This is a genomic window from Cytobacillus sp. NJ13 (assembly GCA_030348385.1).
Classification (GTDB): Bacteria; Bacillota; Bacilli; order Bacillales; family Cytobacillaceae; genus Cytobacillus.
This window is the reverse complement of the sequence record JAUCFP010000006.1, coordinates 3,956,543-4,014,213: the sequence shown is the minus strand read 5'-3', so window position 1 is coordinate 4,014,213 and position 57,671 is coordinate 3,956,543. Positions and strand designations below refer to the sequence as shown.

40 protein-coding genes (2 of these 40 running past the window's edge) are annotated in these 57,671 nt (G+C 37.8%); 12 read left to right on the top strand and 28 right to left on the bottom strand.

Annotated elements, in window-relative coordinates; genetic code table 11:
- The 3 genes from QUF73_19865 to QUF73_19855 form a co-directional block, all read left to right on the top strand.
- Nucleotides 1-204: the final stretch of an SH3 domain-containing protein gene (locus QUF73_19865; GenBank protein ID MDM5228388.1), read on the top strand. It extends 2,652 nt beyond the left edge of the window; only the last 204 of its 2,856 coding nucleotides appear in the window; the start codon falls outside the window, past its left edge; it ends in the stop codon at nucleotides 202-204.
- Between the two features lie 84 nt (nucleotides 205-288).
- A complete protein-coding gene (locus QUF73_19860) occupies nucleotides 289-990 on the top strand; it encodes an SH3 domain-containing protein (protein ID MDM5228387.1) in 702 nt (233 codons plus the stop codon).
- 1 nt (nucleotide 991) lies between these two features.
- Complete coding sequence (locus tag QUF73_19855) at nucleotides 992-2,524, top strand: SpoIID/LytB domain-containing protein (protein ID MDM5228386.1); 1,533 nt, start codon at nucleotides 992-994, stop codon at nucleotides 2,522-2,524.
- A gap of 28 nt (nucleotides 2,525-2,552) precedes the next feature.
- On the opposite strand, the gene QUF73_19850 is transcribed toward QUF73_19855, so the two are convergent.
- The 9 genes from QUF73_19850 to QUF73_19810 all read right to left on the bottom strand — a co-directional run bounded on the left by QUF73_19850 (nucleotide 2,553) and on the right by QUF73_19810 (nucleotide 12,971).
- Complete coding sequence (locus QUF73_19850; GenBank protein ID MDM5228385.1) at nucleotides 2,553-3,797, bottom strand: glycosyltransferase family 4 protein; 1,245 nt, start codon at nucleotides 3,795-3,797, stop codon at nucleotides 2,553-2,555.
- A gap of 25 nt (nucleotides 3,798-3,822) precedes the next feature.
- Nucleotides 3,823-4,911 carry a glycosyltransferase gene (locus QUF73_19845; protein MDM5228384.1) on the bottom strand — a complete coding sequence of 363 codons (1,089 nt, stop codon included), beginning with the start codon at nucleotides 4,909-4,911 and terminating at the stop codon, nucleotides 3,823-3,825.
- Entirely contained in the window at nucleotides 4,908-6,020 is a 1,113-nt protein-coding gene (locus QUF73_19840) for a glycosyltransferase (GenBank protein ID MDM5228383.1), read from the bottom strand. The genes QUF73_19845 and QUF73_19840 overlap by 4 nt, the downstream gene beginning before the upstream one ends.
- Nucleotides 6,021-6,123: 103 nt before the next feature.
- A complete protein-coding gene (wecB, locus tag QUF73_19835) occupies nucleotides 6,124-7,191 on the bottom strand; it encodes a UDP-N-acetylglucosamine 2-epimerase (non-hydrolyzing) (protein ID MDM5228382.1) in 1,068 nt (355 codons plus the stop codon).
- Nucleotides 7,192-7,294: 103 nt separating this feature from the next.
- Complete coding sequence (locus QUF73_19830; GenBank protein MDM5228381.1) at nucleotides 7,295-8,026, bottom strand: DapH/DapD/GlmU-related protein; 732 nt, start codon at nucleotides 8,024-8,026, stop codon at nucleotides 7,295-7,297.
- Between the two features lie 24 nt (nucleotides 8,027-8,050).
- Nucleotides 8,051-9,364: a nucleotide sugar dehydrogenase gene (locus QUF73_19825; GenBank protein ID MDM5228380.1), complete on the bottom strand. Its 1,314-nt coding sequence runs from the start codon at nucleotides 9,362-9,364 to the stop codon at nucleotides 8,051-8,053.
- Between the two features lie 14 nt (nucleotides 9,365-9,378).
- Nucleotides 9,379-10,392: a Gfo/Idh/MocA family oxidoreductase gene (locus QUF73_19820; GenBank protein MDM5228379.1), complete on the bottom strand. Its 1,014-nt coding sequence runs from the start codon at nucleotides 10,390-10,392 to the stop codon at nucleotides 9,379-9,381.
- A 113-nt stretch (nucleotides 10,393-10,505) separates the two neighbouring features.
- Nucleotides 10,506-11,618 carry a DegT/DnrJ/EryC1/StrS family aminotransferase gene (locus tag QUF73_19815; GenBank protein MDM5228378.1) on the bottom strand — a complete coding sequence of 371 codons (1,113 nt, stop codon included), beginning with the start codon at nucleotides 11,616-11,618 and terminating at the stop codon, nucleotides 10,506-10,508.
- 270 nt (nucleotides 11,619-11,888) lie between these two features.
- Nucleotides 11,889-12,971, bottom strand: coding sequence for an MraY family glycosyltransferase (locus QUF73_19810; GenBank protein MDM5228377.1), 1,083 nt, complete (start codon nucleotides 12,969-12,971; stop codon nucleotides 11,889-11,891).
- Nucleotides 12,972-13,470: 499 nt separating this feature from the next.
- Here QUF73_19810 and QUF73_19805 point away from each other — a divergent pair, with 499 nt between their 5' ends.
- Nucleotides 13,471-15,342, top strand: a complete 1,872-nt coding sequence (locus QUF73_19805; protein ID MDM5228376.1) for an LTA synthase family protein — start codon at nucleotides 13,471-13,473, stop codon at nucleotides 15,340-15,342.
- Nucleotides 15,343-15,400: 58 nt separating this feature from the next.
- On the opposite strand, the gene QUF73_19800 is transcribed toward QUF73_19805, so the two are convergent.
- Both QUF73_19800 and QUF73_19795 read right to left on the bottom strand, forming a co-directional pair.
- Complete coding sequence (locus tag QUF73_19800) at nucleotides 15,401-16,798, bottom strand: DUF4179 domain-containing protein (protein ID MDM5228375.1); 1,398 nt, start codon at nucleotides 16,796-16,798, stop codon at nucleotides 15,401-15,403.
- Nucleotides 16,791-17,342 (bottom strand): sigma-70 family RNA polymerase sigma factor, encoded by a 552-nt coding sequence (locus QUF73_19795; GenBank protein MDM5228374.1) that lies wholly within the window; start codon nucleotides 17,340-17,342, stop codon nucleotides 16,791-16,793. The genes QUF73_19800 and QUF73_19795 overlap by 8 nt, the downstream gene beginning before the upstream one ends.
- A 236-nt stretch (nucleotides 17,343-17,578) precedes the next feature.
- Here QUF73_19795 and QUF73_19790 point away from each other — a divergent pair, with 236 nt between their 5' ends.
- The 4 genes from QUF73_19790 (at nucleotide 17,579) to QUF73_19775 (ending at nucleotide 22,158) form a co-directional block, all read left to right on the top strand.
- On the top strand, nucleotides 17,579-18,325 hold the full coding sequence (locus QUF73_19790) for a Wzz/FepE/Etk N-terminal domain-containing protein (GenBank protein MDM5228373.1): 747 nt from the start codon (nucleotides 17,579-17,581) through the stop codon (nucleotides 18,323-18,325).
- A gap of 82 nt (nucleotides 18,326-18,407) precedes the next feature.
- Nucleotides 18,408-19,727, top strand: a complete 1,320-nt coding sequence (locus tag QUF73_19785; protein MDM5228372.1) for a flippase — start codon at nucleotides 18,408-18,410, stop codon at nucleotides 19,725-19,727.
- Nucleotides 19,724-20,872 (top strand): glycosyltransferase, encoded by a 1,149-nt coding sequence (locus QUF73_19780; protein ID MDM5228371.1) that lies wholly within the window; start codon nucleotides 19,724-19,726, stop codon nucleotides 20,870-20,872. Before QUF73_19785 ends, QUF73_19780 begins: the two co-directional genes overlap by 4 nt.
- Nucleotides 20,873-20,883: 11 nt before the next feature.
- Nucleotides 20,884-22,158: a hypothetical protein gene (locus tag QUF73_19775; protein MDM5228370.1), complete on the top strand. Its 1,275-nt coding sequence runs from the start codon at nucleotides 20,884-20,886 to the stop codon at nucleotides 22,156-22,158.
- 28 nt (nucleotides 22,159-22,186) lie between these two features.
- On the opposite strand, the gene QUF73_19770 is transcribed toward QUF73_19775, so the two are convergent.
- Both QUF73_19770 and QUF73_19765 read right to left on the bottom strand, forming a co-directional pair.
- Nucleotides 22,187-26,830 carry a cell wall-binding repeat-containing protein gene (locus QUF73_19770; GenBank protein MDM5228369.1) on the bottom strand — a complete coding sequence of 1,548 codons (4,644 nt, stop codon included), beginning with the start codon at nucleotides 26,828-26,830 and terminating at the stop codon, nucleotides 22,187-22,189.
- Nucleotides 26,831-27,075: 245 nt separating this feature from the next.
- Nucleotides 27,076-28,188 carry a heparan-alpha-glucosaminide N-acetyltransferase domain-containing protein gene (locus QUF73_19765; protein ID MDM5228368.1) on the bottom strand — a complete coding sequence of 371 codons (1,113 nt, stop codon included), beginning with the start codon at nucleotides 28,186-28,188 and terminating at the stop codon, nucleotides 27,076-27,078.
- An 83-nt stretch (nucleotides 28,189-28,271) separates the two neighbouring features.
- On the opposite strand from QUF73_19765, the gene QUF73_19760 reads away from it, so the two are divergent.
- Together QUF73_19760 and QUF73_19755 are read left to right on the top strand one after the other, a co-directional pair.
- Nucleotides 28,272-29,000: a PIG-L family deacetylase gene (locus tag QUF73_19760; protein ID MDM5228367.1), complete on the top strand. Its 729-nt coding sequence runs from the start codon at nucleotides 28,272-28,274 to the stop codon at nucleotides 28,998-29,000.
- A gap of 86 nt (nucleotides 29,001-29,086) precedes the next feature.
- Nucleotides 29,087-30,904 (top strand): cell wall-binding repeat-containing protein, encoded by a 1,818-nt coding sequence (locus QUF73_19755; GenBank protein ID MDM5228366.1) that lies wholly within the window; start codon nucleotides 29,087-29,089, stop codon nucleotides 30,902-30,904.
- A 165-nt stretch (nucleotides 30,905-31,069) separates the two neighbouring features.
- Here the strand turns inward: QUF73_19755 and QUF73_19750 are convergent, their stop codons facing one another.
- From QUF73_19750 to QUF73_19740, 3 genes are all read right to left on the bottom strand, one after another.
- Nucleotides 31,070-32,242 (bottom strand): FAD-dependent monooxygenase, encoded by a 1,173-nt coding sequence (locus tag QUF73_19750; protein MDM5228365.1) that lies wholly within the window; start codon nucleotides 32,240-32,242, stop codon nucleotides 31,070-31,072.
- A 125-nt stretch (nucleotides 32,243-32,367) separates the two neighbouring features.
- Complete coding sequence (locus tag QUF73_19745; GenBank protein ID MDM5228364.1) at nucleotides 32,368-33,003, bottom strand: DUF1311 domain-containing protein; 636 nt, start codon at nucleotides 33,001-33,003, stop codon at nucleotides 32,368-32,370.
- Between the two features lie 53 nt (nucleotides 33,004-33,056).
- The gene (locus tag QUF73_19740; protein ID MDM5228363.1) at nucleotides 33,057-33,755 is read right to left on the bottom strand and encodes a hypothetical protein; all 699 of its coding nucleotides are present in this window, start codon (nucleotides 33,753-33,755) and stop codon (nucleotides 33,057-33,059) included.
- A 421-nt stretch (nucleotides 33,756-34,176) separates the two neighbouring features.
- Here QUF73_19740 and QUF73_19735 point away from each other — a divergent pair, with 421 nt between their 5' ends.
- Nucleotides 34,177-35,106: a LytR family transcriptional regulator gene (locus QUF73_19735; protein MDM5228362.1), complete on the top strand. Its 930-nt coding sequence runs from the start codon at nucleotides 34,177-34,179 to the stop codon at nucleotides 35,104-35,106.
- A gap of 491 nt (nucleotides 35,107-35,597) precedes the next feature.
- On the opposite strand, the gene QUF73_19730 is transcribed toward QUF73_19735, so the two are convergent.
- The 3 genes from QUF73_19730 to QUF73_19720 form a co-directional block, all read right to left on the bottom strand.
- Nucleotides 35,598-39,500 (bottom strand): Ig-like domain-containing protein, encoded by a 3,903-nt coding sequence (locus tag QUF73_19730; GenBank protein MDM5228361.1) that lies wholly within the window; start codon nucleotides 39,498-39,500, stop codon nucleotides 35,598-35,600.
- Between the two features lie 307 nt (nucleotides 39,501-39,807).
- Nucleotides 39,808-43,557: an Ig-like domain-containing protein gene (locus QUF73_19725; GenBank protein ID MDM5228360.1), complete on the bottom strand. Its 3,750-nt coding sequence runs from the start codon at nucleotides 43,555-43,557 to the stop codon at nucleotides 39,808-39,810.
- 177 nt (nucleotides 43,558-43,734) lie between these two features.
- Complete coding sequence (locus QUF73_19720; GenBank protein MDM5228359.1) at nucleotides 43,735-44,475, bottom strand: hypothetical protein; 741 nt, start codon at nucleotides 44,473-44,475, stop codon at nucleotides 43,735-43,737.
- A 178-nt stretch (nucleotides 44,476-44,653) separates the two neighbouring features.
- Here QUF73_19720 and QUF73_19715 point away from each other — a divergent pair, with 178 nt between their 5' ends.
- The gene (locus QUF73_19715) at nucleotides 44,654-44,947 is read left to right on the top strand and encodes a hypothetical protein (GenBank protein ID MDM5228358.1); all 294 of its coding nucleotides are present in this window, start codon (nucleotides 44,654-44,656) and stop codon (nucleotides 44,945-44,947) included.
- A gap of 670 nt (nucleotides 44,948-45,617) precedes the next feature.
- Here the strand turns inward: QUF73_19715 and QUF73_19710 are convergent.
- The 9 genes from QUF73_19710 to QUF73_19670 form a co-directional block, all read right to left on the bottom strand.
- A complete protein-coding gene (locus tag QUF73_19710; GenBank protein ID MDM5228357.1) occupies nucleotides 45,618-45,983 on the bottom strand; it encodes a transposase in 366 nt (121 codons plus the stop codon).
- Nucleotides 45,984-46,299: 316 nt separating this feature from the next.
- Nucleotides 46,300-46,671 (bottom strand): transposase, encoded by a 372-nt coding sequence (locus tag QUF73_19705; GenBank protein MDM5228356.1) that lies wholly within the window; start codon nucleotides 46,669-46,671, stop codon nucleotides 46,300-46,302.
- Nucleotides 46,672-46,705: 34 nt separating this feature from the next.
- Complete coding sequence (locus tag QUF73_19700) at nucleotides 46,706-47,140, bottom strand: transposase family protein (protein MDM5228355.1); 435 nt, start codon at nucleotides 47,138-47,140, stop codon at nucleotides 46,706-46,708.
- A 1,893-nt stretch (nucleotides 47,141-49,033) separates the two neighbouring features.
- Nucleotides 49,034-50,449 carry an oligosaccharide flippase family protein gene (locus tag QUF73_19695; GenBank protein MDM5228354.1) on the bottom strand — a complete coding sequence of 472 codons (1,416 nt, stop codon included), beginning with the start codon at nucleotides 50,447-50,449 and terminating at the stop codon, nucleotides 49,034-49,036.
- Nucleotides 50,450-50,664: 215 nt separating this feature from the next.
- Complete coding sequence (galE, locus tag QUF73_19690) at nucleotides 50,665-51,690, bottom strand: UDP-glucose 4-epimerase GalE (GenBank protein MDM5228353.1); 1,026 nt, start codon at nucleotides 51,688-51,690, stop codon at nucleotides 50,665-50,667.
- A gap of 1,069 nt (nucleotides 51,691-52,759) precedes the next feature.
- A complete protein-coding gene (locus QUF73_19685) occupies nucleotides 52,760-53,887 on the bottom strand; it encodes an EpsG family protein (protein MDM5228352.1) in 1,128 nt (375 codons plus the stop codon).
- A gap of 752 nt (nucleotides 53,888-54,639) precedes the next feature.
- Nucleotides 54,640-55,608 (bottom strand): polysaccharide pyruvyl transferase family protein, encoded by a 969-nt coding sequence (locus QUF73_19680; GenBank protein ID MDM5228351.1) that lies wholly within the window; start codon nucleotides 55,606-55,608, stop codon nucleotides 54,640-54,642.
- 43 nt (nucleotides 55,609-55,651) lie between these two features.
- Nucleotides 55,652-56,770 carry a glycosyltransferase family 1 protein gene (locus QUF73_19675; protein ID MDM5228350.1) on the bottom strand — a complete coding sequence of 373 codons (1,119 nt, stop codon included), beginning with the start codon at nucleotides 56,768-56,770 and terminating at the stop codon, nucleotides 55,652-55,654.
- A gap of 17 nt (nucleotides 56,771-56,787) precedes the next feature.
- Nucleotides 56,788-57,671, bottom strand: partial view of a glycosyltransferase family 4 protein gene (locus QUF73_19670; GenBank protein ID MDM5228349.1) — the 3' portion only. It continues 394 nt past the right edge of the window; only the last 884 of its 1,278 coding nucleotides appear in the window; the start codon falls outside the window, past its right edge; it ends in the stop codon at nucleotides 56,788-56,790.

Sequence of the window (57,671 nt, the reverse complement as noted above, 5' to 3'; positions counted from 1 at the left end):
GTATCGTCACTCGGCACCTATAATAGAGGTGTTAAGGAACAAGAATTCTATGTTAATAGAATGAATCACCTTCCAAGCATCCTTGTGGAACTTGCTTTTATTTCTAATCCTAACGAAGAAAGTCTGCTTCGTACTACAGCTTTCCGCCAAAAGGCCGCTGAGGGAATCAGGAAAGGTTTCCAGGATTATTATAGTAGTTTCTAAGCTTTTTAAAATTATTTAAGGCTTTGGGTAACACTTACCCAAAGCACATTTTTTTAAACACAATTAGGGGGGAAATTTCGTAAAATGAATCGTATTAAAAAATTGGTCGCTGCTGGAATTGTAACTGCTGGTATTGGAACAGGTGCTGTTTTGTTTACTCCATCCGGATCTGATGCTGCTTCAAATGTCGTATTAGCAAGCGTGGAATGGGTCAATACAAAGTTAAACCCCATTAATACAAAACTCTCTTCTTTAGAAACAAAGATTAGCAGTTTAGAAGCAAAGGTCGCGTCACAGCAGAAAGAGATTGAGGCACTGAAAGCCGATAGCGGGACAACGCCTCCGACAACACCACCTCCTAGCGGCTTGCCATCTGCGGTCTACACAACCAAGGATAATGTATCAATCCATTCAGGAGCTTTAAGCACCTATAAAGTCGTAGCAACTGTTTCAAAAAGCACTGCTTTAACAGTAGTAGATTCCCATAACTCCAGTTCAGGCCTTTGGTACAGAGTGCAACTATCTCCGACCTTATTGGGCTGGGTTTATTCCGGTGATGTTTCAACAACTAAGCCAGATACTTTAAAAACTGTTGTAACCACTGCAGATGTCAACATGCGCAGAGGAGCTACAACAGATTATGCTGTAGTAGAATTACTTCCAAAAGGCACTGTTCTGAAATTAGTTCAAACCTATAAGAACTCAAAGGGAGAAACCTGGTATAATGTTGAAACCTCATCAGGCAGCAGAGGCTGGATTATTAGCACCTTTGGTGAGGTGAGATAAGTTGAAGAAATTCATCTCAATCATTTTATTTATGGCTTTACTATTTTCAGGGGGTCAATATCCCAGTGCAGCTGAGGTTAAAACATACCCCAACAGTGTAAATGTATCTGTACACATAAACAACAGTCTGACTTTAACCCTTAATGGAAGCTATCAGCTTACAAATAGGCAAACTGGCAGCAAGTCCATCATCCCGCCAGGAACAACTATTACGTCATCAAGCAATGGAACAGCCGTAACAGTCTCCTATACTGGATTCAGTCAATCCTCGACTTCCGGATTTGATGTCCAGGAGCTGGCCGGAACTGCAACATTAGCAGTGTTCACAAGCCAGACAGATATGAGACGAGGGGCCGATGCCTCCTATTCAAAAGTATATACGTTCCAAACAGGAGACAGCGCGAACTACCTTGGTTCATTCACAAACAAAACAACGGGTGAGCTGTGGTATAACGTAACTATTGGGGCGTACACAGGCTGGGTGCCAGCCAAAAATGCAAAGTTAACAGAAGGGGACAAGCTATCCCTCGCAAAGGTCAGCAATGGCCTTACTTATAGAGGCAGCTTCTATTTGAAGAAAAACGGTTCTCAGGTTGAAGTAATTAACATTCTTGATATGGATGATTATCTTAAGGGAGTTGTCCCAAATGAAATGCCAGCTTCATGGCATAAGGAAGCCCTAAAAGCCCAGGCTATTGCAGCACGAAGCTATGCAGCAAATATGATGATCCTCACTAGCACAGCAGCGAGCCAGGTATACAGAGGGTATACCTCTGAAGATGCCCGAGCAAATACTGCCATAAAAGAAACAGAAGGCTTGTTAGTAAAATACAACGGGAAGCCGATCCAAACATTTTTCTTTTCAACCAGCGGAGGCAGAACCGCAAATGTTGGAGATGTTTGGAATTCCAATCAGAGTTCCTTCCCTTACCTGGTTTCAGTCGAAGATAAATACGAAACATCCCCTTACAGCAATTGGAGTGAGGAATACTCCGCTGCTGCAATATTAAAATCATTCGGTTTTGATAGTACAGCAAAACTGCTGGATATTAGCCTTGAAGTAAAAGGGGCGAATGGAGAAGTGGGTGCTGTTACAGTTAAAACCACTAAAGGAGATAAAACGGTAAGCGGAAATGAGTCAGTCATCAGAAGGCTATTCCCTGTCTCAAGCTCTGCACATTATAATCTCCTTTACTCCAACTGGTTTACAATGGAGGTAACGAGATCTCAGCCTGCCCTTTCTGTCCAAACGAATAGCGGAACTTTCCCTATCGCAGATATGAAAGGACAAACTGTACAAACACCGAGCGGGCAAGTGACGCTAACAGAATCACAGGTATCCGTACAAACTCCGTCTGGGATCATTACTAGTGAAAGCGGGACAGGAGAAGTACTATCTGTAACCCTTAACGGAAAAGGCTGGGGCCACCGTATTGGCATGAGTCAATATGGAGCAAAGGCCTATGCTGAAAACGGCTGGACAGCTAGTCAGATCATTACGCATTACTTCAAAGGAACGATCGTTTCTAAATAAAAATATAAAAGGAGAGAAGACATGAAGGCTAACCCATGCTTCTCTCCTTTTTATTTTCACCTTCTAAATGGTGAATCAAATCTTCAACAATGCTCTTCCAGGAGTATTGATCGATGGCTAATTTTCGGCCGTTTTGACACATTTTTTGATAATCCTCACCAGTTATCGCCGCTAATTCTTTAACTGCCGCTGCAATTCCTTCAGGATTTTCCGGAGGTGCGATTCTGCCGCAATTATATTCATTCAAAATCTCGGCACTCTCTCCTACTCCGCAATACAATACCGGCGTTCCTGTTGAGATGGCCGGGAAAATCTTTGACGGCCGCGCCCCTTTAAACAAATCAATATTTCTTAGAGATACGACGCTAAAATCAGATACAGAAAAAATCTTTGGCATTTCGTCCAATGGAACCGATCCGTAAAAAGTGACGTTTGTCAGCTGCAATTCATCTTTTAATGCGAGCAGCTTATCCTTCTCCTGTCCATCTCCTACAAATAAAAAGTGGACATCCGGATGAGAATCCTTAACCAGGGCAGCTGCCTGCAAAACGGAATCAAGACCCTGGGCATATCCAAAATTGCCGGCATAAGTAAAAACCTTCTTGCCTTCCAGCCCAGCTTTTTTTATGATGGCCTGGTCTTTATCTAATGGCTTAAAGTAATCAGTATTTACGCCGTTTGGCAAAAGGAAAACATCCTCGCTTGATTTCCCCTTTTTGACATAATAACTGCATATCCCTTCTGTTGCACCTGCAATTTTCCAGGCATTCCGGTATAGGAAATCTTCCAGCCTTTCAGCCATTCTGATAAATGTTTTATTTTTAACCAATCCCAGCTCAACAGCAGATTCCGGCCAAATATCCGCAACGTTAAAGACAAATTTGGCCCTCTTTAATTTAGCGCCAACCCAGCCCGTTATTCCAAGAAATAATGGAGGCGAATTGCAAATGATTACATCTGTTGGCTTGGCCTTTGCCAGCGAATAAAAAGCACTAAACGTAAAAGAAAAATAGGATGCAAGCCTCTTCCAAAAGCTTCCTTTTGGTGAAGGATAAATCCAAGAACGATGGACAGGAATTCCATCCCAATTTTCAAATTGATAAAACCTGCCTTTGTATTCATCCGGAATAATGCCGTGCGGATGATGAGGAAAAGCTGTTAATACTTCCACCTGATGTCCTCTATTAATGAGTTCCTTGCTCACTTCATACACTCGTATTTGAGGAGCACCTGTTTCAGGGGGAAAATGCTGACATAAATAGATTACTCTCATTTTCCCAACTCCAATATGTCTTAATTTATGGTATATTTTTTATCGTTTGTCCGGAATTAGCTATAGAAGCCCTATAAAGCTTTATCATCCGGCCGGCATTTTCCTGCCAATCGTAATGATCACGGACATGCATGACTCCGTTTTGTCCCAAAATATCACAGAGACCTTCATCGTTCAGCAATTCCGCCACAGCCTTTGCAAGCATGTCAGGGTTTCCTTTAGAGACAATCAGCCCTGTTTCCCGATTCTTTACAACTTCTTTTAATCCATCTGCATCCGATACAACAACTGGGACTCCACAAGCCATAGCCTCTACTGCTGTTACCCCAAAGCTTTCTTCAAGGGAAGGCATTACAACAACAGCCATTTCACGAAGATAGTTCGGCACCAGATGGTTGGGTACCCGGCCTATAAAGTGGACAGCATCTGCTATTCCCAGTGATCGGCAGAGCTCTTGATACTCTTCCCGCATAGGTCCGTCGCCAACGATCATAAGCTCCAGATTCTGAAAAGAGGAACGTAAAATGACGAATGCCTGAAATAAATCACGGAAACCGTAGACATCATCCAGCCCTTTGGCAATCCCGATTTTCAAGCTTGTCCCCTCTTCTTTCTTCTTAGGACAAAAAAGGGAAAGGTCAACGCCAAACGGAGTTACTTCTATTTCCTTATCTGTATACTTGTTTGTTTCCTTAGCCATGATATGGCTTGTAGAGCAGATCACATCCGCTTTCCCTAATGTGTATTCCACGATCCTGCGATTAACAGTGTTCTTTAATGGGAATTGGTAAATATCTGTACCCCACACGGAAACATAAAATGGATGAAATTGAGTTAAAGCGCCTACTAATCCATAGCTTGAAACAAAGTGGGCATGAAGGATATCAGGCTTTAATTCCTTTAATAGCTTGCGTAAATGAGAAACAGCAAATAAGTAGGAAAGCTTGCCCGGCAAGAGCTTAGGCAGAACAACGGTATGAACCTCTTTGGCGTTTTCCTCAGAGTAATGGTCCTTAAAGGTCACAACCGTAACCTCAATTCCCTGTTGCTTATAAAAAAGCGCCCATTTATGAGTATGTGATGATTTACTCGGCGAAAGCAGTACTACTTTCATGACTGTTCCCCTGTCAGCGAAGCTTTAACTTTTTCCACTCTTGCTACCCAGGAATGATTTCTTAGGAATGTAGCTTCAATATTTGCCTGATATTGCTCAAGAGACTCTGCCATTTCTTTTATTGCTTCAGCCATGGAAGAAGAATTATCTTCACAGATAACACCATACCTATTGCTTTCAAGAAAACGCTTTTGTGCATCACATGCGGTTGCAATAATCGGCAAACCATTGGATAAATACTCAACAAGCTTTACAGGCATTGAAAAGTTCTGATACTCTGTACATTTTCGCGGGATAAAAGCAAAATCCATCTCCTCATATAGTAAATCAAGCTCACTTCCGCTAATATGCTGTACGTCAATATCCAGCTCTTTAATTTTCTCTTTATTCGCTTTATCTGCAGCCTCGTATTCCCCTTGTCTGCACACAATCGTCAGCTTACAGATCTCTGACTCCTTATTTGCTTCCATTAAAGCATCGAGCATTAAAGATAAACCATAATCTTCCCCATTTATGGCACCAACATAAATGGCCCTGAAAGGCCCATCATGCTTTTCCCTGGCAGATATAGGCCGCTCTTTTCCGCCCGGAGGCAAGTCAGCCATTTTTCGGTCAATGTCTACATATTGTCCCATCTCCAGGCTGGGGAGAAAAATTACATCGCAATATTTTTCATAAAATTTCTCTTCAATCCGGTAAATGGACTGCATGATTTTCTTTTTTGCTCCTGTTAACGGATAGATATGATCAAATTTCCAATACACATCCCGATAAAAAACCCCTACTGGCACATTTTGCTGCTTGAGGTAACGCAGGATTTTCCGATCTATAAATGGCCTTTTGGGTTTGTGCCCGGGATCTGTAAGCCAAAGGGGAATGGTCTGATTCTCCATATAGCAGAACCATAGGTTATCCAGCTTCCCCGACGACAGGAGCTGCTGAAACTGCTGATCCCGCTGATCGGATGTTCCGGATATCACGATGATATTAACCCCATTTTCAGTTCCCCAAGTATGAAAAGCCTTTTTCATTTCAAGCGGGCGAAGCTTGGATCCGCTATTGGCATTCTCCGATAATGGGAAAGGGTAATAAACTAAAACTGATTTCATGCTAATACTCCTTTATTCATGCATTAACTAACATGCTTGCCCACTTAACTGCACAAGGTAAACTTTGGAAACGGATAGCCCCACTGGTAAAAGACTAAACAGTTTACGCCTTTAACCCCTGCTCAAGTACTTCAACAATTTTGCTGGCAGCTTCACCGTTTCCGAATAATTGCTTGTATTCAGGCTTTACCTCTTTATTAATGGCTTCAGTCATTTTTGTCTGATCGGTCCCTACAAGGATATTGGCCTCTCCTTCAAGGGTTTCCACCCATTCTGTTTGCTCTCTAACCGTAACACATGGGACTTCCATGAAATAGGCTTCCTTCTGCACACCGCCAGAATCTGTTACAATCTTTCGTGCATTTGCCTCAAGCGTTAACATATCAAGATACCCTACTGGATCAATGATTTTCAGATTAGGGATTTCCTCCACATTTAGACCGTAATCAGCGAGCTTATGTTTTGTACGCGGGTGAATCGGCCAAACCTTGGTCTCTTCCGTGCTTGAAAATGCCTGAAGAATGCCTTTCATTTTTTCCGGATCATCCGTATTTTCAGCACGGTGAATCGTGATGAGCAGATATTCTCCCTTGTTTAGCTGTGCTTCTTCAAGAATACGCGATTTCTCCTTTGCAAGCTCACGATTATACAACACGGCGTCATACATGACGTCCCCAATATTGATGACGTTTCTTGTAATGTTTTCATTCTTTAGATTTTCAACCGCTGTATCCGTCGGGCAGAAAAGGTACTCTGAAATATGGTCAGTCAAGATTCGGTTCACTTCTTCAGGCATAAGCTTATTAAAGCTTCTTAATCCTGCTTCAATATGAATAACAGGGATATGAAGCTTTGCAGCAACCAATGAGCCTGCAAGAGTTGAATTTGTATCTCCGTAAACCAGTACATAATCCGGTTTTTCTTTTAGAACAATTTCTTCAATTTTGGCCATCATTTCGCCAGTCTGTTTCCCATGGTTTCCGGACCCTACTGCCAAATGGTAGTCGGGCTTTGGAATATTTAATTCCTCAAAGAAAATGTCCGACATATTGGCATCATAGTGCTGTCCTGTATGTACAATAATTTCCTGATGGTTTTGCCTTAAAGCACGTGAGACTGGAGCAGCCTTTATAAATTGAGGGCGTGCGCCTAGAACTGTTACGATTTTCATAAACCGAAACCTCCATGTTTTCTAAGTTCGGGAATTGATAATGACAATTATAAAAGCGTAAAGGAGCGATACCGCCCCTATACGTTTAAAAATTTATTAGCTGCTATAATAATTCTCTTTCATCAACCATTCTAAGGAACTTCGCAGGAATTCCTTTAACTACTGTTTTCTCTTCGGTATCTTTTGTTACTAAAGCCCCGGCAGCTACAAAAGTTTCTTCTGCGACTGTTATACCCGGGAGAATGATGGAAGCACCGCCAACCCTTGCGCCGCGTTTAACGGTTGCTCCTTTGATCTTATCGAATCTTTCTTCTGTTCTTCCCATAAAGTTATCATTAGTAGTCGTAACACACGGAGCAATAAATACCTGCTCTTCGAGAGTCGTATAAGCCGTAATATAGGAATTGGATTGAATCTTTGTCCGGCTGCCAATCTTCACATAGTTTTCAACTGTGACACCGCGCCCCACAATGACATAATCCCCAATCTCCACGTTTTCCCTTACGCTGGCAAGGTCAGCTATAAGCGTGTTTGAACCAATTGCTGCTCCACGGTAGATCACACAATTAGCACCGATCGTGACATCTTCCCCAACCTCAAGCGCCGGAATGGAGTCAGAAAGCTTAACCGTACTCGTTTTTGCCGGTTTTGGCGGTTTTCCTACAACAGCACCGTCAGCAATCGTTGTATTGTCACCAATAACCGTATCCTCATGGATCGTAACTCGATTCCCGATGACTACGTTCTGGCCAATCTTTGCGCCTTTTTCAATGACACTAAAATATCCTACTTTTGCTGAAGAATCTACTGCTGCGGAAGGATCGATAAAGTTCATTTTGAGCTCTCCCTTATATAACAATTATAGTTTGTTGTATTTATTAGGTTTTGCAACGTCTTTCATTGCGTTTCTTGTATCAAAAATGGACTTGCTTTCTCGTGCGATCATTTCATAATCGAAATCGGAGTGGTCTGTCGTCAAAAGAACCAAGTCAGATTCATTTAATAGTTCCTTCGTTAATTCAACCGTTTCAACTCGTGTATTACATGACTTGAATGATTTAACATAAGGATCTACAACTTTATAATCAGCACCCTGAGCATCTAATAGTTCAATAATTTTAAGGACAGGAGATTCACGCACATCTTCAATATCCTTTTTATAAGCAACACCCAATAGTGTAACTTTAGCTCCTCTTAGTGCCTTTCCATCTTCATTTAGAAGGTGCATAGCACGGTTAACAACAAACTCAGGCATTGAGTTGTTAATTTCTCCGGCTAATTCGATAAGTCTAGTATGGTAGTTATATTCTCTGGCCTTCCATGTTAAGTAGAATGGATCGATTGGAATACAGTGGCCGCCAAGACCAGGACCCGGATAGAATGCCATGAAGCCATATGGCTTTGTTTTAGCTGCATCAATTACTTCCCATACATCAATTCCCATTCTGTCACACAGAATAGCCATTTCGTTGGCTAGGGCAATATTAATATGGCGGAATGTATTTTCGAAAATTTTCTCCATTTCCGCAATAGCCGGGCTTGATACTTCGAAAACATCTCCTTCAAGTACATTGCGGTATAATGCAGCTGCTACTTCCGTACAGTTGGCTGTAATACCGCCAACAACTTTAGGCGTGTTCTTCGTTTTGAATTGCTTGTTGCCTGGGTCAACACGTTCAGGAGAGTAGGCAACAAAAACAGTTTCGCCTGTTTTAAGGCCTTTTTCCTCCAGGGCAGGTTTAACGATTTCTTCTGTTGTGCCAGGGTATGTTGTTGATTCAAGAACAACAAGCATGCCTTCATGAGCATATTTGGCAATTTCCTTAGCAGAAGATTCTACATATGAAGTGTCCGGCTGCTGATAAACGTCAAGAGGTGTTGGGACACAAATCGCTACAGCATCAACTTCCTGGATGCGCTGATAATCAGTTGTGGCTTCCAGCTTTCCGCCTTTAACCATATCCTTAAGGTCTTCATCCACAACATCGCCAATATAGTTAATACCCATGTTTACTTCTTCTACTCTTGCTGCCTGCACATCAAAGCCAATAACTTTAAAGCCTGCTTTTGCTTTTTCAACTGCAAGAGGCAGTCCGACATAACCTAACCCTACAACCCCGATTACAGCTTCTTTATTATTAATTTTTTCTAATAGTGTTTTATGGTGGCTCATTTTCTTCTACTCCTTTATTGGATAAAGACTTTTTTTCCAGTTTCTGCGGATTCCAAAATGGATAAAATCAGTTTAACGGGAGCGATCCCGTCTTCACCTGTAACAATAGGATCACGATCTTCTTTAACAGCATAAACCATGTCTTCAATAATGCACTGATGACCTGGCGTGCCAAATGGATCTTTACTCACTTCTTCCTTAACGGAGGCTGCTTCTTCCTCTGAGACGCCTTCGATATCCCACGTTTCAATATAATTTGCTGTACGGCCGCTGATTTTCACCGAAGCCGTTTCACCGAAGACGGAGATAGATTCTTCAAGGTTTTTAGGGTAGATCGTCGTTGCTGCTTCAATAACACCTAAAGCCCCACTCTTGAATTGCACGACTGCAGCTGCAACATCCTCTGTTTCAATTTTGCGGAGGCGGGTAGCAGCCATAGCCTGTACTGATTCAACAGGGCCCATCAGCCAAAGCATCAAATCCAGATCATGTATAGCCTGATTCATCAATACTCCGCCATCAAATTCTTTCGTGCCGCGCCAGTCAGCTTGATCATAGTATGCTTGGCCGCGATTCCATCTAACAGTTGCATTGGCATGGCTTAATTTGCCGAAAGAGCCTTTTTCAAGCTCCGCCTTAAGCTTCTGAACACCAGGCCGGAATCGGTTTGGATGGACAACCGCAAGCTTCACATTATTTTCTTTTGCCACTTTAATCATTTCTACTGAATCCTCAAGCTTTAAAGACATTGGCTTTTCAACGATGATATGCCGCTTATGATCAGCAACCACTTTCGTAAGCCTTGCATGCAGCCCGGATGGTACGCATATATTGACTACATGGATGTCTTTGTTTTCAGTAAGCATTTCATTTAAATCAGTATATTTTTTCACACCCGGCAAATCAAGTTCGAGCCTTTCAGGGTTTGTATCACATATTGCAAAGAGGCTAGCCCCCTCAACTTTTTGAATGGATTCAATATGCTTATTCGCAATATGCCCCATGCCTACAATAGCAAAATTTATCATGCTTCTATCTCCTTCCAAAAGCCTTTTGAAGTTCAAAAATCCTGCAGATGATACTGAATTTTAATCAAGTAAAGAAAACGCCCCCTTATTAATCGGCGACGTCTCCTAAAAAATTATTTTCCGTAGAATTCGGCTATTTTCGCCACAACATATTCTTGCTGCTCTAATTTTAGTTCAGGGAACATTGGCAATGATAATGCTTCTTTAGCCGCCTTCTCCGTAACAGGGAAGTCCCCTTCTTTATATCCAAGCTCCTTGAATACAGGCTGAACATGAAGAGGAAGCGGGTAGTAAATCATTGTAGCTACTCCCTGTTCTTTCAGATATTCCTGAAGTTCATCACGCTTTTCCACTCTAATTGTATACTGATGGAAAACGTGATAGTTCCCTTCTTTCTCCACTGGTGTAGCAACTTTGTCGCCTAGAGCCTCTTTAAGAAGCTTAGTGTAATTTTCCGCCTTTTCGCGTCTAAGCTCACTCCAATGATCCAAATGCGGGAATTTAACATTTAAAACGGCAGCTTGAAGTTCATCCAAACGGCTGTTATAGCCAAGAACATGATGATAATATTTAGGCTTGCTTCCATGCACACGGATAACACGGCTCTGTTCAGCAACCTCATCATCATTTGTTACAACCATTCCACCGTCTCCATAGGCACCCAGATTTTTAGTTGGGAAGAAGCTATAAGTAGCAGCAGTTCCAAGTTCACCAACTGTCTTTCCATTATGTTTCGCGCCTATCGCTTGAGCAGCATCTTCAACAACGGCAAGATTATGTTTCTTCGCGATTTCAGCAATTTTCTCCATATCAGCCATTTGCCCGTATAAATGCACAGGAATAATTGCTTTTGTTTTTTCTGTGATAGCTTCTTCAATCTTGTTCGGATCAATGTTAAATGTAACAGGGTCAATATCTACGTAAACCGGTGTAGCACCTGCTCTTGCAATGGCTCCACCTGTTGCAAAGAATGTGAAAGGAGTTGTGATCACCTCATCGCCTTCACTCACACCTAAAGCCTGCAGTGCAATATGTATAGCATCGCTTCCGTTGCCGCAGCCAATTCCATGGGCAACATTACTGTATTTAGCAACATCTTGTTCCAGCTTCTTTACATTATCTCCTAATATAAAACGTGATGAACTCATTACGCCATCAAGCACTTCCAAAACTTCACTTCTTAAGGATTGGTATTGTTCACTAAGGTCAAGCATAGGAACTTTCATTTTTTTTACCTCCGAAAATGTAAAATATCAACATGTTTAAAAACATGTTTAGTTTATCACAAATCATAGTATTTATATGATTTATTTGTGTCTAAAAACGTATAACAAGCAAACACTCTGGCATAAATAGGCTTTAAATCTATTTTTATCAAAAATGTGAAAAAAATGCATAAACGCCTTATTTCTTGCCAATACTTTTATTTAACAACGTTTCTTAAAAAAACCGTTTGTCACTTTGCAGCTAACAAACGGTTTATGAACTATTTGATTTTACTTATTTCCTGTTCTCCCTAATGAGCGGGTTCCTGTAATCTTTTTATACAAATTGATGATAGGCCTGTACCGATCAGAAACCAACCCAATAAGCTCAGCAATAATTTCCGTTACCACAAGCAGGCCAAATATAATAAAGATTGTGCCCCATAAAGTTGATTCAGACACTAATACAGCACTGATGCTAAACAAAATACCAAAGGCATAAATGGCCAAAACGGTATTCCGATGTGACAATCCCAATGCTAAGAGCCTGTGATGCAAATGCGATTTATCGGGAGCAGAAATCGGCCTGTTATTCACCAGCCTGCGCAAGATGGCAAAGGTTGTATCAAAAACCGGCACACCCAAAATGATTATTGGAACCAAGAAGCTGAATAAGGTTACACTTTTATATAGCCCTAACAGGGATAAAATCGAAATTGAATATCCCAGGAATAGTGCACCTGTATCCCCCATGAATATTTTGGCGGGATAAAAGTTGTAATATAAAAACCCTAGTATGCTTCCCAGCAGTATGGCGGAGAAGGTAAAAATCAGCATAGCACCGGAAAGGCCCGCCATAATGGCAATGGTTGCTATTCCGATAGCAGAGATTCCTGCCGATAATCCATCCAGACCATCTATCAGATTGATCGCATTTGTGATGGCTACGATCCAGAAAATAGTAACAGGGTAGCTCCACCATCCCAATTCAAAATCACCAATATAGGGAATGGTTAAAAGATCTACTGTCAGACCGCTTGCCACTATTAATGAAGCAACAAGGATTTGTCCAGCAAATTTGATTTTCGCTGATAATTCGTATTTATCGTCAAGTATGCCGATAATTACGATTAAGACAGCACCGACACTTATCGCAGTAACTTTTTGATTATAAACACCGCCTGCAAAGTAGCCGGCAATAACCCCAATAAAAATAGCTAGACCACCTAAACGAGGCATGAGCTTTTGGTGAACTTTTCTATGATTCGGCTTATCTACAGCACCGATTTTAAGTGCGAATTTTTGTACAAAAGGCGTGGCAATCAGAACAGTAACTAAGGATACTAAAAAAGCTATACCAGCTTGAATATACATGTGTCATCACCTTTATTGGAGGTTTGTTTTAGTTTAACTCACTATCCCTAATCGTATCACATTTCTTTAAAACCGCAATCTTTTTTTATTGCCATGAATAAAAGATACTTTCCAGTAAAATATAGATTTAAGAGTACACTTCCCCACTTGAAACTTCTTAAAACTCCTCACACTATGTCTGACGAACATTATCGAAAAAAGTTTCATCTAAGATATTTTTTTCGGTGAGTAAGTAACTCTTGTCCAATTTTAGTGAATTAATTGGCATAAGTCTATTTCAGAAAGATTAAAAAACGATAAAAACATCCATTTTATATTACAATTCAGTTACTTATATCTGAAAACTCCCTTTTTATATCTTATATCCAATGATATCCATTCTTTTCTTCAATATTAAAATGTTAAATTTCTGTAAAAATTCCTTTAAATTACTATGTTTATTTGTTAATATTTGTTATACGAATTCTTCTAACAAACTAGTAATTTAAGGATGTGAAATATGAAGCAGTATATAAAAAGACCTTATTGGTATTTACCTATATTATTGATCGGGCTGGTCACAGCATTCTGGTTTTTTAAAACCCTCTATTTTATAGAGGAGCTTGATCTAAGTCCTCATAAAAAATTGATTCTTCTTTCTTCAGCAGGGTTTGGGCTGGTCATTGCCTCCATGTTTTTCGCAAGGAGGTCTTTAATAGGAAGCTTGGCGGCTTTTTTGGTCTACTCCCTCATGTCTTTTCTTTTATACGCAGATGTAGTCTACGAAAGATACTATGATGCTATTCTTCATATTGAATTAGCCGGACAGGCAAACCAGCTGGGAGAAATTGCTGATTCAGTTGTCTCATTAATGTACAAGTCTGATCTGCTTTATTGGGCTGACCTTCCTTTACTGGCGATCTCCTTTTATTTCATATTCAAAAAGAATGTTTCTGACAATAACCGCATTAAGCAAGCTGCTGCTGCCGCGGGACTTGGAATGGCTGCCATATTGATTGCTGCGTTTCTTCCTTTACAGCCTGCCCACACAGATCAGTACAAGGTTTCCTTAACAGGCATCATTCCTGCACATATTTATGATATTGCCCAAAGCTACCGTGAAAAGGCTTTGGCTGAGGAATATGCCAAGCAGCAAAAAGAACAGCTGGCCATATTAAAGCAAAAATTCGAAGATAAATTTGAAACGCCAGCAGAGTCCGCAATCTTTGGAAAATATAAAGGGAAAAACCTGATTATGGTTCAGGCAGAATCTCTTAATACCTTCCCTATCGGGATAAACATTAAAGGTCAAGACATTACACCCAATATTGATCAATTAATAGCATCAAGCAGCTACTACCCGAATACTTATCTGCAGATCGGGCGTGGAAACACCTCAGATGCCGAGTTTGTTGCCAATAATTCAATGTATCCGATTGCCGCCAAAGGGATCTATCAAACTTACCCTGATAACCACTTTCTCTCTCTGCCTGTGGCCCTAAATAAAATGGGGTACACAACGAGTGCCACTCATGGAAACAGCCCGGATTTCTGGAATCGGCAGGAAGCATACCGACAGCAGGGATATGATCAGTTTTATCATATTAATCATCCCAAAATTGATCGAAAAGATATTATTGGGATGGGTATCTCGGATGAGAGTATTTTTAATCAAATGAAAGACCTTTACAAAGAGATGGAAAAGCCTTTTTATAACTTTATCGTTACGCTATCTGTCCATAGACCTTTTGAATTGCCGATTGAAAAACAATTCCTTGATCTGCCTCCTGAATTCAAAGATACACCAACAGGAAATTACCTTCAAAGTGTCCATTATTTTGATCAGGCCTTAGGCAGCTTTATAGAGGAACTTAAGAAGGACAATTTATGGGATGATACCATATTCGTTATGTATGGTGATCACTATGGATTGGTTCCAAAGAATGAAGCTGAAATAAAGAAACTTCTCGGAATCACGTTTGATGAAAAAGAACGTTTCAGGGTGCCGCTGATCATCCATCACCCTGGACAGGTAAAGGGGCAAGTGAATACCATTACGACAAGCCAAATGGACATTTACCCGACCATTTCTACTCTTTTAGGGATTCAAGGGCCTCTCATTCAATTTGGTGAATCACTCGACTTAAAAGAAGAAGGGTTTGCAGGATTTGCCTATGAAACAACCAGATTCACCTATTTTACCGATGATTACGATTACACGGCCTCACATGATGGGCAATTTGAATCGGGAACCTGCGTAGACAATCGAACAGGCAAAAAAGCAGATATTGAGGCTTGCAGAGGTGTCTATAATAAATTAAGGAATGACGTTCAAGATTCGAAGTTTTTATTGGAAAACAATATGGTTAGAAAAGTATTTGAAATGAAATAAGGCGGGCCTCTATGCCCGCCTTTTACTATTATGCTTACTCCTTGCAGGATTGTGCACTTTACTCCTTGCTCAGCTGATTCCTATCTATAGGAATCTTTAATTCCCAGCCTTTGACCCATTCAGGTATATAATTCGTTGTACGGAAATATAAATCATCATTATATGGAGTTTTGAATTTTATTAATTGATTTTTGCGCTTTTTATTGTCTAGATCCCCTTCGCTATCAATTCTGCTTGCGGGGGTCATTGCCTTGCCCTTTTGTAAGGAAAGATCGTACTTTCTCTCTTCAGCAAAGTCACCCTCTACATCGAAATACACCCAGACTTCATTTGGCTTTTTTTCGACTTTCTTCACAACAAGACCTCCGCCTTCCCCTTGGGGCAAATAAAGAGGCAGTTTCTCAGAAATGGTTGCTGTATATTCCTTTATTTGATCCGGCTCGAAAAATCTATAATACGATTTGAGGGTAATGGATTCCGGTATGTCTTCAACTGGAGTGTAGATCCTCTTCCCTTTCCCTGTTCCAAATCCAGATTTATATCTAAAAGTATCACTTGTGCCCCCTATTTGCTTTAGCTCATTTCCGTCTTCATCCAGCAGCTTGTAATCGATTACTTTCCCGTTATTGATTAACTCTGTTTTTTGTTTGCGTTCTATCTCCAAGAGAACACCGCTTGGAGCAAATGCGATTTTATTTACTTTTAATTCACCTAATTCGGTAGTCTTTGATGCATTTGGATTTATCGTATATATTTCACCAATCCTCTTGATAGGGAAGGAAAACTCCCATTCACCCTTGATGAATTGCGACTCCATATTATCAGGACTGGAGGCGATCAATTCTTGAATATTAAAATCTAGGGTGAATTGGTTTGGCAGGTTCTTTTCGATCTCTAAATTTTGCACTTTAATAATCTTATTCCCCTGTTTTTTCTCCCCCCCGCCTGATAATCCATATTCTCTTACTTTCTCACCATCAACACTTATATTAAATAGAAAAATATCAAGAAGGTTTTCTTTCAATTTATCATCCTCAGGCTCAAGTGAATATGAAATAGAAATTCGTGCTCCATCATATAGCACTTCATGAATGGTAATTCTGACCCCTTCACTTACAACTGATTGATTAATAACCTGCACTTTGTTTTCTTTAACCGCTTCCTTTTGCCCTTCATCCCCATATTTGGATAGGAAGGTTTCAAGAAACGGCAATGCTGTAACCACCTCCTGCTTTAATGGAGTTTGCAGCAGGACAGCTAATGTTATAATGGCAAGTGCAACAGGTGCAAGGACATATGCAGCAGCCGTTTGAACTATATTTCCTTTCCTTTTAGGCGGTTCCTTATTTTCTTGTATTTTTCTAAAAACAGCTTTACGGTCATCTGCGGTAAATTTCAATTTCTCTTTTTCTTCTTCAGTCAGCATTTTATGTAAATGGTTAAAAGGGCTATTCATTTGAAAATACCTCCTTTTCCAATAAAGGTGCCAGCTGCTTCTTGGCCCGGCGAAGCCTTGTATGTACTGTTGCTTCTGGAAGATTTAGTATAGTGGAGATTTCCTTTATGGTTAAATCCTGATAATATCTCATCAAAATGACTTCCCTGTACTTTAACCTTAATGTAAAAACTGCTTTTTTAATTACCTTAGAAGCTTCCTGCTCCAAATAGTTTTCATCAATAGGAGATTCCTTTTTGTTTGTTACAGGGTTCGTACCTAAGAGGACTACTCGTTTAAACAAGGAGCTTTTCAAATGGTCCTTGCATTTATTAATCGTAATCTGATAAAGCCAAGTTTTTATGGAACTATCACCTCTAAATGATGTCAAGTGCTGAAAGGCAGCTACAAACACGTTCTGTACAATGTCTTTTGCTTCCTCAGCGTTTTTTACGTAAGAATAGGCAAGAAAGGTTAGTTCGTTTCCATGCTCAATCATAAGTTCTTCTATTATTTGTTCTATGTTATGATTGGGATTGCCATTTTCTATTTTTTCGGCATTCATCTTCATCCCCCTTTCAATAGTTAGACGAGCATGCAAGGAATATTTGTTCAAGTTATAAGAAAAATGATCTAATACGTAATCACTTAATGTTTATCCATTGCCTCTCATAGATTTACACTTACTTCATAAAAAGTAAATTCAAACCATTATATCAATATGCCGCAGGTGGAATTATTTTAGATATCTATGGTAAGATAAAAATGTTTTTATTTTGATAATTTTAAGGAGAATTACTAATGGAGAAGATAAAATATCCTGTTTACGACTATATCAAGTTCATTTGGAAAAAGAAGCTTCTGCTGATTGGCTTTACTATTTTGTGCATGGTGATTGGTGCCGGGCTTAGTTATACAAAGCAGACTGTGTATACTTCGACTGCGCTGGTTTTTACTGGGAACGGAAATAATGAAAAATTGTCCAAACCTATCTTAATCACTGAAGAATATAAAGAAGAAGTTCCACAAAACCTTCGTGGTTCTCTAAATGTTAAAATTGCTGAACCGCTACAAATTACACTAAGCTTAAGTGGACCTGATAAAGAAGATGTTGAATCCAATACAAAAAAATTGGGAGAACAATATTCAGATGATCTGATAGATCGCTTTAATAAACAGTACAAAGTTCAGGAAAAATACAAAAATGCCCTTGAGGAAAAAGTGAATAAAACAGAAGAGGCCATTTCACAATATACTCAACTAATTGATGAAAATGCAGATGAAGAAAAGCGTGTCAATTATATTGAGGTATTAATAAATAAAGAGGAAGTTGCAGAAAAGTATAGAGCGGACCTTGGTGAGGCTGAATATGATCTAGCTTTAGCAGAGAGCCCAGAGCTAATAGAAGTATCAACAGTTCAGTCATCAAATAATCTTTTAAAAAATATCCTATTGGCAGGTGCCTTTGGCTTCCAACTAATGCTGGTCCTTCTAGTGCTTTGGAAATATATCATTAACGCTCGCCGCGCATTATCGGAGCGAAAATAGTTTTATAATATTGAAACCCTTAAAATCCTTGATGCCACTGGTGTTTTAAGGGTTTTGCCGGTTAAAAACAGAAGGTGTTTATATGAGCAATTCATTTGTTAAAAATACGATCATGACATTAAGCAGGCAAATCTCAGGGATTTTACTTGGCCTTTTGGCCTCCATAATTATTGCAAGATCATTGGGGCCAGAGGGGAATGGCTTGTACCAGCTGATTGTCCTGCTTCCTACTACCCTTATGACCCTGCTTAATTTGGGTGTAGGTACCTCCAGTGTGTATTACGTTGGACAGAAGAAATATGACATAAAGGATATTATCAAGACGAATACTGCTTCAGGAGCTGTTTTAAGTCTTGCAGCTGTCATTATTGGCCTTATAGGAGTTATGTTTTTTTCGGACAAGTTCTTTGAAGGGGTGCCGCCAAATTACCTTTACTTCATTCTGCTGATCATGCCGCTGCTAATGCTTAATGATTTTTATCTGGTTATTTTTCAGGGAGTCCAGGATTTTAAATCCTTTAATTCACTGGCTCTATTAAGGCAGCTGGCCGCATTGATTACTCTGGTTTTATTTATTTTTGTGCTCAAGATCGGTCTTGTCGGAACAGTCATTGCTTTTATTGCAGGGGTTGTAACGCAATTTATAGTAACGCTAATCCTGCTGAATAAAAATCTAAAAACCAATTTGTTATCAGGGAGCTTTTCCAAGGCTTATTTTAAGGAATCCTTCTCATTCGGCTTTAAAGCCCATTTCAGCAATGTATTGTCATTCATAAATTACAGAGCTGATATCTACCTTATTTCAATGTTCCTTAACCCAGCGGCGGTTGGCTTATACGGAGTGGCTGTCAGTATCGCAGAAAGGTTATGGATTGTTTCTCAATCCATTTCTTCTGTTTTATACCCAGCCATCTCTTCTTCAAGTGATGTTGATAGTAAAAATAAACTAACAAGCGTTATAAGCAGAAACGTTCTATTCTTTTCTATAATAGCCGGTATCGTTTTTTACTTTGCCAGCGATCTCATTTTCAGATTGCTATTTGGAGAGGCATATGCAGACAGTTCCGATATTTTAAAAATGCTGCTGCCTGGAATTATCTTATTCTCTGTTGATCGAATACTTTCCAATGATCTGGCAGGGAGAGGGAAGCCAGAGCTAAATATGTACACTTCTATTTTCACAGTAGCTTCTAATATTATTTTAAATATCCTGCTCATTCCCAAAGTTGGAATAGCTGGGGCAGCTATAAGTACCTCAGTCACTTATAGTTTAAGTACACTGGTTAAAATGTTTTTATTCAAAAGGGAAACTGGCGTATCTTATTCAAAGATGCTTCTACTGCAAAAAGAGGATCTTATCCTTTTCAAACGACTAATCAATAAGGCGGTTAAAAGATCATGAAAGTCTTAATCATCCCTTCATGGTACCCTATTAAAGAAAATCCGATTTTAGGCATATTCTTCAAGGAGCAGGCAAAAGCTATCCAAAAAAGCGGATGTGACGTTACTGTTATCTATCCTGAAATAAAGACCATGCGTTCCTATAATGCCAATTGGAAAAAAGGGATCAAAGTCGAGGATGAGGATGGTATAAAAACATACCGCTACAGAGGGTATAACCCCTTCCCTGCCAGAATCCCTTATGCTACAGGATATATCTATTATTTAAGATTAAAAACACTGTTCAGCCAAATGGCTAAAGCAGAAGGGAAGCCAGATATTATCCATGCCCACTCATGTCTTTGGGGGGGCTGGGCAGCAGCAAAAATAGCGGCGGAAGAAAAGATTCCTCTTGTTGTTACCGAGCATTCGAGCAAACTAGTTAGAGGCCTGCTTAAGCCATATGAAGAAAAAGAAATCATTAAAACGCTGAAGCAAACAGACAGAATTATTTCAGTTGGACCAAGTTTAAAAAGATCACTGGCGCTTTATACAGACAAAGAAATTATTGAAATCCCCAACATAGTAGATTTCAAAAGCTTTCAGAATGCAGAGCTTGTTGAGACAGGCAAAACGAATAAGTTTAGATTCTTCTCGCTGGCTTTATTAACGCCCAATAAGGGGATGGACTTACTGATCAGAAGTTTTGCCGGCGGCTTCAAAGATCAGGAAGCGGAGCTATTTATCGGTGGAGACGGCGCCCAAAAAGAAGAATTAATGAACCTGGCCAAAACCTTGGGTGTTGATAAGCAAGTTATATTTCTGGGTGCAATAAACCGGGATGAAGTAATACAGCAGATGAATGCGTGTGACGCTTTTGTACTTGCCAGTAAATTTGAAACCTTCGGGGTTGTGCTAATTGAGGCCCTGGCCTGCGGAAAGCCGGTGATTTCAACAGACTCGGGAGGACCCCGTTCGATTGTTAATGAAAAGAACGGAATTATTGTTCCTGTTGATAACGAAGAAAAGCTCCGCCAAGCGATGGAAAAGGTCTGCCATAACTACTCAGATTATGACTCAAAAGAAATACGCGAAGATTGTTCGGCAAGATTCAGTGAAGAAGTGATTACGAAACAAATTTTAAGAATATATCAAACTCTAGTTTAGAGGTACTCAACATGAATTGGAAAGCCACAGCTTATATAGTTGTATTTGCTCTGATTTTTATAGACTCGTTTTTCTTTAATGTTCCCATTGGCCCCTTACGAATAACACTATTAAGGCTGGTTATCGGAGTGCTATTCATTATTATGCTTGATCAGATTTTTCTTAAGAGAAATCCTTTGATTACTGATCATATTAAATTCCCGCTGGCATTTCTGGGAATTTGGTTTTACTATGGCGCCCTTTCGCTAGTATGGACAAGCAATAAAGGGACAGCAGTGAAGGAGCTTTATTACTTTGCCGTCTTCTTATTGTTAATTATTGTTTTGATCTTTTTACTGCAGCACCTTAAGAGCAGCTTGATAACGAAAACATTTTGGATTAGCGGCTTTGTATTGGTACTGATCTCTGTGTTGGAGTTTAAATTTAATATCCATTTGCCTACCTCCCGTTTCGTTATTGAAGCAGAAAGATTTACGGATGCCACAGCGAGTCGGGCTACAGGCTTCTTTTACAATGAAAATGACTTTGCTTTATACTTAGTCATGATCGTTCCATTCTATTTAGCGGGACTGCTAAAAAAGCCGATATTATTCAAATTAATAAATGCCGGTATGATTATTGCCATCTTGTTAATTACGTATTTAAATGATGCCCGATTAAGTGTAATGGCGATTGTTCTGCAAGTACTTCTATTTGCATTACTATCATTTAAAAACCTGATTAAACATGGCACCCGTCTATTTCTGCTATTCAGCCCACTCCTATTCCTAGCAGCAGCTGGCATCTTTTATTATCTTGCAAATGCTTCATTATTTGAAGGGATCAAAGCTGGACAGGGATCAGGTTTCATAAGGATGAATTTATACTTAAATGGTCTCTATTCATCCTTTCAATCCTTTATGTTAGGAGTCGGTCCAGGAAACTTCCAGCATAATATTAATCCTATGTTTAATACACTGGGCTTCACTAATCCCCATAACTGGTGGCTTGAGGTCCTCACAAACTATGGGCTTATTATATTCACAGGTTATTGCGTATTCTTTGGCTATATCTTAATCCAGTTATATTTGATTTACTGGTCTGATAAAAGGACAAATAAACTGGCTTTGACCCTTTTCTTAAGCTTCATTGGATTTGCGATATCTTGCCTGGGGCCAAGCAGCTTATTTTACTTCTGGCCGATGTGGCTGCTGTATGGGGTGACCCTTGGATATATTGTTCAAAAAAGAGAATATTTAAGAAGGGAACGCAATCCTGACCATTCTTTAGAAAGTGAAAAAGGCTGACTCATTTGAGTCAGCCTTCTTTTTTCAATTACTTAAATAGATTTTTTAACTTAGTAAATACAGTCTCGCTAACAGCACCTTTTCCACCAAGTACCGTAACCTTTTCCACGGATTCTTCAGCAAGGAAAGCTTCTGTCTCTGCCGGCAAGTTAGCATCAGTTAACAAAATGCCTGTATCATTCTTAGCAGCTAAAGCGGCACCCGCAAGAGCATCGGCAAATTGCTTTCCAGTTGCTACATAGTACTCGTAAGCACCGTTATCAAAATGCTTGGCAACATTTAAAGAAGTTTCATAACGAGTCTTCCCGCCAATACGGTAAGGGTTAGGCAATTCACTTGCTACTGAGAAAGAAACAACTCCAGTTCCGCCAATTACCAGTGACTTGGTAGCACCTAAATCTCTGATAGCAGTGCTTGTTACAGATGGAAGGCTATACATTTCAGTTAATAGAATCGGCATTCCATTTGAAGCCGCATAGGCAGCAGCAGATAGAGCATCTGGGAAGTCCTTGCCTCTAACTACAACAACTTCTTCTGCTCCATTAGGAGCTACCTCATATGCAATGGCTGCAGCTGTTGCAAAACGGTCTTTGCCGGATAAACGATCAACATTTAATCCAGAGTCTTCCAGGTCTTGAGCAATTGCTTCACTTACAGCACCTTTTCCTCCGAGAATAATTACATTTTTGGCACCTAAACGCTCAATTTCAGCCTTTGTTGCATCCGAAAGACTGTTCGGTTTTGTTAATAGCAATGGAGCATCATTCTTCTTAGCTAACGGGATACCCGCAAGAGCATCGGCATAGTTATCACCGCGTGCCAATACGACAGTATCAGCTTCAGTCCAGCCTTTTTTGCTGATTTCAACAGCTGTCACATAACGGTCAGCACCAGAAATACGGTTTACACGTTCGGCATCTTCGTTACGGTAGATGCTTACTTCTTGTTCAGTTTCGTTTCCTGCACCATCTACAAGAGTTAATGTGAAGGAGTTGTCCCCTTCTTTTACAGGAACAGTAACTTCCGCAGTTGCAGTATCAGGCTCAGCCAATTCTTCCATCTGCTGAACGAATACCTTTTCCCCATCTAATAATAATGTAAAGGCATTGAAGTTATCTTCAATATCAACATTAAATGTAACTTCTTCAACTTCTTTATCAACAAATCTAGGAGCATCCGTGTTTAATACAGGGCTGGTTGTATCAATCATGATTTTGCGGGCAAATGAAAACTCTTTTCCGGAAACGTCTGTTGCTACGATTTGGACATCATATTTTCCGTCCTGTTCAAACGTAACAGTTGCTGTAAATTCATATTCCCCTTTATCGTTTTGCTTGAAAGAAACATCCTTGCCATTTACAGTTAAAGACTTAAGGGCGATATCCTCATGTACCAGTCCAGAGAATGTAATGGAACGAGTATTGTATTGTCCAAATGGAACAAGCTCATCAGTAGAGACATCAATGATTGGGAGACCAGAATCCCCTACAGCTACTTCATCGAAGGACACATTATAAACCTTATCGACAGCAGCTACTTCAACAACAGCTTTATCAGGAATGGAATCAAGAACAACACTTGTTTTATCTGCAGCTGCATCAGCTACTTTCACTCCATTTACAAACACAGCATAAGCCGCAATACCAACACCTGCATCAGAAGCTTCCCAGCTTACAGTTTTGGTTTCAGCATCATATTCAGCCTCAAGCTTAGGAGCTGTTTTATCTACGTATACAGGCACTTTCTTCGTTTGCCATTCAGCACCCTCGTAATGAACTTTTCCTTTTAGCTCATAGTAATATAAGCCATCTTCCGCCGCTTCTCCTTTAATTTTTCCATCCCAGGCGCGTTCAGGATTGAAGTCATAAGGATTGGTATCACCTGAATCAAACCAATTCTTTCTGACATTTGATTCAAGATTTACTCTTGCTACCTGCTTGCCATCTTTATCAAGGATATTCGTCTGCAATTCCTTGGCATTACGAAGCATAGCTGGAAGAGCGTTGATATCGTCAAGGTTGCCATCGCCATTCGGTGAGAATGCGTATACATCCTTGCCATCTACTTTTAACATATCTGCGAAATAATCACCATTTTCAACCAGCATATCTGTCTCTGTAGGGAACGCATCATAGAATCTGTTTTCCCCTAGAGTCTTAAAGCCATCGAAGATTTCAGGGCGGTCCCACTCACCATAGAATCCCAGGTAAGGTACAGTTAGTGTTGGGTTTGCACTATCTTTCTTGGCATCTTCTAAATGCACAAAACCTTCTACAAAGATATCTTCTTTAAGGTTAAGGGAAATTGGCTTTCCATCCTTATCCAACCCTGGAAGTTTTGCTTTAGAGATATCAACTGTGACTGTGAACTCTACAGTTTCACCTGGAGCCACTGTCACTGTCTCAGGACCATCAACTTCAACACCAGTAAGATCCCCGGCAATTAGAGCATTGCGGTCTTCTTCGCCTTCAACCTGCTGAATTGTATCAGCTAGTACACGTGTTTTTACGTTATAAGTAACTTCTTCTGATTCAGAAATATTGGTAACCGCTAAAGGCAGGTCAAATTTAGTTTCTTTAAAGTCAAAAAGTTCTACTTTCGCTTCCCCTGTTGACTGCTCAGTTAAAATAGCTGGTGAAGAAACAGCGCTAAATGTTTGCATCATGCCAGCACCCTGACGGCGAGGTGAGAAAGGCTGTCCATGAACATCATCAATTGTTTTCGCTGTATTAACTAATAGCACCTTCGCCAATCTTGTACGCTGTTCAAAATCCAGATCAGAGAATCTGTCATCCTCTTGCAGATATTGCTGAACCAATGCAGATCCGCCGGCAACATGAGGAGCTGCCATGGAAGTTCCGCTCATAACTGTGTACTTATCGTCATTTACAGTAGAGTAGATATTTCCGCCAGGAGCTGTGATTTCAGGCTTCAACCTTAAATCAGGCGTTACACCCCATGAAGTGAAGTCAGTCATTCGGCCCATTACCGGATCTTCTTTTTTGCTGGTTTGGGCAACAGAAGCAGTTGCATCACCATTCGCAATCGCTTTTTCAAGTTCTTCTCCATCACCAGCTGAAAGCATCATAAACGGCACATCCCAGCCGCCCTGGTTCTCATAGAATGTTCCGCCGCCTGAATCATATACAATGATCCCAGCTGCACCTGCTTCTGCAGCATTTACTGTTTTGTCAAAGAATGATAGAGTTCCGCGCTTAACAACGACAATCTTGCCTTCTACATCGACACCTTCGTAATCAGAAGGGTTTCCGCAAACTTTACAAGCCTTTCCGCTTTCTTCCGTCACACCATTTGCCTGAGATAAGCTTACAAGCTCTAAACCAGAAGCAGCCAGACTGGACCAATCATCCACTCCATATCCAGTAAATGTCTTTCCGCCTACTGTTGCTTGATGCTGGTATAAATATGCTACGTTACCTGAAGCAGCAACCTGCAGTGTATCCGGATTTAATCCTGGAGATCCAACAACCCCAATATCCGGGTTCTTAGCATATGGCGCATCCCAGCCGCTTCCTAGATGTGCAGAGTTACCCGCAGAAACAGCTGCTACAATTCCGTTTTCTACAGCTCTTGTAATCGCAACATCTTCGGCTCCATTTTCCTCATAAAAGGCAGCAGTTGAACCTAAGCTCATATTTAATACATCTGCACCGAGTTTAATAGAATCATCAATGGCCGCTAAATAAACATCAGACCATGTTGACGGGAAATTCGGATCGTTACTGAATACTTTCATGCCAAGAACCTGTGCTTCAGGAGCGACACCCTTGATGCCTCCAGTTTTTTCATCCCCATTTGCTGCGACTGTACCGGCAACGTGCATACCATGCATGGAGGCAGCAGGTCCAAGGTCTAAAATAGTGTCATTGCTGTCATAGTAGTTATAGCCATAAGGTACTTTATCTGAATAATATTTACCTTTTAGGCCATCTTCTTTAACAAGGGCATCTACTTCGCTCTTTTCCAGATCAGCATTGGCTTTATCAATATTCTGGAAATCTTTATGGGAAGGATCGACACCTGTGTCAATTACGGAAACAATCATTCCTTCCCCTTTATATCCGGCATCTCCCCAAGTGGCAGCTGACTGGATAAAACTGTGGCTTGTCTTCATGTTAGGCTCTACTTCTGGACGGTTGTAAGCATTGGCTAAGTAAACTGCTTTAACACCAGATAAACCTTCAATTTTAGCGACTTCCCCGTATTTTACTTCACCGCTGAATCCATTAAAAGCGGTAGAGAAGTTTTTAAGATATTCAAATTTTACACCCTTTGATTTAATCGCACTTTTCACCGAACTTTGCTGTTTTATCACTTTTGAAGCCAGTGATTTTTTTGTCGATTCTGATAATTCTTTGTAAAGTTTGCCTTCTTCAGTTGCAGTCTCTAAAGGTGTTTTTCCGTCAAGTTCAACAATTACGCGAACTTTATCAGAAGCTTTTAATTCAGATTTAAGAGTCTTATCTTTAAGTTCTGTTTTCTTTAATGTCTCTGCTTTTAATTCTTTAATTTGGCTAATTTTTTGGTCGTAGAAGTCATTTGAACTTTTGGTAGTTGCAGAAGCTGTGTAGCTGAAGCTTGATAAAACTAATGCAGAAGTAAGGGCATATGAAGCTATTTTACCGGCCTTTTTCCTATTTTGTTTTTTCACCTTTTTTCTTCCCCCATTATCCTTTAGATTATAAGAATGCTATGTACAATTGACCCTAGTACAATATTCCTAAGACAAGACCTGCCTCCTTTTACAAAATTGGTATTAATAGTTATATTTTACAAATTGCTAGATTGTTAGTCAATCAATATTTAGATAGTTCTAAATATTAAACCTATTACTTTCGATACAAAAAAAGGAGACACTAATGACAAGGTCTCCTTTTCTCCTATTTTTTATAGTCATTAAGCCTTCACATACCACTTTTTCAAGTGGAGAATAATAGCCACAGCAGACCAGGCTAAAAGCATCACGCCGGCATAGGCAAGCTGCGGATATTGGGTGATCAGGTCCATTTTACTTAATAGCCAGGCCGAAAAAGACACCTCTTCCCCTCCAGCATCAATCATTATGCGGGCCAGGAATGAATAAACGATAAACTTGCCAAAATAAATGAGGAAGCTATTTCGGCCAAACGCTTCTATATACCATGAAAATATAGTTTTTTTCGTATTTCTTAGCTGATCAAATATCAGATGGATAAAGGCGAATACAGTAATTACGCTTCCAGCTGTCAGCATCGCAAATGAAGGAGTCCAGATTTTTTTATTAAAAGGCAAGAAGTTTGAAGCTGCATAAGAAAGAAGCAATACAACTGCTCCAAAAAGAATTAATTCTTTCCAGGCTCCCTTATCACGCTTTTCCAACAAAATTTTTCCCGCTATTATGCCCAGGAGCACATTCGATAGAGCCCCTATTACCGTCATAAAACCTTCTGGGTCATACCCCATTTTTCCCTGATGATACAAATGTTCAGCGCCGAATACGGCAACATCAATGATGCCTGACGGATTGCAGTCCGGCTGCAAAAGTCCGTCCGTACAGCTTTGGCTAAATGAGAATAAAATATATCCATGAATAAGCAGGATGAAAGCAACAACAGGGATAAGCAATCGCCATGATTTTACGAGAGTGGAGATAATAACTGCAAGCAGCCCAAGAACTCCATATAATTGAAGTACCCCTGTAATGCGTATAGTAGATAAATCAACTTTCCAATCGACAATCATATTAAAGATTAATCCATAGATTATTAACCGTATAGTTCTCTTAATGAGCTTGCTCCAGTTAACGCCGCGATGATAGGCAAAAGCCATCCCTACTCCAAAAACGGTTATAAATCCAGGCAATATATAGTCCATGATTGTAATATCGTACCATCTGGCATGGCGGAGATACTCGTATCCTCCTGCCGGAATATGAAATAAAAACACAGACAGCAATACAATCAGTCCCCTTGTTATATCAAGGGAGCGAAATCTTCTTTTTTTCGGTGTTTCCTTTAATGCACGTTCCATAAACAATGTCCTTTCTAGCAAATGTCATTACTGTTATATGATATAATACTTCATGGAAAAAAACGCAGAAAAGAGGACTTTTCTTGAAACGATTGATAAGTATATTTTTAATCATAGCATTATTTATTGGCGGATATTTCTTGTTTAAAAAAGAAACAGTTATTTTTTATTCTCCCCATGCAGATGACGAAGTATTAAGCATGGGAGGGTCGATTATAAAGGCAGTGGAAGAAGATAAAAATGTCATTGTCATATTGCTGTCCAAAGGACTGGCCAGCAGTGCCTATCATAAGGTGAACACAAAGCTTCAGGAAGAGGGATATGATAACATTTCTCCGGAGGAATTTGGCGAGGCCAGGATTAAGGAGTTTAAAAAATCCGTAGAGGCAATGGGGGTGAAACCTGAAAACATCCATATTTACGATTTGCCGGATGCTGAATTTACGCCTGATATGGTAAAAGAAATCATGATTGATATGGAAAAGGACTACCCTGGTGCGACCCATCATGTGATGACTTATCATGACCCACATCCGGACCACGCTTCAACTGGTAAGGCTTTAAAGGCCCTGCAAAAAGAAGGGACAATTAAAAAGGCAGGTTATTACCATATCCCCATTCAGCAATTCGAAAATTTATCCTATACAGGCAAAGATGAAATAAGTGAGGAACATGCGGAGAAGTACAAAACCGCTTTGGATGCTTATAGCGAGTGGTCCCCTGAGGAAGGCAAATTTCAGATCGGGCAAATCTCAGTAACAGACTATTTTGAAAATGCAAATACATACCTGGAAAGCAGATGGCATCAGTAAAAGGAGAAATTTGTCATATATTTGTGGATTTTGGTTTTAAAAGAATGGTAGGATTTTATAGAGAGACTATTGAAAGGCGGAGGAGAATGGTTAAAAAAGCTGTACCTTTTTTACTTGTATTTAGCCTGTTTTTTGGATCTTTCAGCCCTGCGACAAGCATGGCTGAAGAAACTTATGAAATTCCTACATACTATGAGACTAACAAGCTGCTAACAGAAGCGGCTCTGGCAAAGAATATCCCGCCAGAAATCGCTAAAACACTCGCCTATCAGGAAAGCGGATGGAACCAATTTAAGGACGGAAAACCATATGTAGCGCCTGATGGCGGAATCGGCATTATGCAGGTAACAAATGATGACAGATTTAATGAAGAACTATTAAAGACTGACATCGAATACAATATTAATGCCGGTTTGCAAAAGCTTGATGAGAAATTTCGCGGTGTTGATGGCAAACTGCCAACCTTAAATAATAATGACCGTGACATTCTCGAAAGCTGGTATTTTGCTATTCTAGCTTATAACGGCAGAGTTGAGGAAAATAGCCCATTAAAATTAACAACAGATGGAAGCAGAAATGAAGATGCTTATCAGGAAAAGTTCTTTAGGTTAATGAACGATTCCTTTTATATTGGAATGGATATTCAGCCGATTCCATTTGACTTTAAGCCTGAGGATTTCGAATATAGCGGTGAACCAGATCACCTTTTAATCTTCAAAAAGGATCGTTATGAAATTCCTGAGCATCTGCTGCATAAGACAGAGCATAAATTTACACAAAATGATATCTTGCTTTCCGCGGATAGCGCGAACTTCCGGGAGGCTCCCTCCAGTTTATCAAAATCGCTGAAGGATCTTCCATCAGGCGAAAGAGAAGCTGTGAGAGTACTGGATAAATCATTTGCTTATGATCAATCAAACAAATATGGATTAGCTGATGACAAGATGCGGTTCCGGCAATACGTCTGGTATAAAGTAGAGATGCAGGATGGCAGAACGGCTTATACTGCCTCAAGTGACCTCAAGCATCTTGGCAAAAGATTATACGGAAAAACCCGTTATGATACAGCGGTTTCCATATCTCAGGAAGGTTGGAAGGATGGTGCAGACACAGTTGTGCTTGCCTATGGAGAAGATTTTCCTGATGCACTAGCCGGGACTCCGCTAGCCTATCAGCTGGATGCACCAATGCTATTAACTAAGGTTAATAGCTTACCAGATTCAACAAAAGCCGAGATTAGAAGATTGAAGCCCAAAAAAGCCTATATCCTTGGCGGTACCGGTGCTGTAAGCAGAAATGTAGAAACTGAACTTAAACAACTAGGAATTTTGGAAATTAGCCGTCTCGGCGGCAAAACCAGATTTGAAACGGCAAATGAAATTGCTATGCATATGCCTAATAAGGGAGATAAGGCCGTCCTTGCATATGGACGCAACTTCCCAGACGCACTTGCGATTGCTCCTTATGCAGCCAGGAACGGATATCCTATTCTTTTAACTGAGACGAATAAAATTCCTGCCGCGACAGCGACTATCCTGAAGGGCTTTAGCAAAACGCTTGTTGCTGGCGGCTTTGGTGTTATCAGTGATAATGCGATCGCTAACCTAAACACTGTCCGTTTCAGAGGAACAGATCGTTTTGGAACAAACGCCGATATTATAAGGAATTTAGAAATGGGCAGTGAACAAGCCTTTGTAGCCACCGGCTATAATTTTGCAGATGCTTTAACAGGAGCAGTTCTGGCAGCTAAAAAGAACTCACACCTTCTGTTAACACCGCCAGCTTCCATTAAAGATCCTATTAAAACGACAATTCTGGAGAAAAAGTACGATCACTTCCAATTCCTTGGCGGTAAGTCAGTGGTTGGTATTGAGAATGAACTTGGAAAAATGATAGAAAGATAGAGATAGCTTTGTGCATCTCTGAGACCAGACAACCCCCACTTCTGTAAAAGTGGGGGTTGTCATATTTAATAGTTATCATATCTCGAAAAAGAGAACAATATTATAGTGAATGGGTTGCAGATAAACACATATATCAACCGTATCTTCCGCAGTTATCAAACCTTCTTACACCTCATACCCAATCAACCATTCTAAGCGCTTAATTTGAATTGAGCCAGGCATTGCACTCAGCAGAAGGTTTCTGAATTGGATTGCAGCAGGGTTCTCAAGCTGCATAAATCTGCCCATAACTCTAGATCCCCGTACAATTTGTGTGGTTCGAGGAATTCTCATTTTTTCATAATCCCTAAAAGCTTGTTGAATGTTTTCTGGATGTTTCTCAATGCAGCGTGATAATACTATAGCATCTTCTAAAGCCTGGGCTCCCCCTTGCCCCAAATTCGGCAGCATCGGATGAGCCGCGTCCCCAAGTAAAATAGCCCTTCCTTGACTCCATGATTTAATCGGTTTTCTATCAAAAATTTCATGAGCGAGAATATTTGTTTCCTTAGTGGACTCAATGACATCTTCTATAGGTCCCCACCATCCCTTAAAATGCTCCAAAGCAGCTTTTTTCCTGTTTTGTGTAATCTTCAATGTTCCCTCTGGGGTATTGATAGCTGCAAACCAAAAAATTCGACCTTTACCCAAATGAGAGAATCCGAACCTTTTACCGGGTCCCCAAGCCTCAAAACCACCTCCCAGTTCAATGGGAAAGCGCACATCATCAAAATGAGATATGCCGCGAATAGCAGTAAACCCAGAATAACGAATAGGTGTTGAGCCAACTAACAATCTCCTTACTTGGGAATGAACTCCGTCGGCACCGATTAAAAGACCACCTTCGACAACCTCCTCTTTCTCAAATATCGCCCTGATTTTCAATGTATCCTGTTCTCTGCTAATAAGCTTTTTCCCTAAAATGACAGTACCCGGCTTTAAATTTTGATATAAAATGCTTTGTAAATCTGCCCGATGAATTAAATAACTGTATGTCCCATATTGTTTTGCCTGTTCATGAACCGGTAAATCAACCAGCAGTTTTCCATCCCAAGTCCGTATTTCTGCTTTTTTAACGGGAGCCCCTATTTTGCGAACCTGTTCACCTATACCCAGCTTATCCAATGCCTTCATAGCATTTGCAGCCAAAACAATTCCTGCACCCAATTCCTTTAGTTCCGCAGTTTTCTCGTATACAGAAACGTCCAAGCCTAACTGCTGCAATGCATTTGCTGCTGAAAGTCCACCTAACCCGCCACCAATCACGATTGTTTTTGGGGGAGCGGTTGATATTCCCATATTGATCACCCTTTTATGCAATACTTTCTAGTATTATTCTCACTAACTTCCCCTGCACATTTTACAACCATGCCCAATAATATTTATGCAAGCAAATGAAATATCCCCTCTTGCAAATAATAAAATTAATTCATGTAACTCTCAACTAAATCATAGCTTCTCTCTTTCGTTGTCCCTGTTTGAGAGGCTATATATTCCAGCGATTCCATTGTTCCTCCTTCATATTTCTTTGCTGCTTCTTTTGCTGTGTCATCTCTATAGGCGATCCACTTTCTTTGTTCCACTCTTAGCTTTTCCATTTCAGTTGTAGAAAGTTGCTTTTCCAGTACTTGATAAATTTCATTTAAAATTTGATCCCATTTTGCTAAAATTACTTCTTCGGATTTGGTCATTCCTAATGTCGTATCATCATCTTTTTGACGTATTTCAGTTGCTGCTTTTTCAATGTCATTGAGTTTTTCCATGTATATTTCCTTAATTCCTATATTCTTATCTATGTCATTACTTACATTTTTATCTTCTGCTTTACTTTTTGATTCTTGCTGGCTATCTTTTTGTTCTTGGCTTTCCATTTCTACAGTACTGCTATTTTTTTTTACATCATTACTTTTATCTTCTTGATTATTTGTTAAACTTTCTGAACTTTTCTCTACTGTTATATCATCGGTTTCAGTACCGCTTTCATTTTTTTCAGAAACTGTTTCACTGTTACATCCGACTAAAAATATAAGAAGAGTTAATATTGCAAACAATTTTTTCATGAAATGACTTCCTTTCTAGATACATTACATATAGGACTTTTCATATTACTAAATTACCAAGACACCACAATCCATCCATCTTTTTGATAAATGGTATAACCTTGTCTTTGTTCAAATTCAACTGTAACTTTTGCACTTGTTTCTGAAACAAAATCAATATTCTCTGAAATGCCTTTATAGATAAAACCATCTCCATTGAATACATCTTTAAGAAGTGCAGAAGAATTTAATGGTGTGGAAGAGAATCCCGTGCTCTTATGAAAAATAGGTTCACCATTTTTTACAATGGCAAAAAGATCAGTATTAGGTACTGCATAAAGTTTTGAATCATATTTGTTTGCAACGTTAATTAAATGTTGAAATTTTGCAACGTCCATAAAGTTCACATACTGATATCCGCCAATTTTAATTGAGTCTTCTAATACATCTTCCTCCTCGACAATAGGTTCAGTATCGGTTTCAATAACCTTTTCATTTTCTTTTTCTTCATTTGTTTCTTTTATTTCCTTATTTAAAACTTCTTTTTCCTCATGTTTTTTAGTTATTTCCTTTTGAATTTCTTTAGGGTTTTCAGCTTTTTCCGATTCTAGATTTTTTTCATCCATTGAGCCTATTTCAAGCTGCATGGATTCATTTGATAAATCAGGTTCCTGATTAGCAGCTACGTTCTCTGGTGCCCCTTCATAATAAAATGCACCAGCAATTAATAAAAATAATGCCATAAAAATAATAGAATACAATTTACTTTTCATTTAAACATCTCTCCCTTTTAATCATTCAATATTTAGACGATCACAAAAAGAAAATGTTTCAAAAATTACCAAAAATATTTCATTTTTATTACAAAAATATTTCATTCACGTGTCAATTGCCATAATATTCACAGCCGATAGTGGTTTAGGATAAATGAAACAATTAGAAATCCCCTTTTACTAATCTCTATTTTTTATATAAAAGGTTTTCTACAAGATGAGAGATGGCTTTAGAGCCACCTCTATTTTTTGCAACTAACTGCCCCTCCCTTTCGTCTATTATTAAAGGAGGAATCAAACTATGACTTTATTCATATAGTTTTTTCCCCCAGAATAAAATTTCAGTATCAAATTTAATAGAATTCTGATATTCTATTATCTATGATGTAACTTTTTGTAAATTTATGTGGAGGGAACAACAATGAGGTCAGAGAATAAAAAGAAAAAACGAACCTGGCTCCGTGTGACCGGAATTTTGATTTTGTTAATATTAATCGGCACAGGAGTATATGGTTATACCGTATATAAATCATTAACAAGTGCAGTAGAAACAATGCATGAACCGATAGAAAGAGAGAAGTCCGAAAAGCGGACAGAGCAAATTACGCTGGAGAAGAAGGAACCTTTCTCTGTATTGATGCTTGGTGTCGATGAGCGCGAGGGAGACCGCGGCCGCTCGGATTCCATGATTGTTCTAAGCGTTAACCCAAACCAAAACTCAGTTAAAATGCTTAGTATTCCGCGTGATACAAGGACAGAAATTATTGGAAAAGGTTTTGACGATAAGATTAACCATGCCTATGCATTCGGCGGCGTTGAGATGTCCATGAATACTGTAGAGAACTTCCTTGACATCCCTATTGATTACTATATGCAAATCAACATGGAAGGCTTTAAGGATATTGTTGATGCCGTTGGCGGAGTAACAGTGAATAATGATTTAGATTTCACTTATGAAGGTGTTCATTTTACAAAAGGACAGTTAACTTTAAATGGAGAAAAGGCATTAAAGTTCTCCAGAATGAGATATGACGACCCGAGAGGTGACTTTGGCCGCCAGCTTAGGCAGCGTGAGGTAATCCAAGGGGTGCTTAAAGAAGGTGCAAGCTTATCCTCTTTAACAAACTATGATGAAATATTCACAGCTCTCGGCAATAATATTAAAACCAATATGAAATTCAATGAAATGGTGGATATCCAGAAAAACTATCGGGCAGCAGCAAAATCTGTTGAACAAATGTCTATCAAAGGTTCTGGAACAAAAATTGATAAAGTCTATTACCTAATGGTCCCGGATGAGGAAAAACAGCGCGTTCAGAATGAATTAAAAACTCATTTAGAGCTTAATTAAAGAGAATCCTCTTTCACTTAAAGTGAAAGAGGATTTTTATAAATAGTATTTAAAAATTCGATAACCATAAGATATTATTTCATTTCCATTATTATATATTTATTATTTGGAGTCGGTTAAAGTGACTAAAAGAAAATATAATAAAGAACGCTACGATTTAGGGATTAAGATCCTTTATATTCTAAACTTTGGAGTAATCATATTCTTAGGGTTGGCCATCTTGCTCACAGTATATTATCCGGAGTTTCTAAATATATTTAAATAAAACCATCTCATTTTAGAGATGGTTTTATTTTATTTCGTATTTTACAGTTTATTATTTCTATTATAAATAAAGTTCCCCATAAAATTATCCTAAAGAAATTATACTTTCCTTTTTGACTTTCCACGCTACTTCCTCCTAAAATGATTCAGAGAAAGTATACCATAAATTAGGAATATAATATATTGTTGCCAAACCTCTTATATTAAATTATTGATTCAGCTTCCTATTAATTCAATAAATTGACAAGATCATTTAATAAAGAATGGTCAATTCCTCCGCCAATTTGATGAACTGCATTCGCACGTTTCCCTGCCATAGCATTTAATTGGGAAGGATCCAGCTGATTAGAAACTAATAATACCGGTACATTATATTTAGCAGCCAATGGCCCTGCTGCTAAAGCATCCACTAATTTAGCTGTATGAGAGTGAGCAACCATAATAGTAGGCAGTTCTGACTGCAGATAGAATGCTTCAATGACCTTTGCATTTGTTTCCTGGCGGTTAATACCGCTCAAACGGTTATTTAATACATTTTTGCTAGTAATTTTGTTTACCTCATCCATAATAACTGGGGATATTACACCTTTACCACCAATGAAATACGAAGTATTAAGTCCTTCACCCTTTAACCATGAATAAGTTTTTGCTGGCACTGCATTTTTCTCTGTTAAGATAATCGGCTGTTTTGCTTGACCAGACTGAGCAGCAATCGACAAGGCATCAGGTTCACCATGCCCATAAGCCATATAAACCGTATGGACATCGATTAATTTATCAAGCTCCTGTGCGATCAGTAATGAAGTATCATACCGGGTTTTGCCGCCAATTCGGGTAACCGTGTGTCCTTTTGAGAGTAAATTGCTCTTAATTTGATCAGAAATAACACCCGACCCGCCAATTAATACAATATTCTTCGCTTTTAACCGCTCAATTTCAGCTAGAGTTTCCTCCGGCAAAGAATTTTTGGTTGTTAATAGGATAGGAGCATCCTTGGCTGAAGCTAATGGTGTTGCCGTTAGCCCATCTGCAATCGCCCATCCATTTACTAAAAATACTGTCTCAGATTTATCCCAGCCAGCCTGTGATATTTCCACTGCAGTTGTATAGCGTGTCTTTCCGACTAGCTTCTGAATTTGAGGTTTTTCATCAGTAATTGTGACTTTTGCAACAGCACTTGCATTACCCGCTTTGTCTATAGCGATGACTTCAATTGTACTTCCTGCTGGTTGTTTTTCTATAACAATAGTAAACTGTCCATTTAGTTCAGTGATTGAATGCCCTAACTCTATTCCGGAACCCATGGCAATTACAGTTGACCCTTGTTCAGCTAACCCTGTAATGGCATTTTCTAGATCTGTTAATCCTTTGACAACCGGAGCTGCTGGAGGAGTTTCATCTACTACAGTTACTTTTACAGCTGAACTTTCATTTCCAGCAGTATCTGTCGCAGTTACCCCCATTATAGTACCTGCTTTTTGTTTAGGAATGTTAATCGTAAACTTTCCCTCTGAGGTTGCTTTACCTTTCCATCTCTCGCTTCCAATTTGTACTGTCACCTCTGCCATACTTTCCGCCAGTCCAGTAACAGCAGTTGATTGATCGGTTACTTTATTTACGGTTGGTTCAGAAGGAGCTGTTTCATCTGCTACAGTAACTTCCAAAGTCTCACTCACATTTCCAGCACGATCTTTTACAGTTACTTCAATTAAGGTTCCAGCCTTTTGCTTTGGTATATTTATTGAAAACTTGCCTTCTTCATCCACGATTCCTCTCCAGCTATTGGTTTTAACCTTAACTATTACTTCAGATTCCTTTTCAGCTGCTCCGGTTATTTGTTCGGATTGATCTGTTATTTTATCAACTGCCGGCTTCCCGGGAGGGGTCACATCCTGCACAGCCAACTCAATCGCTTCACCTTTATTTCCATTTCTATCAGTTGCCAATATCTTTAATTTAGTCCCTGCCTGCTGAACTGGGATTTCTATAATTATTGCGCCATTAGAATCCGCCTCTCTGCTTCCTATAACTTGATTATTAAACATAACCTCAAAGAAAGTTCCAGCTTCCGCTTTACCAGTAACTTTATTAGAAATATCGGTTATTTCATTGATAGAGTAAAAATTGTATTCTTCCATGTAAACTGGTGATAGGTTTCCTGCCTTATCTTTTGCTCCAAATTTTAAGTTTGCATTTTGAGCGATAACTAACGGCCCTGAATAGATCATACCTTCAGCAAATGGGTCTCCGCCATCTACTGAATAATAGATGGATCCCTCTTCAGACATTTGTAATTCGACTTCTTTCCCTTTTACATATAAGCCGCCTTTAACATCAGCTTCAGCTGTTGGAGATATTGTATCGATAACCTTAACTGGATACTCTTCAAGTATTCTATTGCCAAATATATCAGTAAACTCAAATGTAATATGATCTTTTTCTCCAATATTTATTGAGGCCACTTTAAATGACCCATCACTGTTTATCTCAACCTTATTCCCTTCTAGAGATAAGGCCATAATAGGTAATGTAGTCCCTTCAATATTTGTTATAACCCCATTCACAGCAATGATTTGATCGTTTTCGATGGATAATGGTACATTCTTGATCGGCTGATTCGAGGAATTCATGCCGCTAATATGGTTATTTCCGCCTAACATCAACACTGTTCCATTTTTAAAATCTGAAGTTCCCCATAAGAACGAAGTGGCATAAATATTTCCATTTACATTTAAATCCCCATAGTTTTTCAATCCACCTAATACATAAATGTCCCCATTTACGGTAATAGGACCATCGATTGTTAATATAGCCTCAGGTCCAATATATACATCACCTTCAAACGTATGGCTCGTCCAGTATTCATTCTGTGTTAAAACGTATGATCCGTTTATAATTGAATCATTTTCATTTAAATCAAAATTACAATGACTGAAATCCTGCTGGTTCCATGAAGTTAGGGTCTTTTCATTTTTTGAATTATAAATAGCATTATAATTTCCTGTATGATCTGTTATAACTATTCGCTGTACAATCCATGTTCCCAATTCATCATCATGGGCCATATATAATTTACCCTTATATTTTTCGTCCGTATCTTTAGTTAATCTCACATATTTGGTTTTGAAAGTTACTGGACTACTATAATAGACGACTACGGATTCTATGCCACTGCCGCCCTCTTCATCTGCCGCTTCTACAGTAAGTTCTACACCCTGTCCAGCTGTTACGGATGGTTTTTCCACACTTATGGATATTAGTTCAGGTTTTACTGTATCCACCACTGTCCCGCTTAATTCAAAATTGCAGTGGCTGAAGTCCTGCTGATTCCAGGATGTTAGAGTTTGCTTATTTTTTGAATTATAGATTGCATTATAATTTCCTGTATGATCCGTTATGACTACTCGCTGTATAATCCATGTTCCCGATTCATCATTTTCTGTCATGGCTAACTGGCCTATGTACTTTCCATCAGCATTTTGAGATAGTCTTATACTTTTGGTTTTGGAGGTTACCGGACTGCTGTAATAAACGTCTACTGACTTTATTCCGCTGCCTCCCTCCTCATCTGCTGCATCTACAGTTACTTCAACACTTTGTCCTGCCGTTACCGATGTTTTATTGATACTAATTGATTTCAATTCCGGCTTTACTGTATCAACTACTGTCCCGCTTAATTCAAAATTGCAATAACTAAAGTCCTGCTGATTCCAGGAAGTGAGGGTTCCTTTGTTTTTGGAATTATAAATAGCATTATAGTTACCCGTGTTATCCGTTATGACTACTCGCTGTATAATCCATGTTCCCGATTCATCATTTTCTGTCATGGCTAACTGGCCTATGTATTTTCCATCAGCATTTTGAGCTAGTCTTATACTTTTGGTTTTGGAGGTTACCGGACTGCTGTAATAAACATCTGCTGACTTTATTCCGCTGCCGCCCTCTTCATCTGCTGCCTCCACGGTAATGCCTACACTTTGCCCTGCGGTTACTGCCGTTTTATCCACACTTATGGATTTTAATACTGGTTTTGTAGTGTCTACTTGAGCAAGACCAGTTATAGTAAACAAATTGTTATTCATTACTAAAACTAGTATTACGCATAAGAACAATTTAAATTGTTTCCTCAAAATTACTGACTCCTTTCAAAATAATAATTTCCCTTACTAAAAAATAAGAGATGTACCGCTTTGCCAAGCGTCATCCCTCTATAATTTTTGTAATATATTAATTATATTTGAAAAGAAAACGCAACACAACTTCCATAATATTACATGACCCGATTGTTCAAAGCAAAATTTTTTTCAATCAAACGTTTGATTGAAGTCTGGAAAACGCAGTTGTGTCGGCTTTTTTTATAGAGGAAGAAAATGATGATAAGAAAAAAGAGGGACTAATAGATTGCTGGACAATCATTAATCCCCTCTTTATATGTTTTTAATTCATTAAATCCACTACTTGTTTTAACACAGGTTCTCCAATGCCTCCACCAATCTGGTGCACATCATTCGCATGTTTTCCTTTAATAGCATTGACTTGTAGAGGATCAAGCTTATTGGATACCAATAAGACAGGTACATTGTATTTAGCTGCCAATGGCCCTGCTGCCAAAGCGTCTACTAATTTGGAAGTACTTGCATGAGCTACCATAATCGTTGGCATTTCTTCTTGTTTGTAGAAGGTTTGAATGACTTTAGCATTGGTCTCCTGGCGATTAACACCGCTTAACCGATTATTTACTACACTTTTTGCAGTGATGCTGTTCATCTCAGTTAAGATGGCCGGGTAGATCACACCTTTACCCCCAATAAAGTAGGAAGTTTGAAGACCTTCACCCTTTAGCCATTGATACGTATTGGCTGGTACAGCTTTTTTCTCTGTTAAGATAATTGGCTGCTTGGTTTGACCGGATTCAGCTGCGATTGACAAGGCATCAGGCTCACCGTGGCCATAAGCCATATAAACCGTATGGACATCGACCAGTTTATCCAACTCCTGTGCGATCTTAAGTGACGTTTCATATCTCGTTTTTCCGCCAATTCGTGATACCGAGTATCCTTGAGAGGAAAGACTATTCTTTACTCCATCCGAAATGACACCTGATCCCCCAATTAACACAATATTTTTTGCTTTAAGCCGCTCGATTTCTCCCATCGTCTCTTCAGGCAAACTATTGGTTGCCGCTAAAAGGATCGGAGCATTCTTAGCAGAAGCCAATGGTGTAGCCGTTAATCCGTCAGCGATTGCCCAGCCATTTACCAGGAAGACTGTATCTGATGCAGACCATCCCTTTTTTGAAATTTCAACTGCAGTGGTATAGCGGGTTTTTCCGACTAGTTTGCTTAGCTGGGTATTTCCTTTGATGACTTTCACCTTTGTTGGACTGCTTGCATTTCCGGCTGTATCAAGTGCAATGATGACAAGCTCTGTTCCTACATTTTGATGAGCAGAGATTTCAACAGCAAAGAAGCCATTCTCTCCTGCAGCTCCCTTTCCAATCTCAGAGGCACCTATTCTGACAGAGATGGACGAACCAGGTTCTGCTGTTCCATATATTTTCAAGTTTCGATCAGATACCGTATTTACTGCTGGGGCAGCTGGAGGAGTACCATCAGCAACGATGACCCTCGCAGCAATACTCACATTCCCGGCTGTATCTTTTGCTGTTACTTCAACGATTGTACCTGCTTTTTGTTTTGGTATCGTGATTGAAAATTGACCTTCTGGATTGGACGTCCCTTTCCAGCTTGCCGTTCCACTTTTAACAGTTACTTCTGAGCCTTTTTCAGCAGTTCCTGTTACAGCAGTTGATTGGTCTGTTACCTTATTTACTGCAGGAGCTGCCGGCGGAGTTATATCTGCTACTGTTACTGTAGCGGCAGCACTTACATTGCCGGCATCATCTTTGGCAGTAACTTCAATTTGAGTTCCAGCTTGCTGTTTGGGAATGGAAACAGCGAATTGACCTGCTGTATTTGTTTTTCCTGTCCAGCTATCCGGTCCGATTTTGACTGTTACTTCTGAACCCTTTTCAGCTGTTCCGGTTACTGTTAAGTCCTGATCTGTTACTTTGTTTACTTGTGGAGCACCAGGTGCTGTGACATCTTCCACCGTCACTATAGCAGGTTCACTTACATTTCCAGACTGGTCCATAGCATAAACATTAATACTTGTTCCTGCTGTCTGCGGTGAAATAGATAGCTGAAAATCTCCTGCTTGGTTTGCTGTGTCTCTTCCAATTTCACTTCCTTCGGCGATAGCATAGACTGCAGCATTAGCTTCAGCTTTACCTGTGATAATCGAATCCGCGTCTCCAACCTGATTCACGACAGGACTGGACGGCGCTGTGATATCCGGTTCTCCCGAATTCATGTTTAGAATGGTATAAGTAATATCTGCCCCTTTTTCAGCAGGTTCTTCAAACCCTTCCTCCGAATTAAATGCTGTTACAACCGAACCGCCCCCACGGAGATTAACTGAATTGCCATTAAAGATCTTTTCATTTAACGAATCGAAGAATGGATCACCCTTAAATCCGCGTAAACCGTTGCGCTCTTTTAATAGAAGGGCAATTCTAAAATTGGTCATTAGCTTTCCGAATGTCATATTCGGATCAATATATTTCTTTGCAGCGTTTTCAACTGCTACATAGTCATTATTGGGGTCCTGAAGAATTTCTTTAAAAATGTTATCGCCTATCCCGGCTTGAATTTTAATATATTGTCCAAACAGATAAGACAAGGAATAGTTGGACAATGTATCCCCATAGCGATCCCAATAAAGCAATGAATGGCCATTTTGAATAGCTGCCGATACGTTGTAGTAATTCACTCTGTCTTCAAGACCGTAGCCTGTATAAATTTGTTCTGCTGCCATGGATAGCGACTCATTCAGCCAGGTGTCCATACTTCCACCACCCTCAATCAGGGCATTGCGATTAAAATTCACCATATGCTGAAACTCATGTGCCAGCGTTTCATATGAACTGGTAACATCTTTAACAGATCCCATTCCCATTGCCGGATAGGTATCAATATAAAAAATTTCTGACATATTTGAACCAGAGACATTATACAAATCCCCCGCCCAGAAATAACCTGCTACATACCCCCCGCTTCCAGAAAATCCATCCTGAATGTCATAGGTTAATATATTTATTTTCCCATCAGAATTAACATCTGACTCCGGTCCAAAATGATTAGTAACGGAGGAATGAATTTTACTATCAAACTCAATACCTAATTTTTCAGCATCTGAATCTGTGATTTCATTATTGTGAACCCACACATTTGCCTTTGTCCCGCTGTATGCCAGCCTGGCATTAATCTGCTCGTTAGCATTGGTGGTCAAATTGGATACCCAAAAATTCTTATAATCACCAACACTGTAAAGGCTGTTTATGGACTTTGTGCTTTTCTCTAACAGCCTCCCTTTATTGGCTGCACTGTCAAAAGGTTTATCGAAATCGACTTTATAAGCACTCGGTTTTAAACTGCTGTCTTTTGTATATTTCATGCCTTTCACATCAAATGTTCCAGAAGACTGTGCTGTCTCTGCATCAACGGATTCATTGCTTATGACCGCATATTGATCAGGCGGTAAAGATGGATTCACAGAAGCAAATGGGTTTTCAACCTTAAACAGCGTTACATCTGAGTAGTAAGTATCAGAACTGCTTTGAGACGTACCTATTCTCATATAAAGATAACGCTGATCTGCAAAATAACTTTTTTGCAAATCTACACCAAGGGTAGCTTGAGTAAACCATGCAACTGGGAAGTCACTCCCCCCAACGTAAGATAAGGAATTATTGGCTTCCTTATAGAACTCAATGGTGAGCAGCCCGTCTTTGGGAGAAGATTGATTCGAACTATATAGTAAACTGAGTTCCATGTACTCTGAGTTATCGGGCGAAGTTGCTAGATTATTAAAATATGTATAATGATTCACCCCATAACTGTCTAATAGAACATCAATCAGTTCCCCATTATTCTTAAGCGGGTAATTAGATGGATCCTGATAATTCGCTTCTCCTTCGAGTGATAATCTAGGCTTGGAATTAACTGAAAAATCTGCTGATATGGTTTCCCCAGCCTGCTTACTCTTCTCATCCACTCCTTGGGCCGACGCTGCTGCCGGGACGAGTAATAACTGAAAAACTAGAATAATAGATAATAGTTTCTTCAAGACTTTCCTGCTCCTTTAAAATGAGATATTTTACCTAATGATATTTTACTAGACCGAACAGAAAGTTACACTAAAATTTGGAAGATACCTTTAACTTTTTGTGTACAAAGAGAGAAGATCCTCACAAAAATATACAAAACTGGCTCAGCTCCAGCTAAGCCAGTTTTGTATAAAAAATTATAATGGTTTCCTTAGACTTCTTATTGATAAGCAGATGAGTATAATTCCCAAGATGGTCATCAAAAAGGGAAGTAGATAAGCAAAATAGAAAACAGGATAGCCCTTCCAGTCATCTGTATAATACCCTGCTCCTCCAAAGTACATCGGCGGAATCAGCTTTGTCTGTAGTTTGTTTTTATTTTTGTATGTAAATGGTTCTTTCGTTAATGTACCATCTTCCTTGATTGTAATAGCCATATACTTGAGCTCTTCGATTGGAGGAAAACCTTCCATTCTATTGCCAATCATTTTTTCTTTTGCCCCATTCATCTGGAGGACAATGACGAGGGATTCCTGATCTGTTTTTTTATCCAATACTCTCCAATAAGAAATATAATGAGTATATTGATTTAAACCTTCCTGTCCGACTTCCACAGGGTAACCTTTTAGGACTTCCTGTGTTAAGCTATCGACGGTTACATAAATATCTGCCGGGGTAACCAAATTGCCCCGTGGATCCTCGTATGACTCGTTTTCTTCCAGTATTCTGTAAATGTCGATCTTTGAACCCCCAAACTCATACTCGGTTGGAGCCCCTTTATACATCTCGTTTAGCTCTGTGATTCTATATTTTTTTTCCATTTCAAAATCATAAAACTTTTCCATGACCATCTCACTGGTAACCGGAATAGATACCACAAATAAAAAGATTCCCAATAATAATGTAATAGCCAGTGTTACTTTTCTAAAGTTCTTCATGTTCTTTCCTTCCGTGGAATAAGATACCTTTAGTTCTTATTTTACCAATTTTATCTAATAAAATATATAAAAATTCCCAGATGAGAGGGAGAATTGATATGACTTTCTTCAGTGAAAGGGTTATTCAAGACCGGCCATCTAATAGATTTTAAAAGTTCCCAGTCCGAGGGGTTTGGCAGTGAAAATTATAAGATTCTACACTCCTATAGATAAGGTCATATTAAACACGGATGAAGAAAAAGTGGCCGCTAATATCGAGTTCAGAGGTAAAAATAATGGAGGAGAATTCGACAGTAAAAAAAGGGATGCATCAAGAATTGGTTTTATAGCGGAAACGGAACCACTGAAAGTAAAAACGGTAAAAATAATAACTCTGGCAAAGTTACCGATAAAGAGAATAACACAATTGCAGAACCACAAGAAATTACCTTTGAATTTAAATAAAAGGTTTAAGAATGAAATATATAAATGATACTTGATGAATATATGTTCCCATCTTTCATGATGCTTTTACTAATTCCTGATTAAGATAAACATAAATGGTGTCCTTCTTCTCATCCTTATCCATTCTAATTTTGCAATAGCCCATTTAGACTCAACCAACGAAGAGTCTAAATGGGCTATTATGGAAGAGATTAGTTTTTTCTAACCTGCCTATTTATATCAATTACAATGAGTTTGACAACTCTTTTATTTTAATCAAACGTTTGATTAAATGTTATTTGAATTTTAATAGCAAGCTTGCTATATCAAAATATAAAGATTTTAGTTTATTATTTTACCAGCTAACCGCAATTATCCATCCTCTTCTTGATCAATTTTGTACGCGTCGTACCGTGTAAATTCCACACTTACTTTTGCACTGTTTTTTTTACAAAGTCTATATTTTCCTGTATCCCCTCCAATACAAAACCGTCCCCTGAAAATATTTCCTTGAGCATTTCAGTATAGCCAATCGGTGCGGAGGCAAAGCTTGTGCTGCTGCTATATATAATTTCTCCACCTTTAAAATAGCAAAAAGATCGGTATTTTGTACTGAATAAAGTTTGTGTTTAGTGCAAAATAAAAGTGGTTCTTACGCTTTCTTGGTGAAATAAACCATACCTTTGTTCTTTTTCTGCTAACTTTTTTTTAAAATAGCATTACAGATGATATAGAACCCTTTTTTCTAATAATGCCAATCCGGCTCTTCCATATGTCATCCTTTTTATGGTTTTCAACCGATTAGTTTGCCCCTCAAGCAATCCATTGCTAAAAGGCAGAGTTAGAGCGTTTTTTACAGCCTGTATGTCACTCCGCTGACGGAAAGCGTAGTAATAAAAAGGGTGTTTCCGGCTGCTTAACTGGTCTTTGAGCCATTGAAGAAAACCTTCTACATCACGCGCTTCAACCACAGCCCGATATTTCTGGATTGTTTGATATACACCCTCTAGAGTGGAATAGTCTTTTAGTGTACGCTGTAGTAACTCTGTTTCTTCTTTTTTTAATTTTTGGGGTGGCTTCCACAACCAGGCACACAAGCTCCTCCTTGAGTTGGATAAAACCCTTTTCTCTTGGGGTGTTATGTTGTCTATCTTTCCGAATGTTTTGTACAAATGTACGAACGCCTGAATAAGTACCTTTATAGCCTTCTATTTGAATAGCAGAATAGATCTGTTTTACAGTGTTTTCCTCCTTTTTCGAGTTTTCTCATTCGCTCGTTAAAAGGGTCTGTTAAACGTGATCACTGTCTTTGAAAATCAGGAGGGCTTTTCATGTTTGTATACTTTTAAATCGTACGCCAATCCAAATCATATTCTCTTGCCAGCTTGGATACATTTTTACCTAGTTTGAATGCTCTTGTATTTCCTGAATAATCCCCCACTTTCGTTTTTGCCGGTCACTTGTTTGCCTTTCTGCGCGAGTTAAAGGGATTTCTTCGTCTATATCTGAAGAATCTATCCACGTAATCTTAGCCGGCAGAATTGGGGATGCCCAAGTGTCAAGTTGCTTTTTTGCATTTCTAATAAAATGAAACCGATCATAGATTTGCTTGATAGATGGATCAGCTTCGGTAATCCCTTGGCGAAAGGCGGTGAAGCCGTCCCGGCTGACCATTTGAACAAACGGATTCATTTCTAGCCATGCTGTAACGGTTTCCGGCCTACGATCGGGCAGGAGTGCCAGAGGCTTATGAGTTTGAAGGTCGCAGATCATCGTACCGTAAGTATGCCCTTTCTTGAAAGCAAAATCATCCAAACCGAGGAAAGGGTAACACCTCCGGATTCATTTCTGTCCGATGAACAATGGCTAATAAGGCATCATGGCTTACCGGAATGTGTGCAGCGTGTGCTACCTTTTCAGCTGCTAGGCAGCTAGTGAAAAACACTATTTTTCTTAGCAGATTTTCTGCACGGAAGGTACGCCGGCCATTGGCAGGGATTCCTTCATAACGTTCAGTGAATATCCTGGCAGAATATTCTGACTTGTCGCAAAACAATTTTCTTGAAAGAAGCTGTAGCTCGACCGGTTGACCGCTGACAGGGAGTTCCTGTATGATCCGTGATCCGTGCATATCGGCTATGAATTCTTGAGGTGATTTTTTTGCACTTTGGACACGAAACAGAGGGCCGTTTGCTTTGAACGGTGAGGAGTAAGGAGCCAGGTTCAGATGAAGAAAAAACATGAATTAGTTCCAGATGAGGATCATGCGATAACCATAAGAACATCATAAGTTTCCACCTCCTGAATATTATACTTACCTAATATCCAGAATCCCTTTTCACCAAACAACCGTAAGAACCACTTTTATTTTGCACTAAACAAAAAAAGTAAAACTTGGGTTATTTGATGCTCGGTTTAGTAAGTAAACTTGGCTTACTGTTTACCCAAAAATCTAGTTATGACTTAAAGGTACCCCATCTAGTGAATCGATTCTGAACTAATTTAACTTTCTGAAGTAAAATTAAACACCACTTAAAAATTCACATTGAAAAACAGTTAATTTATATGTAATGCTTATTGATCTTGAATGGGGAAAAATTGTGAAAGAAGAAATGTTATGTAGATACAGGAAGGATTAAATAAAAGGATTATGCCGAAGCTTGCATAATCCTATTAGTATTTCCTGCTTTAGTAAATCAACGCCCTATGGCGTAAGTCCAACACAAATAAACCCGCCTAGCCATCTATTTAACCAGGCGAGTATTAATATTTCTAAGTTTATCGATCATAGATTAAATCTCAACATTTTGCTCATCTATGCCCATCATTGCATCAAATTTTCTAATCCTATCTTTATCAGGATCGCTGTATCAGCTAATTTTCCAATGCAGCTTATCGGGCATTGTATTTTCTTCGATAATTTTTCTAAAGTAGGGGTGATCTACCGGCGATAATGAATGCCCAATCACAACAATCTCTTGTATCTCCTTAAGCGAATCAAAGAATGCCGAGTTTTCAGTTACTTTGCGATAATTATTGAATCGCTGATCACCTTTATTTCTTTCGTACCAGTCAGCAAAATCCTTATTTGGATTGCGACCATGACCTATGATTAACTTCTTTTTCTGATCTCTCCTAACACCGTGAATGTATAGGATGTTATCGTTAGGTACTCCATAAAGCGTTTCAAGAAACTCAGTATAATTAAAATTTAGATATAAAGCATCACGATTAAATAGCTTATCGAGGGCTTCTTTCTTGGATATAATGTTTTAATCCATTGTTTAAACCTAGGCAAATTATTGAGCAGGTCAGGAATAACTTGTTTCCCCATTTCAATAGTTGCAAAATAATCGGCATAAGAGAAGTTGTCATCATCTTCATCAAATTTATCCCATATAAGTATCCAGCATTGTATCCACTGATTCCATGATCATTTCGCGAGAAAGAAAGGACAGATTATTTCAAAACCGCCCCAGAAATCCTCGCATTCGAAATAAGTACCCATTTCGAAGCTTAGGGCTTTATCCCGTTTCTTGAGATATTCCTTGAACATAGAATAGCCGGATTTAACGCCATGTAACAAGTCAAACCGTTCCCAATTATATATAAGGTTATAGGCTGATGAGCCATATGTTACTCTTTTCTCCTCTGATCAACCTATTAATCTTTCGACAAAGTATATGTTGGGCCTGATACGAAACCTAACAGTGCAACGGGTACTTCTCATATCCGCCCAATCCCTTATTATTTGGCTTAGGACTGTCCCTTTTTGATACCTATTCTCTAATTAATCAAATTCAACCTAACATGCCGTTACAAAGTCTCCATTCTCAAGATTGTTGTTAGGCTCTGCTAGTTCTATGAATCATCTCACAACCATTTTCTCAAAACCAATCTATAGCATTAAATTTTGGATCCTTCAGCTGCCTAAAATAAAGCGACTGGATGTGGGTGTATTAAGCTAAGAATCAAACATTTCTGTTAAGAGAGTCGATGAAAAACTGCATTTCAACTCACAATGGCGCCTGAGGCAAATTTTTTTGCATCTTTTCTATTATAATTAAGTAAGCTCATAATAAAAAGTATATACCAACCGAAAAAAGTGTTACAACATAAAAGAAACTCTTGAAACTTATCTAGATTTTTTGAGCTTGTTTGTCACAAACTCTGTTAGCTTAAAAATAATTAATTTAATCTCTTTTAAATTTATAATAATAATAATAGATAACAAACTAAGTTGCAGTAAGTATTCAAAATCCAAATTAATATACAATACACCAATTTGAATAAATATAATTATTAGAGTAAGCAAGAGATTTTTTACATTTAACTTTATATTTACAAACTTTTTAGTATCTTTAATCCTTAATATCCAGATTACAGCAAAACTAAGCATTGTTCCAAAAGCTGCACCATAAATTCCAATTGATGGAATTAATATTATGTTGAAAACTATATTTAAAATTGCACCAGTAGCCGAGGTTTTTATAACACCAGTAGTTCTTTTAGCTGCTATATAATTCGTACCTAAGAAACCGGAAAAACTTGAAAATACAGCACCCAATAATAAAAAAGGTACGTATTTCCATGCTTGAAAATAACTCCCCGCTATAATAATCTCTATTATTATTTTCAAATGAACTATTAGTACCGAGGTCGAAATTAACATAGTTACAGAGAACACACTAAATACATTTGTAAAGAATCTAGACTTGTCTTTTGATCCAGCTTCTTCAATAGCAGACATTTGCCAGGCCTGAAAAAAAATAGAGTGGACAATATTTAAAATACTTGGTATTTTATTTGCTACTGCATATATACCATTTGCACTTAATCCCAAAAAATAAGTAATAATAAATCTATCTGATAAACCCATTATCCACCACATTAGTGCATTGGGCATTAGAGGAATGCTGTATATTAACATTTCCTTCATTAATTTAATATTTACTTTTTTTACATATATATCTCTATATATTCCTCCGCCAATACTTACAAATATGCTACTAAAGATATGAGCAATGATAATAGAAACTAAGTACCCAACAATCCCCATTTTAAATATTACAAGGAAGATAAGATTACAAATTAATAGAATGCATGCATTAATAATTCCACTAATTGCGAATAATCTAATCCTTCCTTTTGCCCTAATATATTCCGCTAGTACATTGTAAATAGACTGCATCATTAACAATAAATAAAAGTAAATGATAAATCCATCGAGTGGTAATAAAGCACTAAATATTGGATAGCACATTAATAATAAAATAAAGCCAATAAATATTACTACTAAAGAATTTATTAATACTGCGTGTTTATCATAATTCTTATCCATCACGAATCTTAATACAGATTGAGAAATACTCATAGTAAAGATTGGCAGTAACAAATTTATTGTAGTAGTTAATAAATCCACCAGACCAAATTCACTAGTTGTTAAATAATATGTGTAAAGTGGAACTAGAAAAAAGATAATCAATTTTGTACCTAGGTTTCCTATTGCAAAAACGAGTGAATTGCTAACTAACTTTTTGTAATTATTCAATTTTATTCATCAACCTTACTAGGAAAAATCAATCTAAGATTTATTTAAGTTTCCTATTAAAATCCTTAGTCTATAATAAGTTTTCCAAAGAAAATTAACAAAGGGATTCATTTGAACGCACGACATAGCTTCATATGAAAACCATAAAAAATAGTATCAAACATATCCATAACGTTTATTAAATTATTTTACAATGGGGGCATATTAAAAAGGTGCTAATCTTTCCAACTTCGTAACGAAAGATTTTTATTAGGTTCGTTGGAATACCCCTTTGGATGATTTTTATGCCAGTTCCATGCATCAGTAATAATTCTTTCTAGCGAGTCAAACATTGGATTCCAACCTAACACATTTTTAGCCTTCTCAGATGAGGCAATTAGAACAGCTGGGTCTCCCATTCTTCTTCCCTTTACTTCTGCAGGAATTGGATGGTTAGTCACTTTCCTTGCCATATTTATCACTTCTATAACCGAGTGACCATTACCATTACCAAGATTAAATATATTACTTGAATTATCATTTCTTAAATACTCTAAAGCCTGATAATGAGCAGAAGCTAGGTCCATAACATGAATATAATCTCTAATGCATGTCCCATCTTTTGTAGGGTAATCATCACCAAAAATATAGATTTTTTCTCTTAATCCAAGCGGAACTTGTAAAATTAAAGGGATAAGATGCGTCTCAGGATTATGATCTTCTCCAATTTCTCCATTTTTATGGGCACCTGCAGCGTTAAAGTATCTTAAAGAAACATACTTAGTCCCATATCCCTTTTCAAACCATTTCATCATTTTTTCCATGGCAAGCTTGGTTTCCCCATAAGGATTTGCTGGATTGGTTTCATCTTCCTCTAGAATAGGAATATTCTTAGGTTCCCCGTAAGTAGCGGCGGTTGATGAGAATACAATCTTAACAACATTATTTTTCTTCATAATATCCAGAAGGCAAAGCATACCATAAACATTATTATGATAATAATCATGAGGCTTCTCCATACTTTCTCCAACTAAGGAATTAGCTGCAAAATGTATAACGGCCTCTATATTATGCTTTTTGAAGACTTGGTCTAAAGCCATTTTATCCCTTAAATCAATTTGATAGAAATAATCAACATTAATTGATTTGCTATGACCACCCTGTAGGTTATCAACCACAATTACATCTTCATTTTTATCCAAAAAGTATTTCACCGTATGGGAGCCAATGTACCCCATACCACCAGTTATTAGTATTGACATATTTCTTTCACCTCTACTAAAAAACAAAATTATTACCCCAAAAAGCCGAACGAATTTACACCATATTTTCATTAGCCATACTGTTATTAGTTTTTACGTTAATAAAACATCATATAGGTTAAATAAACTGCTCCATCCATCGACTTATATTTTCATAGTTCAGATTAACTGACGTAGTAAATTCAGAGTTTATTGTTTGGGATAATTTATCAATTTCTTTTCTTTCTATATAATTTAAGTTGTAACTTTTATTCATTTCTCTTGCCCGGTGATAGACTGTAATAATTATTGAACGCTTTTTATGCTTCATACCATAATACCCCCATGTAAACGGGTACCAATGTAATCTACATCAGTATTGAAAATTCTTAAAAATCTTCAGTAGTCAGGGGGATTACTTCTATCCCTGAAACATTTCCAAATGTATTAAAATATGAAAAGTCTTCAGAGTCCTGAGGCAAAAATAGACCTTTTCGTAATTATTCTTTAAATTACTTATTAATTTCTGATCGCTAATTATGGCCCTTGAATAATCTGTAAGTGTGAATACTACAGAATTAGATTTTTTTGTTGGTATTTCATTATATAACTCAGAGGCAAGTGACCATAGAGTTGGACACCCAGTATTTATTGCTTTAAGTTAAATAATCCCTTTTGTTTTGTCATCACGTTCACTATGAATATACTCATTAGATAATACCGACGTGTACAATTTTTGGGTATACCAGTGTTAATTTTGTTACTATTTACTCCACAACCTACACCAAGCAGTACGCCGCCTCTAACAGACAAATAATTAAATGGGTTTATACTCCAATTTAATCAAGGACGTAACATGTTTGTGTAAAGCAAATTACTTCCAAATACAAATTTATAATCTACATTTTTCATAAACTGTACTTTCGGGTTTACATTAGTTGTTTTATAACAGTGAAACGCAGGTCTGTGTAGGAATTGATAATACAAAACTATCATTTACTATTTCATGTAGCTCTTTTCTTGGAGATTGCATTATAATTTCATCGCCCTTATGCAAAGATGCTGATGCCCATGCCGTATCATGTTTTACCTATATTTGCCAAAAAAATTCATACGGAAATATTCTATTCCATTCTGGACGAAATAATAAAATAACAGTGATATATATAAAACTAAAGACACAAACGAGATATACTATAATTGTATATAGTTTTTTTTCTCGAATTTTACTTAATATGTTAGGCAGATAAATAATTGAAAAGACAAAGAAATATTCACTTAACCTCTCAATTAAATTAAACTTTAATGAAATAAATGTTATACATGCTGAAAACAATATTAAATACTGCATAGCATAATTATCACTTATTATTTTTTTATGCTTAACGCTACCTAATTTTATCTCAGCGCTATATTTCTCGGGTTTTGTATTATAGTTTAAAATTAATCCCATAATAAATATAATGAATATTATTAAAAGGTTTAGTATACTCGCTAATCTAATTTCACCTTCAAAATAGGCAGAATTTAAATAGACATGATACTTTGGTGAAATTGTAAACACTAAATTTATTATAAAACCAAAGCTAAATTGTATTAATATACTAACACATATGAAAATAAAAATTATTTTATAATTAAATCTAATATATGGTATAAGCAATAATAAAAATCCAATTAATGCAGTAGCATGGAATTGTGAAGCTAATAATATGAGAATAATAGCAACAAATATTTTTTTCTTTCTCATATATTCATAAGCAAGTAATATTATTAATAAAGCGATATATTGCCTTAGGATATTAAGTGAAGATCCATAAAAACCCAGTGTATAGAATAAAAACACACTTAAAAATACATTATTAGATTTTTTATATATAAAAAAGGCAAAGCCAATTAATAATATTATACTCGTAAAAATTAGAAAAAATTGTGGATGAGGGTTTATAGTCGATATTAACTTGTTCAAATAAACATATCCTGTTTCATACCCGCTTGTAAATTGTGAAAAGTCATTTTTGTTTGCTATTCTTTCAAATAATGATATATAACTAAATGTATCATTTCCAATATTCTCTGAGCGAAAGGCGGACAAGATAAAAAACATTATAAAGGAAATTGAAATGAATAACTTATCTTTATTTCTTGATCTTCCATTAAAGTAAATTAGTACACCTAAGAGTATTAGTATAATTATTATGTTATAGTGTAACCACATGTTCATTTATCCAATCATTTGCAATATTGTAATATAACGTTAGTTTCTTAGCTTCAGAGTTTTTAAGGTACCCCACCTTTTCTACTATCCTCAATGTCCTTTTTCTATTTGTATTCTTCATAAAAGTGTTTAATATTTTATATCCATAATTCATTTATTTCTTTTAATGTATAAACCTACAAGTATTGGAAACTTCAGTTTCATTAGTAATTGTGTCAGGAAAATACACAAAGTAGGTCGGAACCTGGCACCTCAACCTACTAAAGGGAAATGTTTATTTAAAGACGGCAACATCCTTTAAAAAAGCTCTATTATTCATTAAATATTCACTATAATATTTTAGAACTATCTTGGCAGTGACCTGGTAATATAATAAAGAATAATCGGTAATTAGAAATTTAGAGTTTTAGCCCTGGTTGGTGAAACATCTAACAAAAAAATAATTGCTGCAATTTGAAAAATTGGAGTGCAAATGTGTCATCATCAACTGCACGAAACTTAAACAGGAAAGCAAACAAGCCAAAGCATAATAGGATAAGTACCAAATGTATTTGTTTTCCTATTCGACTTTTTAAAAAATTATAAGGTACAATACTTAATCTACCGTTATCACACTGCTAAATTAATTGTTTCAAATAAGTAATTCACATAACTACTAATAACGAAGTAGTTAAATTACCTAGAACTAACTAATAATAACTTAATTAGTTCATAATCGAGCATATTAATTACTATCAAAAGGTTAATACACTTTACTTAAACTGGTTTAACCAAGAATTTATTTTTTTTCTATCTACTGTTACTTCTGTTGGAAACTCTGAATTAATTAACTTTTCAAGCTCCTCAATATTATCTCTTTCAAGCGCTTTGAGATTGAAGTCTTTATTCATTTCTCTAGCTCTATGATCAACAATTATTATTATTGATCTTCGTTTATGCTTCATTGCAAAAATTCCACCATGTAATCTAGTTCCAACATAATCCGTATCACTATTTAAAGCATTTGAAAAAGCTTCCACTGACGGAGATATAACTTGAATAGAATCTATCCCACTCATGCTCTGAAAGTAATTATAATCCTCTGATCCTTGTGGCCAAAATCTTACTGTTTTGTATTTTTTAATTAATATTTCTATCATTTTTTGATCTCTACTTTTGTCACGTCTATAATCTGTCAGAGTAAAAATAACACTTTCGGATTTTTTTGTTGGAATTTGTTTACACAAATCACTAGTTAAATTCCACAATGTTGGGCATCCCGTATTAATGGCCTTAAATCCCATTTTTTCGAGCATTAATTTAGTGCTGTTATCTCTTACACTATGAACATACTCTGATGAAAGAACTGATTTATACAATTTCTTAGTATAAAAATTTACTCCCTTTGAATTAATGCCACTCCCCACTCCAACTAATACACAGTCTTTTATAGGTATTGAGTCTAAAAAGTTTATATTCCATAACGGCCAGGGTCTCACCATGTTAGAGTATAATAAATTTGAGCCACAAACAAACTTCAAATCAGCCTGTTGTAGCCATTTTACATTTTGATTAATCCTTGACGTTTGATGATAATGAAAAATTGGAGTATGTGTTGGGAAGTTTGTGACAAAAGAATTTGACAAAATTTCCTCTAAGCCTTCGCGTGCACCTTTCATAATAATATCATCGCCTCTATTAAATGATGCAACGGATGTATCAAAGATTATTACTTTTTTCATAATTAGCTTCCTTTCGTGACTATATAATTTAACAAACAAATATTTATATCATTTCTAAATACATTCTTTCTAACTTAAATGCTTCTTTATAAATATCAAACCCTCTCTCCATTATATTTTTATATGAAGCGTTTCTATCTATTTTATAATTAAGAGATAATATTTTATTAGACCACTTTTCTAAAGAATCCTCTAAGCGAATGTAGATATAATTATTCAAACCAACCTCTTTTGTTATGGTTTCAGAGAGTACAATGGGAAGACCAGATACTTGCGCCTCTACACCAACAAATGGTAACCCCTCGAATAATGAAGGCAGTAAAAAAATATCTACAGCACTAAGTATATCCGGTACATCATTTCTTTTTCCCAAAACAAATACACTTTTTTCTATATTTAATTGCTTAATTTTTTCTTCTACCGCTTCCCTTAAAGGACCTTCACCAACAAGTATAAGTTTTGCATTAGACTCTTTTTTTAAAATAGCATTAAAAATATCAATTAAAAACAAGTGATTCTTCTGTTCATTAAATCTTCCAACATGACCAATAAGCAATTCATTTTCTACACCTAATGCTTTTCGAATTTTATCTCTCTTTATCTTATCGAACTTAAATTTAGAACAATCCACTGCATTATTTATTATGTTGACTTTACCTTCATTAAGAGTATTATCTCCGTACAAGAAACCCCCTGCTGCATCGGAACAAGCATAATAGTGATTTGCATTTTTTTTCATTTGACTTATCAATAATCTATTTCTAATTGCATTTAGTTTTTTATCAGAATACATAGTAGCGTGACTATGTGAAATGCGGTGTTTTATACCATGTCTTTTAGCTATTTTGAGAGCGAAATGCCAAATAGAAATGGCATGATAATGGATCACTTTATACTCATTTTTATGTTCATTGAAAAACATATTTATTTCTCTTTGCAAAAAAAAGGGATTTTTAGATGCCGCACGACTTACATTATACACACGTCCACCAAGCTTTATTATTTCCTCTTCATAACTATCTTCGTTGGTATCAAATACTAGAAAATCAAATTGTATTTTGTCTTTATCAATGGCTCTATAATAATTCATAATAAAACTCATGATGCCACTTTTTTTTGAAAGTGTATTAGGTAAATGTAATATTCTTAATTTTTCTTTCATAGTCTAATTACCCACTTTCATTTTAATAATTTATCGATCATATTTATAATTTCTGGATAAGTCTTTTTTCTATCAAATTTTAACTCTGCTAACTTTCTCGCGTTTTTTCCCATTTGGTCTCTTGTTTCTTTACTATACCCGAATATTTTTTGAATAGATTTCGCTAAGCTTTCTGGGTTCTCCGGTTCATAGTTTTCTCCAAAATTATAGTCTCTCAGCAAATCTAAAAACTCCTGATTTTGACTACCATTAAGAATAGGTTTTCCGGATGATAAATAATCTCCTACTTTATTAGTGATACTTTGTGGAGCCTTTCTCTTAATCGCATTGATAACGGCATCTGATTTTTCCAAATAATTTCCCATAGTCCCATGATCAACCCAACCTGTAAAAAGAGCATTGCTTCCGATCTTATTTGCATATTCTTTAAAGTCTTTTTCAAGTGGCCCGCTACCCAATATTATTGGTCTTACGTTTATCCCTCTTTTAAATGCAATATTTGCACCCTCGATAAAAGTATAAATATCATAACTATGCCCCAAAGACCCAATATAAGCAATCCATAATTCACCATTTGACTTTTCGATATTACACAATCTGGAAGAATTAATATCATTATCAAACCTTTCTAAATCAGTACCTATATATACATAATCATTAAGTTTGCTTTTAGTATTTTTTCTTTTAGCGATATCTAGATAGGTTTTTGATACAGCCATGATACCATTTGCCATAGCGTATACTTTATTTGCATTTATTTGCATTGGTAGGAATAAAATATTACTAAATACAGGAACATCCAATACTAAATCGTACATAACCTCTGGCCAAACGTCCTGTACATCGATAACATAAGGTATATTCTTTTTACTAGCATATTTTCCAGCAACAAGAGCACTAT

Coding starts and splice junctions, on each gene's coding strand:
- QUF73_19860 (MDM5228387.1), top strand. CDS start 289: ATGAATCGTATTAAAAAATTGGTCGCTGCTGGAATTGTAACTGCTGGT.
- QUF73_19850 (MDM5228385.1), bottom strand. CDS start 3,797: ATGAGAGTAATCTATTTATGTCAGCATTTTCCCCCTGAAACAGGTGCT.
- QUF73_19845 (MDM5228384.1), bottom strand. CDS start 4,911: ATGAAAGTAGTACTGCTTTCGCCGAGTAAATCATCACATACTCATAAA.
- QUF73_19840 (MDM5228383.1), bottom strand. CDS start 6,020: ATGAAATCAGTTTTAGTTTATTACCCTTTCCCATTATCGGAGAATGCC.
- wecB (MDM5228382.1), bottom strand. CDS start 7,191: ATGAAAATCGTAACAGTTCTAGGCGCACGCCCTCAATTTATAAAGGCT.
- QUF73_19830 (MDM5228381.1), bottom strand. CDS start 8,026: ATGAACTTTATCGATCCTTCCGCAGCAGTAGATTCTTCAGCAAAAGTA.
- QUF73_19825 (MDM5228380.1), bottom strand. CDS start 9,364: ATGAGCCACCATAAAACACTATTAGAAAAAATTAATAATAAAGAAGCT.
- QUF73_19820 (MDM5228379.1), bottom strand. CDS start 10,392: ATGATAAATTTTGCTATTGTAGGCATGGGGCATATTGCGAATAAGCAT.
- QUF73_19815 (MDM5228378.1), bottom strand. CDS start 11,618: ATGAAAGTTCCTATGCTTGACCTTAGTGAACAATACCAATCCTTAAGA.
- QUF73_19810 (MDM5228377.1), bottom strand. CDS start 12,971: ATGTATATTCAAGCTGGTATAGCTTTTTTAGTATCCTTAGTTACTGTT.
- QUF73_19805 (MDM5228376.1), top strand. CDS start 13,471: ATGAAGCAGTATATAAAAAGACCTTATTGGTATTTACCTATATTATTG.
- QUF73_19800 (MDM5228375.1), bottom strand. CDS start 16,798: ATGAATAGCCCTTTTAACCATTTACATAAAATGCTGACTGAAGAAGAA.
- QUF73_19795 (MDM5228374.1), bottom strand. CDS start 17,342: ATGAATGCCGAAAAAATAGAAAATGGCAATCCCAATCATAACATAGAA.
- QUF73_19790 (MDM5228373.1), top strand. CDS start 17,579: ATGGAGAAGATAAAATATCCTGTTTACGACTATATCAAGTTCATTTGG.
- QUF73_19785 (MDM5228372.1), top strand. CDS start 18,408: ATGAGCAATTCATTTGTTAAAAATACGATCATGACATTAAGCAGGCAA.
- QUF73_19780 (MDM5228371.1), top strand. CDS start 19,724: ATGAAAGTCTTAATCATCCCTTCATGGTACCCTATTAAAGAAAATCCG.
- QUF73_19775 (MDM5228370.1), top strand. CDS start 20,884: ATGAATTGGAAAGCCACAGCTTATATAGTTGTATTTGCTCTGATTTTT.
- QUF73_19765 (MDM5228368.1), bottom strand. CDS start 28,188: ATGGAACGTGCATTAAAGGAAACACCGAAAAAAAGAAGATTTCGCTCC.
- QUF73_19755 (MDM5228366.1), top strand. CDS start 29,087: ATGGTTAAAAAAGCTGTACCTTTTTTACTTGTATTTAGCCTGTTTTTT.
- QUF73_19750 (MDM5228365.1), bottom strand. CDS start 32,242: ATGGGAATATCAACCGCTCCCCCAAAAACAATCGTGATTGGTGGCGGG.
- QUF73_19745 (MDM5228364.1), bottom strand. CDS start 33,003: ATGAAAAAATTGTTTGCAATATTAACTCTTCTTATATTTTTAGTCGGA.
- QUF73_19740 (MDM5228363.1), bottom strand. CDS start 33,755: ATGAAAAGTAAATTGTATTCTATTATTTTTATGGCATTATTTTTATTA.
- QUF73_19735 (MDM5228362.1), top strand. CDS start 34,177: ATGAGGTCAGAGAATAAAAAGAAAAAACGAACCTGGCTCCGTGTGACC.
- QUF73_19720 (MDM5228359.1), bottom strand. CDS start 44,475: ATGAAGAACTTTAGAAAAGTAACACTGGCTATTACATTATTATTGGGA.
- QUF73_19705 (MDM5228356.1), bottom strand. CDS start 46,671: ATGATCTGCGACCTTCAAACTCATAAGCCTCTGGCACTCCTGCCCGAT.
- QUF73_19700 (MDM5228355.1), bottom strand. CDS start 47,140: ATGTTTTTTCTTCATCTGAACCTGGCTCCTTACTCCTCACCGTTCAAA.
- galE (MDM5228353.1), bottom strand. CDS start 51,690: ATGTCAATACTAATAACTGGTGGTATGGGGTACATTGGCTCCCATACG.
- QUF73_19685 (MDM5228352.1), bottom strand. CDS start 53,887: ATGTGGTTACACTATAACATAATAATTATACTAATACTCTTAGGTGTA.
- QUF73_19680 (MDM5228351.1), bottom strand. CDS start 55,608: ATGAAAAAAGTAATAATCTTTGATACATCCGTTGCATCATTTAATAGA.
- QUF73_19675 (MDM5228350.1), bottom strand. CDS start 56,770: ATGAAAGAAAAATTAAGAATATTACATTTACCTAATACACTTTCAAAA.